Raw genomic sequence first — 56747 nt, 5'->3', positions numbered from 1 at the left:
GTATTCAATTAAATCGGCAATGGTGCCAATTTTAATGCCGTGTTTTTTGGCAAAGACTTCCAGGTCCGGCCGACGGGCCATGGTGCCGTCTTCGTTCAGAATTTCGACTATCACCGCAGCCGGTTCCAAACCAGCCAGCCGGGCTAAATCACAACCGGCCTCGGTGTGGCCTGCGCGCACCAGCACACCGCCATCCTGCGCCATCAGCGGGAAAATATGACCTGGGTAGACAATATCCGTCGGTTTGGCGTCCCGCGCTACTGCCGCTTTGACAGTGCGGGCCCGATCGGCCGCAGAAATACCAGTGGTTACGCCTTCAGCGGCTTCAATCGACAAGGTAAATGCAGTGGCGAAAGGCGACAGGTTTTTGTCCACCATCAATGGCAACTTCAGCTGCTCACAACGCTTTTTGGTTAGCGTCAGGCAAATCAGGCCCCGGCCATGGGTCGCCATAAAATTAATAGCATCTGGTGTCACATAGTCGGCCGCCATCACCAGATCGCCTTCGTTTTCCCGGTCTTCATCGTCCATCAGGATCACCATTTTGCCCTGACGAATATCTTCGATAATTTCAGCTGGTGTATTTAATTGCATAGTCGGGTCCAGGTTCAGAGGGGATCAGACAAAACCCCGTTGTTGTAATAAGTTCAGCGTCACGCCTGAGCTTTTTGACTCAGCGCCGTTGGCACTCAGCAGGCGTTCCAGGTAACGGGCGATTAAATCGACTTCCAGGTGCACCAGGCTACCGGCCTTCAGTGTGATTAAGGTGGTTTCTTTGGCAGTATGCGGCACTATGGTCAAACGGAACTGGCCGGCAGCCAGCTCGTTCACTGTCAGGCTGATGCCGTCGACGGTAATGGAACCTTTTTCGGCAATATAACGCGCCAGCTCGGGGGCCATCTCGACCCAGACCTGCCAGGCTTCGCCATAGGTGTCGATACGCAGGACTTTGCCTACGCCATCGACATGACCACTGACCAGATGCCCACCTAACCGGCTGGTCGCCAGCAAGGCCTTTTCCAGGTTCACCTGCTGCCCTACTTGATACTGACCAAATAAGGTCCGCTTGACCGTTTCCCCCGACACGTCGGCACTGAAGCTCTGCGGCCCTAAGGCGGTCACTGTCAGACAAACCCCGTTGGTGGCAATACTGTCACCTAATTTCACGTCGGAAAAATCCAGACTGGCCGATTCAATGGTCAGCTTCAGGTCTTTGCCTTTGTGTTGCAGCGCCGTGACCCGGCCTTTGGCTTCAATAATTCCGGTAAACATTTAAGGCTCCTGTAAGCAGGCTCTTAGTTTCACATCAGGCCCCAGGCACTGGGCCTGTTGCCACTGCCAACGTGGCGCATCGGCTAAGCGGCTCAGACTGGCCACGTGCAGCAGTGGCTGGGAACCCGCCCCCAGTAACAGCGGAGCCTGATACACAATGAGTTCATCCACCAGCTGCTGCTGCCATAAAGAGGACGCCAGAGTTGCGCCCGCTTCCACCCACAAGTCATTGATTTGTTGTTCGGCCAGCAGGCGGAGCAAGAGCTGTAAATCCAGTTGGCCATCAAGTTCCGGCACCGCCAGGTAACGTACCAGCGCATTGCCTTCTGGTGCATGGATCTGGTCGCTATGGACTAGCCAGATGGGGCCACCAAACTGAAATAACAACTCTTGCCCTGTTAATTTCAACTGCCGGTCGAGAATAATACGCACAGGTTGCCGTACAGTGCCGTCAAGCAAAGGAGTAATCTCAGCCGTTTCAGCGCGAACTGTCAGCCAGGCCTGATCCTGCAGTACGGTAGCGGCTGTCGATAAGATGGCGTGGGATGCCGCCCGTTCCAGCTGCACATCAGCCCGGGCTTCTGGTCCGGTTAACCATTGGCTTTCGCCATTGGCCAGCGCAATAGCGCCATCCAGGCTACAGGCAAGTTTTAACCTCAGCCAGGGACGCTGCCGCTCCATCCGGCTGAGAAAACCCGGGTTCAGCGCCCGGGCTTCCCGCTGATACAGGCCGACATGAACCTCAATACCCGCCTGCTGCAGGATAGCAACGCCTTTGCCTGCCACCAGTGGATTCGGGTCCAACATGGCCACCACCACCCGGCTCACGCCAGCATCAACCAGCGCCAAAGCACAAGGTCCGGTGCGACCGTAGTGACTGCAGGGCTCTAAGGTGACATAGCAGGTGGCGCCCAAAGCTTTGCTTCCGGCTTCCCTCAAGGCATAGACTTCGGCATGAGGCTGGCCAGCCTGATGGTGATACCCCTGGCCAACCACCTTGCCATCGAGAACCACCACAGCCCCGACATTAGGATTAGGTGCTGTGGTAAAACGGCCCTGCTGTGCCAGTTGCAACGCTTGCTGCATAAACTGCTGGTCTATGGCTGACCACTGCATTACTGATCCCCCAAGCGGGCAATTTCTTCGCCAAACTCGCGGATGTCTTTAAAAGAACGGTAGACCGAAGCAAAGCGTACGTAGGCCACTTTATCCAGTTTGACCAGCTCATCCATAATCAGGGTTCCCAGCAGTTCACTGGGTACTTCGCGCTCGCCCGTGGCACGTAACTGGCTTTCCACTTTACTGATCAGCGACTCGACCTGCTCTGTGGGGACCGGGCGCTTTTCCAGCGCCCGCATCAGGCCAAGCCGCAGTTTGGTGTCATTGTAGGGTTCACGCGAACCATCACGTTTAATGATACGCGGCATCACCAGTTCAGCCGCTTCAAAGGTGGTAAAACGTTCATGGCAGGCACCACACTCCCGGCGACGTTTCACCTGGTACCCATCAGCCACCAGGCGGGAATCAATCACTTTGGTGTCGTCGGCCCGGCAAAATGGACAAAACACTATGACACTCCTGAAAAAAAGGCCGCACTAGGCGGCCATCTTAACACTGCGGGCAGGATCAGGCATAGACCGGGAAGCGGCTACACAGCTCTGCCACCTGGCCGCGAACCTTGTCGATCACTGCGGCATCACCACGGCTATCCAGCACGTCACAGATAAAACCTGCCACCTGACGCGCTTCAGCTTCTTTGAAACCACGACGGGTAATAGCCGGAGTGCCAATACGTAAACCTGAAGTCACAAAAGGTGACCGTGGGTCGTTTGGCACCGAGTTTTTGTTCACCGTAATATGTGCCTGACCTAACCAGGCATCCGCTTCTTTACCTGTGATGTCTTTGTCGATCAGATCCATCAGGAACAGGTGATTTTGCGTGCCACCAGACACAATCTTGTAGCCACGTTGTTGCATGGCTTCACACATGGCGACTGCGTTTTTCAGAACCTGTTGCTGGTAGGCTTTAAACTCAGGTTGCAGCGCTTCCTTAAACGCAACAGCTTTGGCGGCAATCACGTGCATCAGAGGGCCGCCCTGACCACCAGGGAACACGGCTGAGTTGAGTTTCTTCTCAATTTCTTCATTTTTACGCGCCAGGATCAGACCGCCACGTGGACCAGCCAGTGTTTTGTGCGTAGTTGTAGTGACCACATCCGCCACAGGCACCGGGTTTGGATACAGACCAGCAGCCACCAAACCAGCGACGTGCGCCATGTCCACCATCAGGTAGGCGCCCACTTTATCGGCGATGTCACGGAAACGTTGCCAGTCGATAATGCCTGAATAAGCAGAGAAGCCAGCGATAATCAGTTTTGGTTTGTGTTCCAGTGCCAGTGCTTCAGCCTGAGCGTAATCAATCACACCAGTTTCAGGGTGCAGACCATATTGCACCGCTTTGTACAACTTGCCTGACGAGCTGACCGTTGCACCATGGGTCAGGTGACCGCCGTGCGCCAGACTCATCCCTAAAATAGTATCGCCAGCACTTAATAAAGCTAAGAAGACAGCAGAGTTGGCCTGTGAACCGGAGTGCGGCTGCACGTTGGCGTAATCAGCACCAAATAATTCTTTGGCACGGGCGATAGCTAAATCTTCAGCCACGTCCACGTACTCACAACCACCATAATAACGCTTGTGCGGATACCCTTCGGCGTATTTGTTGGTCAGCTGAGACCCCTGAGCTTGCAGTACCCGCGGGCTGGCATAGTTTTCAGAGGCAATCAGTTCGATATGCTCTTCCTGACGACGGGTTTCGTTGGTAATGGATTGCCATAACTCCGGGTCGAAATCGGCAATGTTCATTTCACGCTTTAACATGCTTGCTCCTTGAATCGCCATAAGGCTGGGCTGATCAAAAAAATTGGCGCTATTCTACATCGAATTCTGGCAGGATGCACCGATTAAATAGACGTCTAAACATCCAAACCAACATGTAAGAGCAGTTCGTCAGCAACGCTTTTTTCTGATGCAGGAAATCTTTGACATTCATCAGATACTGTCTAAAATTACAGCTGTATATAAACACAGTTAACGACGGTGGAGCCATGCGGAAAATTATTCATATTGATATGGATTGTTTTTATGCTGCAGTGGAAATGCGAGACAGGCCTGACTGGCGTAGCATTCCGCTCGCTATTGGCGGTAGCAGGCAGAGCCGTGGCGTCATCAGTACTTGCAATTACCCGGCACGCGCTTTTGGGGTTCGTAGCGCCATGCCAACCCATCAGGCGCTGAAACTCTGCCCCCATCTGTTATTGCTGCCCGGCAATATGGAAAAATACAAAGCGGCAAGTTTGCAGATCCAAGCCATTTTTCACCGGTACACAGACAAAGTAGAACCTTTGTCTCTGGATGAAGCTTATCTGGACGTAACCGATACCCCGCTATTTAATGGCAGCGCCACCCGGATAGCGGAAGATATCCGTCGCACCATTGTGCAGGAAACTGGCTTGACAGCCTCTGCTGGTGTCGCTCCGAATAAATTTCTGGCTAAAATAGCCAGCGATGAAAATAAGCCCGATGGCCTCTTTGTGATCCGGCCCGAACAAGTCGCCAGTTTTGTCAGCACTCTGCCCCTGCACAGAATTCCCGGTGTTGGCAAAAAGACCGCTGAGCGTCTGGCTTTGCTCGGCCTGTATCACTGTGCCGACGTCCAGAAAGCACCACTGAAACAACTGATCAGTCATTTTGGCAGTTTCGCCGAAACCTTGTTAGAACGCAGCCATGGTGTGGATGAACGCCAGGTCAAAAACGACTATCCGCGGAAATCTGTCGCTGTTGAACACACTTATGATCAGGACCTGCCTGATCTTGTTGCTGGCGAACAAAGTTTGCAGGAATTATTGCCGAAGTTAAGACGTCGTATTGAACGTTGCGACGCTGCTCCTTTTATCCAGAAAATAGGCATCAAACTCAAATTTGCCGACTTTCAGCAAACCACAGTTGAGCGAAGCCAGAGTGAATTGGACTTCATAACGCTGAAACAGTTATTGCAACAAGCCTGGTCCAGGGGGGACGGCAAAAAAGTGCGACTGGTCGGGATCCATGTCGGCCTGAAAGATCAGCAGGCCCAGGCTCAGTTATCTTTAGCTTTGTGAAACAAGACAAAAATGCAGCCCTTTTTCGCGCAGTAAATCAGTAAAGAGTAAAAATAAAAAAACCGGCATTAAGCCGGTTTTTCCAGAAGCTTCGTCAACTTAGTGCTATTAAGCAACTACAGTTACGTTTTCTGCTTGAGGGCCTTTTTGACCTTCAGTGACTTCGAAAGTCACTTTCTGGCCTTCAACCAGAGTTCTGCGGCCAGTACCGTTGATAGCGCGGAAGTGTACGAATACATCTTTGCCGCCTTCGCGCTCAATGAAACCAAAACCTTTATCTTCGTTGAACCACTTAACGGTACCGGAAATTAATTGTGACATAACATTCTCTTACTTAAACTAAATTTGCCGAGTCATCGGCGACTTTAAATATTACCGGCCACGTTGAGCTAGCACATATTTCAACCCCATTATCAGTGAAGCCACCAGAGGGGTCAATACTTATCACTGGATCAACAGAAAAATAGTTGTTTCTCTATTGGCCGTTCCGGTTACTTAACTCTATTTCTCAATAAAAACAAATTACTGCAAATTCAATTGATGAACAAAGCGTCAAAGTAACTTCTCGAGTGTAACACTTTTTTCCGAATAAAAAACAACCAAAAGTAAATTAATTGTTCTTTTTCCGTACAGGCATCAGGCCATCATCTCCAGCCTGAAAAAACTGTGAGCTAGCTGCCTTTTTACCTTTTTGTACCTGTTTTGGTTTTTGTCCCGGCGCCTTAGCTACAGAGCCCGATTTAGCCTTGACTGCTTTTTTCGGAACAGCCATCGTGACAGGCCCTTTAAAGCGGGCAATCAGTCCTTCCACTTCGGATAGCGGTAAAGGACGGCGTAAAAAGCTTTCAATCTCGCAAAAGGATTTCCAGTCTTTTGGGCCCACCAGGGAAATGGCCACGCCTTTTTGCCCTGCCCGTCCGGTGCGGCCTATACGGTGTACATATTCTTCTGCATGTTTAGGCAGGTCGAAATTCACCACATGGCTGACCTGCAGCAAATCCAATCCTCTGGATGCGACATCAGTGGTGACCAACACCTTAAAACGGCCGGACGCAAACTCCTGCATCACCTGGTTCCGCCTGGCCTGACTCAACTTGCCACTCAGCCCCACTGCAGGCAGCCCTAATTGCTCACAGAGCAGCGCCAGCCGTTCCGTGTCTTCACGAGTTGCGGTAAACAGGATCAGCTGTTTAATCTCTTCGGTCGAAATAAAGTGCTTCAGCAGCGCTTCTTTATGGGTCAGGTGATCCGCAAAAAAACAACGCTGTTCAATGTCTTCATGTTGCTGGTGTGACACGCCGACAGAAACCCGGTGCGGACTTTTCAGCAGCGCCATAGCCAGCTCGTTAATTTCTGTATTGTCCAGAGTCGCTGAAAACATCAGGGTTTGACGCAGTCTGTGGTCCGCAGCTTTGTTGATGGCTGTCAGTTGCGGCATAAAACCTAAATCCAGCATCCGATCCGCCTCGTCCAGGATCAGCAATTCCAATCCGGCAATAAACAAGCTTTTATGCTCCAGATGATCCACCAGGCGACCGGGCGTTGCCACAATAATCTGTGGCTGACGCTTCAGCAGCTTTTCCTGATCGTTAAAGTTTTCCCCCCCGACAATCAGCGCACTGCTCAAAGGCGTATTGGCAACAAAAAGCCGCAACCGGCCATAAACCTGATGTGCCAGTTCACGGGTCGGCACTAGGATCAATGCCCTGGCATCTTGCTTCGCCAGCGCTTTGCTGCGCAGTAAACGTTGCATCATAGGCAGCAAATAGGCCAGCGTTTTGCCTGAACCTGTCTGAGACGACACCAACAGGTCTTTACCTGTCATTGCAGCGGGGATCGCTTCCTGCTGCACTGTGGTTGGTTGGGCAAACCCTAAATGCTGTACCGAACGCACCAAACGCGGGTCCAGCCGGAAATCCTGAAATGCCAAAATAAATCACCTGTCCGGTCAAAAGATACCCTTATGATACCTGAATTACGCCGCAGCCGTTACTGCCTTGCTTGGCAGCGCAGGCTGCACATGAAACAATAAGCCGATCACAGAACAGGATTGCATCATGAGTAAATCACTACAGGAGCAGTTGCTCAAAGCTGGCCTTGGCAATGCCAAGACCGCCAAAAACATCAACAAACAAAAACATAAAGAACGGGTGCAGGCAGGCAAAAAGGGCACAGTGGTGAACGAAGCGTCGGTTCTGGCTGAGCAGGCACGTCAACAACAGCAAGCACGCGATCAGGAGCTGAACCGTCAACGTAAGGCAGAACAGGACCAAAAGGCCATTCTGGCCCAGGTAAAACAGCTGATTGAGCTGAACAGTATTCAGGCCAAAGGTGATTTGGCGTACAACTTTACCGATGGCAGCCTGGTCAAACGGCTCTATATCAATGCCAAGGTGCAGTCGGAACTGGGCAAAGGCCAGATTGCTATTGCACGGTTGGCGGACAGCTACCACCTGATCCCAGTCAAAGTGGCTGAAAAAATCCAGCAACGACTGGCATCTGCCATCATAGTGCTGAACAACTCCCAGCAAAGTGCCGAAGTACTGGCGGAAGATGACCCGTATGCGGCTTATCAAATTCCGGACGATTTAATGTGGTAGAACAGTACGACATTTTGCCAGGCGTCCAGCTTCAGCTCAGCGAGCTGGAGTTCAGTTACGTCCGGGCTCAGGGCGCCGGTGGGCAGCATGTGAACAAAACTTCAACCGCAGCAGTGCTGCGATTCGATTCACAGCAAAGCAGCCTGCCTGACTGGGCGAAACAACGACTGCTGTGTTATGCCGATGATCGTATCACCCGTGAGGGTCTGGTGCTGATCAAAGCTCAAAGTAGCCGCAGCCAGGAACAGAACAAACAGGACGCCATCACTCGTTTGGTCGCTTTGCTGCAAAAAGCCCTGTTTGTCGAAAAAAGAAGAAAAGCCACCCGCCCTACCCTGGCCTCAAAAATCCGCCGGCTGGATGGCAAGAAAGCACAGCAACAGCGAAAACAACAACGTGGCAAAGTTCGACTACAGGAAGGATAAAATAAATGGGGCGTCTGTTAGGCATTTTGGTATTGGTTGTATTGGCCAGCAGTACTCAGGCGAACAGTCTGTGGCAGGTGACAAAAGGCAAGCAACAGTTTTATCTGGCTGGCACCATTCATCTGCTCAGTCCCGACGATTACCCGCTGCCAGCATCTTACGAACAAGCGTTATCAGAAAGTAGGCAACTGATCCTTGAAACTCCGCTGGACCAACTGGAATCGCCAGAGGGGATCAGCTTGCTGTTGCAACGTAACCGCTATCCGGACGGCGAGAATTTACTGCAACATCTGAGTCCGGCACTGGCCGGGCAACTCAGTGAGTTTTGCCAGCAGCACCAGTTGCCGCTGCAGCAAATCAGCCGCTTCAAACCGGCTTTTGCGGCCCTGATGCTCACCAGCACTCAATTGCAACAACAAGGAGCCACTGCGCCTGGGGTGGACAAATACCTGATGCAACAAGCCAGCCAAAAAACCATCCCTCATCTCGGATTTGAGACTGTGGAACAGCACCTGGCGGTATTGGATAAACTGAACCAACAAGGGGCTGAGCTGTTGATCCAAAGCACTCTGCAGGATTTGCGCAGCAGCACGCAGGATTTTGTTGCGATGAAACAAGCCTGGCGCCAGGGCAATGTGCAGGTGCTGGAGCAGCTGTTTTTGTCTGATCTGTTAAAGTACCCGGCCTTGTACCAAATCCTGATTGTTGAACGCAATCAGGCCTGGCTGCAGAAGCTGCCCACCTTACTGAATAACAAACCCAGCTACATAGCCGTTGGCACTTTGCATTTGGTGGGAAAAGATGGCTTGTTACACGCCTTACAGCAGCAGGGCTATAACATCCGGCAGGTGCATTAATGGCGTCAGTGCAATTACGCCCAGCCTTGCCGGAGCAGGTTGTGAACCTGGGAAACTGGCTGCCGGATCAACAGGCCATGGATCTGTGGGGGGGGCCGGGTTTCAGCTACCCACTGCGACCATTGGCATTTTTGCAACAAGTGTATTTACCTGGGACCCAGAGTTATTGGCTGATGCAACAGCAACAGGCTGTGGCTTTTGGTCAGCTCTGCGATCGCTTTGACCGTCATCATCTGGCTCGTCTGTTGGTTGCGCCGTCCAAACGCAGTCAGGGATTAGGTAAAAAACTGATTCTGGCACTACTTCAGTTGGGGCTGAGTGAACACAAGGCAAAAGACTTCTCACTGTTCGTACACAGGCACAATCAACGGGCTCTCAACTGCTACCAAAGCTTAGGTTTCCAGTTTACCACCCAGCCTGATATCGAGAATCCGAGCCTGTATTTTATGACGATGGGCCAGACCGAAGCCCGACAACTTGTGGAGTTGCACCATGATTTGGCTTGATGCCGATGCCTGCCCTGTGGTCCTGCGCGAAATGTTATTCCGCGCCGCAGAGCGCACCCAAACCCCACTGCACCTGGTGGCCAACCATCGTTTGCCTGTGCCCAAAAGCCAATACATTCGTGCCATCCAGGTTGGGCATGGCTTTGATGTTGCCGACCACTACATCAGCTCAGCCATCACGGCAGGTGATTTACTGGTTAGCAACGACATTCCTCTGGCCGCCGCAGTGATCCTAAAAGGCGCCTTGTGCCTGACCACCAAAGGCCAGTTGTTGGATAACCAAAACATCAGCGAACGTCTGGTCGTGCGGGATCTGGCAGATGAACTGCGAGGCAGTGGTGTGCAAATGCGTGGTCCTGCCCCTTTATCTCAGGCAGATAAGCAACAGTTTGCCAACCAGCTCGACAGATACCTGCAACGGCTCAGCCAGAACTCTGGCGGGCGCTGATCCCTTTCACTGCAGGCTGGAACGAAGGTATTTTTTGCCATTTGGGCCGGATAGGTGTCAGCGGATGCTCGCGCTTGCGGGCAATCAGCACATAACAGGTGCCGAAATAGCCCAGATACCGTTCACACCAACGCTGCCAGCCGCTGTTTTCTTTGTAATGCCCAAGCAAACCCGACCAGAAAAAGCGCTGTTCATGGATCAGCTCAAACCCCAACAAATGCAACCAGTCCCGCACCCGTCCGGGTGTAAAAAACCGTCCTGACCAGGGCAACTGCTGTTTGACGCCAGGCCAAAGCTTCAGCAAACCGGCATTGCTCAACGGGTTGTAGCCTGTCAGCAATACATAGCCATTGGGCATCAGTACCCGGTGAGCTTCCCGCACTATATGGTGCGGATCCGGATAAAACTCCAGGCAATGCGCCAGCAATACGGCATCCACAGCGTGCTCTGTAAGAGGTAACGCATCGGGTTCACCGAGCAGATTGCTGCTTTGTTCATCTGTTCCCAGCCGGATTTGATGCTTGATAGGACATAAACTGCTGTCAAGCTCCGAGCTCAATGAGCCGACTTTCAACAAATGGTAACCAAAGATCCGCGGCCACCATGCATTCAGCTGCTGCTCTACGGCTTTTGCCATCCAGGGCCCCTGAGGCAATTCAGACCAGCTTTGTGGTAAAGGGCTACTGTGGTAACTTAAAGCGGGTTTCATAAGTCTGCCGTTGAGATAAAAAATGTCTGAGCCTGTTGCTCTGCCTGCATTTAAGGATAACTACATTTGGTGCCTGCGCCAAGAGAACAAAGCGCTGGTGGTCGACCCCGGCGATCCGCAGGTCGTACTGGCGTATCTGGCCAGTCAGCAGCTGGAACTCGACCTGATCCTGATCACCCATCACCATTGGGATCATGTGGATGGTATCCAGTTGTTGCGTCAGCACTACCCCCAGGCCCGTGTGCTGCTGCCTGCAGTTGAACAACACAAAATTGCAGCTGCTGGTGAAGGGGTTGCGCATGGGGACATTATTCACTGGCAACAGTACCAGTTTCAGGTGATGGCGGTGCCAGGCCATACAGTAGGGCATTTGGCCTATTACTGCGCACCTTGGTTATTTTGTGGCGATACCCTGTTTAACGCTGGCTGTGGCCGTTTGTTTGAAGGCACGGCCGAGCAGATGTGGCACAGTCTGAACCAGATCATGGCGCTGCCAGCTGACACCTGGCTGTACCCTACTCACGAGTACACGCTGGCCAATCTGGAGTTTGCCCGTTGGGCCGATCCGAACAACCCAGAATTGGAGCGCTATCAAAAACAAAGCAAAGCGCAACGTGACAGAGGCGAACCCACTCTGCCCACCCGTCTTTCGGATCAGCTGAGATTTAATCCCTATTTACGAGCCGTGGATCCGGTGTTGCAACAGCACTGGCAGCAGGAAAACGCACTGGAATTGTTCAGGTTTTTGCGTCAGCGTAAGGATCAATGGTAGCTGTTAACTTGCAATTCAGATCGGAGCGGGTAACATACTTGTCTTTATCGTTGTTGGAACCGCTTTATGCTCAATAAACTTTATGTCGCCGTTGCAGCGGCTTTACTTGCCAGCTGTGCAGCACAGAAGTCGGTACAAAGCCAGGATCCGGAACCAGAGATCATTGCCGATCAACCGATCCGAGACAAAACAGCAACGGCGCAGCAAGTCGCCAATGCCCTGTGGCAGGATGCAGAACTCTCCCCTTTAGCCCCGGACACCAAACTGCAGAGTTATGACAACCTGTGGCAACGGGCCATCGCTCAGTTCAGTCTGACGGTTCCAACCGATAATCGTGAAGTTGAACAACAGATCCGTTTTTACCTGCGCAATCAGAAGCTGCTGAAAATAGCCACCGACAATGCAGCACCTTTCTTATACCATCTGATCACTGAGCTGGAACGGCGCAATATGCCGCTTGAACTGGCGCTGTTACCTATAGTCGAAAGCACCTATAACCCAAAAGCTGGTTCTGTGTCCGGTGTACTGGGGATCTGGCAGTTCAGTGCCGGCACAGGGCGTAATTTTGGCTTAAAACAAAACGCCTGGTACGACGGACGTCGCGATGTCATCGAATCCAGCCGCGCCGCCTTTGACTACTTAAAGTACCTGTACAGCAACGTCGATCAGGACTGGCTGAGCGCTGTGGCAGCCTTTAATGCGGGTGAAGGCCGGGTGTTTAAAGCAGTAGAGCGCAACAGATACAGCGGTCGGCCGACCGATTTCTGGTCCTTGCATTTACCCAAACAAAGTACCAGTTACATTCCCAAATTGCTGGCGCTGGCCCAACTGCTGAAGCATGCAGACAAGTACGCCATTTCAGTGCCAGTTATCGCCAACAAACCGCAAAGCCGTATCCTGAAAATCAACAGAGGCCTGGATTTACCTCTGACCGCTGAAGTGTTGGGCATCAGCCTGGACGAACTCAAGCGTCTGAACCCGGGCTTTAAAGCCAACATCATTCCAAGCGCCAGTTATCAGTTGGTGGTCCCTTTAACCAGTCCGCTAGACACTAAGCAACAATTGGCCGCTTTACCTAAAGTAAAAGTCGCTCCGGTGGCCAATACCCCCAGTGCAGGGAAATACAAAGTCCGCTCTGGCGACAGTCTGAGTAAAATTGCGCTTCAGTTTAAAACCTCAGTTAACGCCTTGCAGAAAGCCAATCAACTGGCAGGTACTCAACTGAAAGTAGGCCAGGTCCTGAACATTCCGGGTCTGAATGCCACAGAGGCGCCGGCTCCGCAGCCCAGAAATAAGTCAGGATCTCACTACAAAGTGAAATCCGGTGACAATTTGTGGCTGATTGCCAAAAAGCTCAATGTCAGTGCTGCCGATCTAAAACGCTGGAACCAACTCACTGACAAATCCACCTTAAAACCTGGTCAGCTGCTGCAATTGAAGTCTGTCGCGGCCAGTACAGGCAATAAAATGACCTATCAGGTCAAAGCCGGCGATTCGCTGGCCAGCATCGCGCAGCGCTTTAAGGTAAAGGTTGCAGATATTCTGCAGTGGAACGGCCTGAACGCCGATAACTATTTACAACCAGGCCAGGAACTGACGCTCTATACTGCAGGTTGAGGTTGTTGCTGTACTGGAGAAAAACCGATGAAACAACTACTGGTTTTCATATTATCCGTCTGGTTACCCTGTGCCTGGGGCGCCTTTGAAGTGCCGGGTAAAGGCAGCATGACTCTGGCTAACGGCGAAACTCAACCGCTGATGTTCAGCTTCGCCTACAAACAAGCCAACAGTGGCTTTGTGTTCCAGGCCGGACAACAAGAAGTGGAAGTCGCTGATGTGCCGGAGAAATACACTCTGGCTCTGGTACTGCATCAGGACAAGGAAGTCTGGGTCACAGACTGGGTCAATGAACCCATTGCATCTTTTGACTGGACTTTGGGCCAGTATCATCTGGTCCTGAAAAAGAATACGGATCCAAAGCTGGCCACCAAAGCGCGTGGCGGTTACGTTTTGTCAGTGAACGGCACTCTGTACTTTTTCCATAAAAATATGGCGCAGCTGAAGTTTCATTTTGATGCGACAGGGTTAAAAGAACTCAGCGTTGAAGGCATGTTCACCCCCGGACGTTAACCCTCTATTTGTCGCGCTCCGCTGGTTCTTGCTGCAGCTGCAATGCGGGTACCAGCCCCCACAGCAGACAGACCAGCGGCGCGGCCCAATGAAACCACCAATGCAGCTCCCGGCTCTGCCCCTGCAGCAACATTACGCCAGAGGCAATCAACTGAAAACTCAGCCCGGTCAGGCCACAATAAAACAAGATTTTGTTTAACCAACGGCTTGGTAACTTCATACAGGCTCCACACTGCTTGCCAGTACCGTCAGACTACCGCAAAACATCTTATTGTGCATCCGGCTGCTGTTCAGGCGCCGCCTGAAAAAAGGCTGGCTGTTGCATACAGTGCTGATAAATACGCAATAACACCGGGTAAGGCGTCATATCCAGGTTAAAACGCAGCGCATTGTACACCTGTGGCACCAGACACAAGTCCGCTAGACTCACTGCATTGCCAGCAGCGTACAAAGCTGCAGAGTGCTGCAGGCGTTTTTCCAGAGCGGCAAAACCTGTGTGCAGCCAGTGATGGATCCAGGCCAGTTTCTGCTTTTCATCAAGTGCCAGCGGTCCGGTCAGGTATTGCAGTACCCGCAGGTTATTGAGCGGATGGATATCACAGGCAATATCCAACGCAAGAGCCATCACTTTGGCTTTTTGCAGCGGATCCGCAGGCAATAAAGCGGGCTCCGGGTACAGATCGTCCAGGTACTGGATAATCGCCAGCGACTGATTCAGCGTGTCCTGCTCCAGTTCCAGGGCCGGCACCAGCTCAGCCGGGTTCTGCAGCTGGAAAGCGGCACTGTGTTGCTCGCCCCCGTTATTCAGCAAATGCACCGGCACCTGCTCGCAGCTTACTCCTTTGAGGGCCAGGGCGATCCGGACCCGAAAGGCTGCGCTGGAACGCCAGTAACTGTAGAGTTTCATATCATGCTCCATAAAAAAGGCTATCCTGCGATAGCCTTGTTGCTCGGTTCGGGCACTCAGCCCTGATACTTCACCACTTGCTGTTCAATAGCACCAAACACCGACTGGCCCTGGGCATCAAACATTTCAATGCGGATGCGGTCGCCAAACTTCATAAAGGAGGTTTTAGGCGCGCCATCGCGAATGGTTTCAATCATCCGCACTTCAGCAATGCAGCTGTAACCTACCCCACCTTCGTCCACCGAGGTGCCCCAGTCAGTGCCTTGTTTATTCGACACTGTGCCTGAACCAATCACCGCCCCTGCGCCCAAACGGCGGGTCCTGGCGGCATGCGCCACCAGCTGGCCAAAATCGAACGTCATATCGACACCGGCATTGGGTTTGCCAAAGAGTTTGCCATTTAAATGTGACACCAAAGGCAGATGCAGTTTGGCGTCCTGCCAGTCAGCGCCCAGTTCATCTGGCGTAACCGCCACAGGGCTGAAGGCCGAAGCTGGTTTGGACTGAAAGAAACCAAACCCCTTGGCCAGCTCGTTCGGGATCAGGCCCCGCAAAGACACATCGTTAACCAGCATCACCAGACGGATTTTCTCTCTGGCTTGCTCCGGGCTTGTTGCCATTGCCACATCATCCGTAATGACCGCCACTTCGCCTTCAAAGTCGATGCCATAGTCTTCACTGACAACATCAATGGCGTCCCTTGGGCCTAAAAAGTCGTCGGAGCCACCTTGATACATCAGCGGGTCTGTCCAGAAACTTGGTGGCATTTCGCTGTTACGGGCTTTTCGCACCAGCTCCACGTGGTTGACATAAGCACTGCCATCGGCCCATTGGTAAGCCCGTGGCAACGGCGATTCACAAGCGCTTTGGTCAAAAGCGGTTTCACCAGCCACAGTGCCGCTGTTCAGGGCCTGATAGACTTCACGGGCTTTTGGCGCCAGGCCCGCCCAATTGTCCAGCAACTGCTGCATAGTGGCAGCAATGGCCGGCACTGCCACACAACGTTGCAAATCACGGCTGACAACCACCAATTGTCCGTCACGCTGGCCATTTTTTAAGGTCGCTAACTTCATCGACTTATCCTTCTGCCTGTACAGGTTTAATTTTCCAGCTGTTCACATAATCCGGGTTTTCTGTGGCCAGCGCCGCCTCGCCCATTTCAAGAGCATCCCTGGTGTCCAGCATCACAGCCACTTCATCGGTAAACTTTTTGCGGTACTCCCGCCCGGCCTGAAAAGCTTTCGGGTGCGGGCCATGCGTAAAACCAGCCGGGTGGAAGGTCACCATGCCACGTTCAATATTGTCGCGACTGAAGAAATCTCCGGCATGGTAAAACAATACTTCATCGTAATCGTCATTGTTGTGGTAAAACGGCACTTTTAACGCACCCGGATCACTTTCAATAGGACGGGGCACAAAGGTGCAGACGACAAAACGCGACGCCACAAAAGTGGTGTGGGCCGATGGAGGTAAGTGGTAGCGGTGGCTCATTAAAGGCCGGATATCACGCCAGTTAATGCGCATCACGGTTAAATCACCATGCCAGCCAATGGCATCCAGCGGGTTGTAGGGATAAGTCATCACCGACAGCTGATTGTGCCGCTTGACCTGCACCTGGGTTGGCTGCTCGGAATACTGCGCTTTAAAAGCCTCGTCAATTTTCGGGTGATCCAGCATTGCCGGGTCGAAAATAGCGTGATTGCCGACCAGGCCTTTTTCCGGCAGCTGGTACGAATCGTTGGTCGCTTCAATCATCAGTAAAAACAGCGGCGCTGTCACTTCCAGCCGCCACATGGTGGAACGTGGGATCACCACATAATCACCATCGCGCAGCGTCAAATGACCGTAGTCACAATAAAGTTCAGCCGAACCTTCATGCACAAAGAGCAAATCGTCACCGTCAGCATTACGCACCAGATACGGCATGGATTGTGTCAGGCGCCAGGTGCGCATTTTGCAGTGCGCATTGTGCAGTAAAAACGGCACCTGCCACGGCGATACATCCTGGTTGTCGCTGATGTTGTTAAAGTTAAACAACCGGGGCTTTAATGGCCCCTGCCAGTCGCTCCAGCCCGTTGGCGCATGGGTATGGTGAAAATGCGCTGCCGGGCCAAAAAAGCCACTGCGACCGGTTTCACGCTCGTAAATCGCCTGCTCCGGAAAATCAGCATGAGCCTGACGTGAAATTTCGCCTTCTTTTAATGGAAAAGACGCCCATTTACGCATCTTGCAGCACTCCGCGACGGATCTGATCTTCTTCAATGGATTCAAACAAGGCTTTGAAATTACCTTCGCCAAAGCCTTCATTGCCTTTACGCTGGATAATTTCAAAAAACACCGGGCCAATCACAGTCTTGGTAAAGATTTGCAGCAAAATACCATCTTTCATCGGCGCGCCGTCAATCAGAATGCGCAGCTCTTTCAACTGGTCCAGGTCTTCCGTGTGGCCTTCCACCCGGGCATTAACCCGCTCGTAATAGGTATCGGGCGTTGGCATAAAGTCCATGCCCCGCTCACGCAAGGTGCGCACTGTCTGGTAGATGTCCTCTGTGGTCAGCGCAATATGCTGAATACCTTCGCCTTTGTATTCACGGATAAATTCTTCGATCTGCGATTTGTCGTCGGACGATTCATTGATTGGAATACGGATTTTGCCACAAGGCGCCGTCATGGCTTTGGACACCAGGCCGGTCAGTTTGCCTTCAATGTCAAAATAACGGATTTCGCGGAAATTGCCGATGCGCTCATAAAAGCCGGCCCAAATGGCCATATTGCCGCGGCGAACATTGTGTGTCAGGTGATCTATCACTTCCAGACCCACCTGGTTTTTCGCCATGTCCTCCTGCCAGTTGTCGTAGAACTTAAAGTCAACGTCGTAAACGGAGCTTTGACCATAGCGGTCCACAAAGTACAGCAGGCTGCTGCCAATGCCATACACAGCAGGAATATTCAGCTCCATAGGGCCAACCTGGTTCTGGTACTGCTTGGCACCATTGTCGACGGCATTTTTCAAAGCGGCGGCAGCATCCTTCACTCGAAATGCCATAGCGCAAACGCTGGGGCCATGTTCAGCCGCAAACTTCTCCGCCTGGGAATTTGGCTCGGCATTGACGATAAAATTGACATCCCCTTGTTTATACAACCAGGCTTCTTTGGAGCGGTGCTTTGCCACTTCAGTAAAACCCAAAGATTTAAACAGGTTCTTCAGATTCTCAATGCCCTGTTTGTCTGCGGCTGTGTATTCCACAAACTCAAAACCATCGGTTCCCAGCGGATTTATCGGATCGAACATCATAATTCTCCTGCAGTTGCACACTGTAATTTTGGCTTATCTTGCTTACTGCCACGAAAAAAGAAAGATAGCCCCGTGTTGACGGGAATCCGCAGGAAAACCGGCTTTTTGTACAGTTCTGCTGACAAAACTGACCATTCATCAAAAAATGGCGAAAAAAAGCTCCGAAACACAATCCGGAGCCTGGTTTTTGTATCAGAAGCACTACAAAGCGTGGCTAAATTTTTACACTCTTCTTGCTAATACCGTAATCACGCAGTTTATTCGCGACTGCGGTATGGCTTAAACCGAGTTTTTTCGCCAATTGACGTGAACTGGGGTAAGCAGGAAACAATTTGCGTAACAAATCTGCTTCAAAGGCTTTGACGGCTTCATCCAGCGTGCCTTCAAAATCTTTTTCCAGATAGCCCAGATCACTGGTGTAGCTGGGCAGTTGCAGGTGGTCTTTGTCCAGCTCGTTGCTTTCCAGTAAGGTCACGGCCCGGTACAAGGCGTTTTCCAGTTGCCGCACATTGCCTGGCCAGGGGTAATGCTGCAGGAAGTGTTCACAGGCTTCTGTCAGCTTGGGTGACTTGCGACCCAAACGCGCGGCAAAACGGGCAATAAAGTGTTCCGCCAGCGGCACCACGTCCTGCTTACGCTCCCGCAGTGGTGGTAAGGTCAGGCTCAGCACATTGAGCCGGTAATACAAATCTTCCCGGAACTTGCCTTCCTGCACCATAGCAGGTAAATCTTTTTGTGTGGTGCAAATCACCCGCACATCCACCCGCACTTCATTTTCATCGCCAACACGGCGGAAGCAGCCATCCTGCAAAAAACGCAGCAGTTTGGTTTGCAATTCGCGGGACATCTCGCCCACTTCATCCAAAAAGACCGTGCCTTTGTTGGCTTGTTCGAAAATGCCTTTTTTGGCGTCCACCGCACCCGGCATCGCATTGGGACCATGACCAAACAGCTCGGACTCCGCCACATTGTCCGGCATTGCCGCCATATTCACCGCCAAAAAGGGTTTGCCGCTGCGACCACTGGCGGCATGGCAAGCCCGGGCCAACACTTCTTTGCCGGTGCCGGTTTCGCCCATGATCAGAATAGGCGCATCCAGCAGTGCCATTTTTTTCGCTTCGCGCACCACTTTACGCATCAGGTTGCTGTGCGCATGCAGGTTGTTAAAACTCTCCTGATCGCCTTTTTTAAAGACCACCATCTGCTCACCAAGGCGGCTTTCAGATTTCAGGTTCAGTACGGCACCAGCCAGGGTTTCCTGTCCCTGTTCATTCGGCACCATCACCGGCAACAAGTCGGCAATAAATTTTTTATTCTGAATTTCGACCCGACGGGTTTGCGCCAGCACATCGTCCCCTTCGAGCCAGCGGTTTAAATGAAAGCCTTTCAACAGCGGAGTGAGCAGATGGCCTTCTATTTCTTCCCGCTTCAACGATAAAGCGTCCAGCGCGGCTTCGTTGATAATGGTGACATTGGCTTTGCTGTCGACCGCAATAATGCCATCCGGCAAGGTGCGCAGCAGAGTGGTCAGTTCATTGTGCTCGCGCTCTGAAGGTAAAAAGGCGGTGGTTTTGACGTCATCGACACCGGCCAGCCGACGGATTTTCGCCATCAACTCCTGAAAGGTAGCAAACTCAACGCCAGGGAAAGACACATAAATACGTCCCTGCGTCGGGTCCACTTCGATGCCCCGTAAGTCAAGCTGATAACTGACCAGGATTTGCAACACTTCCTGGGCTATGCCCAGTCGGTCCTGGCAATGGATTTCTAACCTCATAAGCAACAACCGTGTTTGGAATTGGGTTCAGGCTATAATACGGCAGGCAACGCAGAAGAAACCAGAGTAAATTGTAAAGAATTATGCACGGCTCCGCCTGGTACACACAAGCGGAGCCTTCAGCCGTTTAAGCGTTCAGCAGCTGATCGGTTTTCGCTGCGCAGATAAAGTCGTTTTTGTGCAGACCTTTAATGGAATGGGACCACCAGGTCACCGTCAGTTTGCCCCACTCCAGCAGCAGCGCCGGATGGTGGCCTTCGGCTTCCGCCAGTTCAGCCACTTTGTGATGAAAAGCCCAGGCTTGTTTGAAGTTTTTGAATTTATAGATACGCTCCAGCTGCAGTATGCCGTCCCGCACTACAGGGGTCCAGTCCGGGATCTGACGGATCAGCACCGCCAGCTCTTCGTCACTGACTTTGGGCGCATCGGCGCGACAGGCTTCACATTTTGCTTGGGTTAAATCAGACATGGGTCACTTCTCTTTTTTTGTCCAGCCATCAGCTGGCTTGTTTTTGTTTCGGAGGAAATTTAGCCGGATGCAGCCCCAGTGCTTTCGCCTGTTGCACCAGCGCCATCAAATCCAGTTTGGCAATATCAAACAGATCATCAATGGACTGCAGCATAAAATACACCGGTTGCATAATATCGATACGGTAAGGCGTGCGCATCACATCCAACGCATTAAAGCTGTGGCGTTCTGGCACATCAGAACCCAGGGCATATTGGGTTTCACCTGGCGACGATAAAATACCACCACCGTAAATCCGCAAACCTTCTGGTGTATTCAGTAAACCAAATTCGATGGTAAACCAATACAAACGGGCCAGGTAAACCCGATCTTCTTTGCTGGCCGCCAGACCCAACTGACCGTACCTGTGGGTAAACTCAGCAAAGGCCGGGTGAGTCAGCATGGCGCAGTGACCAAATATTTCGTGAAAAATATCCGGTTCCTGCAGGTAATCAAACTCTTCCCGGCTGCGGATAAAAGTGGCTACCGGAAACTCTTTGTTGGCCAGTAACTGAAAAAACCGGTCAAAGCTAATCAGCGCCGGCACTTCAGCACAGCGCCAGCCGGTGGCCTGCTGCAAAACAGCATTAACTTCGGCTAACTGCGGAATGCGGTCTTGCGGTAAATTCAGCTTTTTCAAGCCGTCCAGATATTCATTGCAGGCCCTGCCTTCAATGCAGGACAACTGGCGTCTGATCAACTCAGACCAGATTTGGTTTTCTTCATCAGTCCAGTGGATAAAACCCTGCTCATCCGACTGCCTGGATACGTAGCTGCTGCTCTTACTCATAACAACCCTGGTTTGAAATGCTTGAATGCGGCCTTTGGCCTGCTTTTTATTGCGGCCGATACTAGTGGATTGGACTGCGGCTGTTAACCCATGGTTGTGCAACCGCAGTCTGGACCGCCTGCTGGTTTTGTAAAAAAAACGCTACATCAGGCCGTCTTCAGACCACTGCTCTGGCGTTGTTGCATTTTTTTCAGCGCCTGAGCCAGGTCGGCAATAATGTCGTCCTGGTGCTCAAGCCCAACCGAAATACGGATCAGACCGTCGCTGATGCCTGCCATCGCCCTTTCTTCCGGGCTGTAGGGGCTGTGCGTCATCGAGGCCGGGTGCTGAATTAACGACTCGGCATCCCCCAGGCTGACGGCAAGGGCCAATAACTGACACTGATTGATAAAAAACCGGCCATCGTCCAGGCTGCCGTTCAGTTCAAAAGCCAATACACCACCGGCTCCTTTCATTTGGCCGCCGAGAAACTGATGCCCCGGATGCGACGGCAACCCAGGGTAATAAACCTTTGCCACGGCCGGGTGCTGCTCCAGGTATTCGGCCACTGCCTGCGCATTTTTCAGATGCCGCTCCAACCGCACCGACAGGGTTTTCAAGCCTCGCAGGATCAACCAGGCATCGTGTGGACTGATGGTGGCCCCCATATCTTTTAAGGTTGTCAGCTTAATGCTCTGAATTTTTTCTGCACAGCCAACAATGGCTCCAGCAACCAGATCCCCATGACCATTCAGGTACTTGGTGGCACTGTGCACAATTAAATCAATGCCATACAGTGCTGGCTGTTGCAGCAGGGGGGTCAGAAAGGTGTTGTCGACCACTGAGATCAGGCCATGACGACGGGCAAAGTCACCTAAAAAGCTCAGATCAATCACTGTCAGTGTCGGGTTGATCGGGGTTTCTGCAAACACCATTTTGGTGTTGGACCGCACCGCCGCTTCCATTGCCTGATGGTCGGTAAAATCGACAAAACTGACTTCAATGCCATACCGGGCAAACTGATGGTTAAACAACGCAAAACTGCAGCCATAAATGGCTTTGCTGGCCAGTAAATGATCGCCCTGCTGCAAAAAAGCCAAAGTAGCCGCTGCGACAGCCCCCATGCCTGTGGCCGTGGCCGCCGCGTCTTCCATGCCTTCGAGCGCCGCCAGTCGCAACTCCAGTTCACGGGTGGTCGGGTTGCCTAGCCGGGTGTAAATATAACCGTCGGCTTCACCGGCAAAGCGGGCTGCGCCTTGTTCGGCACTGTCAAACACAAAGGTCGAGGTTTGGTACAGCGGCGTGGTTAAAGCGCCGTGGGGATGAGACTGGGGTTTACCAGCATGGATACATAAAGTTTCGGCATGGCCGTACTGCTTGGTCATAAAACACCTGTTGCGTCTAGATTGTGGTTTTTTCTTTTATCTAAGCAAAAGACCCTGGATCACAACAGGCATATGGACATCTGAGGGGCCGAAACAACGCGGGTAGGCTGTGACGACAACTGAGTTAAGTGTCAGAAATTATTGACAGTCACTCCTTATTCGTACCGCTCAGGCGCTGCATCAGTGCTTTGCCAAGCTGACGCAGGCTGAGTTTCTGCTGCTCAGGTAACGGCACAGGCCGCAACAATTGCTGAGCCGCCAGACCAAGCCTGGCGGTCAATAAACCAGCGATCAGACCCTGACCTGCCCGGGCAGAAAGACGGGAGGTCAGTTCAGTGCCAACCACCTCTGACGATAAATCCAGTGCCAGCTCTGAGCCCCCCGCCCAGACCAAAGATGCAAACAGCCGTTTGAGCAGCAACAGGCTGCGCAGCTGCCCTATGCTGGCGCCATAACTTTGCGCTATTTCACGAAGCATCCGGCTGCTGCGCCACAACACGAGCAGCAGATCAGCCAACACAAAAGGCGACAGGGTCACCGCCAGGCTGGTATCTGCCGCCGCCTGATGGATCTGCTGTTGCACTTGTTTATCAAGCGGATTGAGCACCGACAACTCAAATAACTGCAGTACCTCTTTGTCACTGTGTTCGGTTTTATAGTGCTGGTGAAACTGCTGTACAGAGGCTGGCGTGGCTGGCAATTGCTTCAGCATCTGCTGACAAAGAGGCAGCGCTTCGCCATATTGCATACTTTGTTGGATACGTTCAGCACTTTGCTGCCACAGCTCTCCCTGCTTCAGACGCCGCCAGAGCCTGTACTCGCGCCCCAGTAACACCAGCACCAATCCAGTCAGACTTACCGCCAAGACAGCGCTGAAAAAAGTTCCGGCTCCCGGGTTTCTAATCAGTTGCAGTACAGTGTCAATCAGCTGCCAGCCACCATAAGCCAAGAATGACAATAAGGCCGCCGCCAACCAGCGCCCTACACCTCTGCCCTGCGGAACCTCTGAGACAGGCTCGGTCAGGTCGGCTTCGACGAAGTCAGCCGGATCAAAGTCTTTGGCCTGTACAGGCAGGGTCTTGATTTCGGCCTGGCTCTGAGTTTCAAATTCAACGGCGGGTTTCAGTGGTTTCATCGGAGTTTGTCTCCCAATAAAAATTCAAGGGCATGATCCAGCCGGATATGCGGCAACGCCCCCTGGCCATCCCATGGCGCCGGGTTCAATTCACTAAAGGCAAACTGATGGGCGCTGAACAGCTGATGGTCTGGCCAATAACGCGGTACGTCGCCCGGATAAAAAGCAGTTGCGTGTGGCTGTCCGCGTTTGGTCGCACGCAAACAAGGCAAGTTTTGTCCCTGGTATTCCACAGTACCGGTTTCACTGGCCCGGACTGCTGCTATCACCATCACCTCAAACTGGCAAAGCTGGTACTGGGTTTGACTCAACTGCTCAGCCAATAACTGTTGCAGCAGCAAACTCAGCGCCTGATGCTGGTCTGGTGTGACATGGTCGGCTTTGCTGACTGCAAACAGTACTTTGCTGATCCTGGGCTTCAACACCCGGCGCAACCAATGATTGGGCCCATAACTGAAGCTTTGCAGGATCAGCAAAATACTTTGTTTGAGCTCAGACAACGCGGCTTCACCGGCATTGAGGGCCCCCAGAATGTCCACCAGTACCAGTTGCCGGTCCAGACCGGAAAAAAACTGCTGGTAAAAGGGCTTCACCACCAGCTTCAGATAATTGGCATACTGCTGCTGCATCAGCGCCACCAAAGCGCCGCCTTGCCGAAGTTGTTCCGGCAATAATGGCAATAACTGCAACACTGGGGTGCCTTCCAGTTCTGCCGGTACCAGCAACCGGCCAGGTTGATTCAGGTAAGCACCGGCAATCTGGCTGAACTGTTGCAACAGGTCGCGATACGAAGCGCAAAGCTGCTGCACGGCCAGAGGCTCGGTTTGATTCAGATCCACCCGGCTTAGCTGCGTGCGAAACGCTTCGGCCAGCGCCTGACGATGTGGCTGGCTGAATAAGTCCCAACTCTGTTGACACCACTGCACATAACTTTGTTGCAGCATAGGTAAATCCAGCAGCCATTCGCCTGGGTAATCCAGCAATTGCAGCGACAGCTGCTGATAATCTCTGAGCAGGCGTTTGACCGTTGACGCACTTTGATAACGCAAGGTCAGCGCCAGCTGGCTCCAGCCGACTGTGGATGGCGGCCACTGTGGTTGCTGCTGCTTGAAATACAATAAATTCTGTTCATAAGGAAAACGGGGGAAGTGCAGCGCCTGCTGCGCATCAATGCGGGCCCCAAGCCAGCGTTTTTGTTGCATTACACTGAAAAAAGGCATTGCGGTGTTATCGTGCTGCAGCAGTTGTTGCAGCGCAGCGGTTAAAAAGGCGGTTTTTCCTGCGCCACTCAGTCCGGTTACCCCAAGACTCAGCTGTGTATCTAAGGCGCGCTGGCCCAGAGTTTTCAGTTGCCAGCTCGCCTTATCTACCCACGTCATTGGCTTGTCCTTGCAGTCAATATCAGTCTCAGAGCTTATTCAGCTCACGGTTCAGCTGAAACTTTGCCGAAGTCACATGGCTTTCCATATCACGCAGCCGATACTCCAGGCTATTGAACTGCGCCACCAGATGGTGCAAGGCAGACTTGGGTGCTTCTCCTCGCTGCCAGACCCGGGTTTTGACTTCGACAGGTTTCTCTTCAAACTTCGGTTGTGTGACGCCCTGACGGGCTTCCACCACAGATTTCTTTTCGAGAATAAACCAGGCAGCCACATAGAGCACCGGCAATAAACCACCTAAGCCCAACAACACCGAAGTCACCACAATCAGCCGGATTAACCAGACTTCCCAGCCAAAGTAATCGGCGATACCAGCACAGACCCCGGCGATTTTGCCGTTCCGGTCATCCCGGAACAGCTCGCGGCGTATTTTAGTCATGTTTCTCCCTCCAGCGCGGGGACTCCGCATCCAGAATGGCTTCCAGTGTTTTGATCCGGTCTGCCATTTTTTCGGCTTTATGGGACAAATCGTTTAACTGAGCCAGTTCATTGTCGCTCAGCCCCTGCCCGATTTTGTTTTTGCTTCTGTAGTGCATAAAGACCCACAGCGGCGCGACAAAAATCATAAACAGAATGACAGGAATTCCAATAACCTCACCTATATCCATGATGCACTCCTACAACGCCTGAGAATCAGGCGTTATCTTTTTTAGACAATTTAGCTTTCAGATCAGCCAGTTCGGAATCTATCTTGTCAGAAGATGCCAGTTCAGCAAACTCATCTTTTAAGCTTTTCTTGCCTAAATCATAGGATTCAACCTGCGCTTCCAGCGAATCAATTTTTTGCTCGTAGCGCTCAAACTTGTACATCGCATCCTGCAGACGGCTGCTGTCCAGCGTCTTTTTCACATCCAGCCGTGAGGCCACGGTTTTCTGGCGCATCAGAATGGTTTTCTGACGGGCTTTGGCGTCAGCCAACTTTTCCTGCAGCTGAGCCACTTCGTCCTGCAACTTGCTGATGTGCTCGTCCAGGTGCTGAATATCGGCTTCAACGGCGGCAGCCTGATCAGCCGCTTTCTGTTTTTCCACCAGCGCGGCGCGGGCCAGGTCGTCACGGTCTTTGCTCAACGCCAGTTCCGCTTTGGCCTGCCAGTCTTCCACTTCGGCATGCAGCTTGCCAATCACCCGTTGCAGTTCTTTTTTCTCTGCAATGGTTTTGGCAGAGGTGGAACGCACTTCCACCAAGGTGTCTTCCATTTCCTGAATAATCAGGCGGACCATTTTTTCCGGATCTTCAGCTTTATCCAGTAACGCATTGATATTCGAGTTCACGATATCTGAGAAGCGAGAGAAAATACCCATAGCAATTTACCTCTTAAGGATGTTTCGGTTTCGTAAGATACTATTCAGGATCGGTGCCAACTCGAAAAAACATTATAAGCAATTGTTTTAATTGAATTTTATTTATTCAGAAAAAGCACTATGCCATACCATCGTTATGAAATACACTACTTATTAGTTAAATTCACTATTTCGTGAGCAGGCATGAGCAGAGGTTTTCAGCAAGACAACTTAATAGGTCAGTCCAACAGTTTTTTAAGTGTATTGGAACAGGTGTCCCAAATTGCGCCTTTGCACAAGCCCGTGCTGATTATTGGCGAACGCGGCACAGGGAAAGAACTGATTGCCGCCCGGCTGCATTACCTGTCACAACGCTGGGATCAGAGTTACCTGACCTTAAACTGTGCCGCGCTGAATGAAAACCTGCTGGAAAGTGAATTGTTTGGCCATGAAGCAGGAGCTTTTACCGGCGCGGCTAAACGTCATGAAGGCCGCTTTGAGCGGGCTAATGGTGGCACGCTGTTTCTGGATGAGTTGGCCAATACACCGGCCATGGTGCAGGAGAAACTGCTACGGGTGATTGAATACGGTGAATTCGAGCGGGTCGGTGGCAGCCGGCCTATCCGGGTTGATGTGCGGCTGATTTGTGCCACCAATGAAGACTTGCCTGCAATGGCAGAGCAAGGCGAATTTCGTGCTGACTTGCTGGACCGGCTGGCCTTTGATGTCATCACCTTGCCACCGATGCGCGAGCGGCGTGAAGATATTCTGGTGCTGGCTGAACACTTTGCCGTCAATATGGCGCGCGAGCTGGGTTATGAGCTGTTCAGCGGTTTCAGCGAGAAAGCCAGACGCACCCTGCTGGATTACGACTGGCCAGGCAATGTGCGGGAACTGAAGAATGTGGTGGAACGCAGTGTGTACCGCACCAACAATCCTTATGTGCCGGTGCACCATATCCAGTTAGATCCCTTTGAATCCCCGTTCCGGCCTCAGCGGCGAGTCCGCACACTGGACAGGGCGCCAAAAACGGCCACACCTGTTGTGGCAGCCAACGCAGAAACGACCATCGCAGATACAACGGCTTTCGCAGCTCCAACTGCCAGTTTTGATGCCAGCAAAGGCGCCGATTTTAAGCTGTTGTCTGAGCAGTTTGAGATGGATTTAATCAAGCAGGCGCTGGCTGGCTGCCAGTATAATCAGAAGAAAACTGCTGAAGCGCTGAACCTGACCTATCATCAGCTCAGAGGCTATATGAAAAAGTACAAAATGCTGGATAGCCAACAATGAACGTTGTCTTTTATGGCTCGCTGCTAAGCAGTCTGTGCCTGCTCAGTGCCTGTCAGCCTCAGTTACCTCAAACCCTGGCCGAAGGCCTGGTCTATTGTGCTGAGGGATCACCCGAGAGTTTTAACCCTCAGCATGTGACCTCAGGCACCACCATCGACATTGTCAGCCAGCAATTGTATGACCGGCTGCTGGATATCAACCCTCAAAGTGGGGAACTGGAGGCTGCGTTGGCTGAACGCTGGCGTGTCAGCGAGGATGGCCGTACCTATTGGTTTGAACTAAAGCAACAGGTGCAGTTTCACCACACGGGGTATTTCTCGCCAAGCCGGCCACTGCAGGCAGCTGATGTGGTGTTTACCTTTGAGCGCATTCTGGATACTCATCATCCTTATCACCCGATTGGCGGTGGAGATTACCCTTATTTCGAGAGCGTCGACCTTCGCTCCCTGGTCACCGCTGTCACTGCCGAAACCCCATTGACGGTGCGCTTTGATTTGAGCCGGCCCGACAGCTCGTTTTTATCCAACCTGGCCACTGATTTTGCCTCCATCCTTTCGGCCGAATACGCAGCTCAGCTGTTGCAGCAACACCAGCCAGAGCTGCTCGACAGCCAGCCGGTCGGCACTGGCCCTTTTATGTTTCGGGACTATAAAAAAGACCAGTTTGTGCGTTATTACCGTCACCCGGAGTACTGGGGAGGCAAAGCCCAGCTGTCTCAGCTGGTGTTCGATTTAGTGCCCGACAGTGCCAAACGTATGGCCATGTTGTTGACCCATGAATGTGATGTGGTAGCTTATCCACGTCACGCCGAGCTGAAGCTGGTCACGGAACGGCCGGATGTGGAAGTGCAAAGTCAGATCAGTATGAATGTCGGTTTTTGGGCATTTAACACCCAAAAAGCGCCCTTTAATAATGCCAAAGTGCGTAAAGCGCTGGCGATGGCGATAGACCGCAACACCATTTTGCAGGCGGTGTATTTTGGTCATGCCGATTTGGCCCGCTCTGTATTGCCCCCAACCTCCTGGGCCTTTGACAATAACGCCGAAGAACTGCCTTATCAGCCGGAGCTGGCCAAACAGTTGCTGGCAGAAGCCGGCTATCCCAAAGGCTTCCAAATGGATATCTGGGCCATGCCAGTGCAGCGGCTCTACAACCCCAATGCCCAGAAGATGGCTGAGCTGATGCAGGCCGATCTCGCCCGCATCGGGGTGCGCGCCCGTATTGTCTCCCTGGAATGGAACAGTTTCAGACGCAAACTCAGTGACAACGAACATGACTCTGTGCTGATTGGCTGGTCAGCTGACAATGCCGACCCGGATAATTTTTTCCGGCCATTGCTCAGCTGCGCCGCAGCACAAAATGGCAGTAACAGGGCCAACTGGTGCGATCCGAAGTTTGACAATCTGCTGAACCAGGCGCTGCTCACGGCCGATCCACAGCAGAGACGCAGTTTTTATCTGGCCGCCCAGCATTATCTGGCCGAGCAGATGCCACTGTTCAGCATTGCCCACTCCAAGCGTTTTCAGGCTCAAAGTGTCAAGGTTTCAGGCGTGGTGATGAGCCCTTATGGTGGAGTGTCGATGGCCAAAGCGGAGAAGGATTTGTAATGCTGCATTATTTTCTGCGCCGGGTATTTTTACTGAGTTTTGTCTTTGTTGCCCTGACCATTCTGGGGTTCAGCCTGAGTTATCTGGTTCCTGGTGACCGGCTCAGCACCCTGTCCGGTCTGACCGATATCAGCCCAGCGCAACGACTGGAACTGGTCCGGCATTATCAGCTTGATAAATCCGTAGTGGAGCAATACCTGGCGTATGTCGGCCGCATTGTAGATGGTGACTGGGGTTTATCCTTTGCCAGCCAGCAACCTGTGTTGCCGGAATTACTGGCTGTATTTCCGGCTACGCTGGAGCTGGCAGCTTATGCCCTGATGCTGTCGTTTTTTGTTGGTGTGCCTGTGGGTTTGTTTTGTGCCATCCGTTCAGAGTCGCTGCTGGCACGACTGTTCTCAGGCCTGACGTTAATTGGTTACTCACTGCCTGTGTTCTGGTGGGCTTTGCTGCTGATTATGGTGTTTGCATTGTCGTTGGGCTGGCTGCCCACCTCCGGTCGTCTGCATGTGCTGTTTGATGTACCAGCCCAGACAGGGTTTATGCTGCTGGATATTTACCTGTCCGATTTAACACACAAAGCGGCCGCGTTTCAGGATGCGCTGTACCACCTGTTACTACCGACCATAGTGCTTGCCACTTTCCCAACCACCGTGATGATCCGTTTTACCCGTAATTCGATGCAAACCGTGCTTGAGCAGGGTTATATCAAGACGGCCCGCGCTAAAGGTCTGAGCCGCGCCCAGGTGCTGTATCACCATGGCCTGCGCAACGCCCTGCTGCCAGTGATCCGCCAGGTAGGCCTGCAATTCAGCACGCTGATCACCCTCGCTATGCTGACTGAAGTGATTTTTTCCTGGCCTGGCATAGGCCAGTGGCTGATTGACAGCATCTACCAGCGCAATTACCCGGCGATCCATGGGGGCTTGCTGGTGGTGTCGTCCCTGGTGATAGTAGCCAATATGCTGACCGAGATCCTGCATACCCTGTTTAACCCATTGGCGCGTCAAGGCTGATATGAAAAAATTTCGCCTGTATTTTGAAGAGCATAACCGCGGTCCGCTCAGCCAGCTCTGGCAGCAGTTTCAGCGCCAGCACAGCGCCATGCTCGGTTTGGTGCTTTTTGTGTTTTTCCTGGTGCTGGTGCTGCTCGCCCCGGTGCTGAGCCCCCATGACCCCTACCTGCAAAACCCTGATCTGCTGTTACTGGCCCCCTCCTGGAGTGACGCCGGTCAGGTCAGTTATGCCTTTGGTACCGACGATTTGGGCCGCGACATTATGTCCAGGCTGATCACCGGGGCTGTTTATACCTTTGGATTGTCTATTGCGGCGGTGCTGATGGCGCTGCTGCTTGGGCTGGCGCTGGGGGTGATGGCCGGCATGAGCAAAGGGGTGAAATCCAGCATTTTTAATCACTTACTCGATTTGGCCCTGACCATCCCTTCCCTGCTGCTGGCGATACTGATTGTCGCAGTTCTGGGTCCTGGTTTATGGAACACCACCTGGGCTATTGTACTGGCCTTATTGCCGCAGTTTGTCCATGGTATCCGTAACAGTATTCAGGACGCACTGAAACAGGATTACGTGGTCGCTTACCGGCTGGATGGCGCCAATAACTGGCAGGTGCTGCGCCATGCCGTGCTGCCCAATATCTGGGAACCTGCCACCCTGATGTCCAGTATGGCGTTATCCACGGCCATGCTGGACATTGCCGCCTTGGGGTTTTTAGGCTTGGGCGCGCAGGCGCCAACGGCCGAATGGGGTACCATGATAGCCGACGCTTTGGACCTGATATATCTGGCTCCATGGGCCATCGCCTTGCCGGGTTTATTGTTGTTTGCTGCGGTGTTGTCGGTCAATCTGGTCGGTGACGGCCTGCGCACAGCCATTAAAAAACGGCGGGAAAACTGATGATTCTGCTCGATATTAAGAACCTGACCATTGAACTGGAAACAGCGGACGGCTTGATCCGCGCTGTTGATCGGGTCAACCTGACGTTAAGGGAAGGCGAAATCCGGGGTCTGGTTGGTGAATCCGGCTCAGGCAAAAGCCTGATCGCCAAAGCCATAGTGGGCGTGCTGAACAAACGCTGGCGCATCACCGCCGACCGTTTCAGCTGGCGAGGCCAGGATTTGTTACGCCTGCCCTATTCGGAGCAACGCAGCATTATCGGTCGCGATATTGCGATGATCTACCAGGAACCCAGCCGCAGCATGGACCCCACCTCCCCCATACTGGAGCAACTGACCGAATCCATTCCTGACTGCGAACTGGAAAGTGGTTGGTTTGGCCGGCCTTTTGAGCGGCGAAAAAAAGCCGCAGCCTTGCTGCATAAAGTGGGCATTCGTGACCACCAGGCGATTTTCCAGTCTTACCCTTACCAGCTGTCCGAAGGGGTATGTCAGAAAATATCCATTGCGATGGCCATCGCAAAAAAGCCCAAGTTACTGATTGCCGATGAACCGACGACAGCGCTGGAAAGCACCACTCAGGCTCAGCTGTTCCGTTTGCTGGCCAGCTTTAACCAGCTCAAAGGCATGTCGATTTTATTGATCAGCCACGAGCTGGAGAGTGTCGCCCGCAATACCGATACCTTGAGTGTGTTGTACTGTGGTCAGTTGGTGGAAGCCGGTGAAACCGAAGCGTTGCTGTCCAAACCCATGCATCCATACACCCATGCCCTGATCAAAAGTGTGCCTGAGTTTCAACCCGAGCTGCAAAGCAAACAGCCGCTTTATGCCCTGCCCGGCAGTATTCCGACCCTGCAGCATCTGCCTATTGGTTGCCGCTTAGGCCCACGTTGTCCCAATGCGCGCAAAGAATGTGTGAAAACCCCTATGCTGGAGCGGCTGCAAAACCATTATTACAGCTGTCATTTTCCTTTGGGTGGCAAAAAACCATGAAGCAGGTGTTACTGGAAGTCCGTCAACTGAGCAAAAGTTACCAGAAAGCCCAGGGCTTTTTTGGTCAGAAAAAAATTCAGGCATTGTCCCACATCAGCTTTGAGCTGGAAGCCGGCCAGACTCTGGCCATAGTGGGCGAAACCGGCTCAGGCAAAAGCACGCTGGCCAAGTTGCTGATCGGCATTGAAAGCCCGGATCAAGGCGAAATTTTACTGGACGGTGAAGCCATTAAAATCACTGATTTTAAAGATTACAACCAGGTGATCCGCTACATTTTTCAGGACCCGGCCCGCTCATTAAACCCACATCAAAAAATCGGCCACATGCTGCAGGATGTGCTGCGTTTCAGCTCGCCTTTGCCAGCTGAAGAGCACCAGGCAAAAATTCAGCTGACCTTACGGCAGCTCGGCCTGATGGATGAACATGCCGACTACTACCCTCATATGTTTTCTGGTGGTCAGTTGCAACGTGTTGCGCTGGCACGCGCGCTGATTCTGGACCCTAAACTGCTGATCCTGGACGAAGCCCTGACCGCAATGGATCCCTCGTTACGGGCACAAATTGTCAATTTGCTGCTGGAACTGCAAAAACAACAGGGACTGGCATATTTGCTGATCACCAACCATCTGCGGCTGGTACGGCATATTGCCGATAAAATGCTGGTGCTGCATCAGGGCAATGCGCTGGATTACGGCGATACCGCCACTGTTTTTGCCAACCCGCAGTTTGACTACAGCAAAAAACTGATCAGCAGTGCAATGAGTTAGTAGAACCACAGACAGCTGGCCGCTTCGACATCCGCTGATGGCGCCTGCATAACCGGCATACCGTACATCCTGTACATAAAAAAACCGGCGCTTTTAGCGCCGGTTTTTCTTTATCACCACAGCTTTACTGTTCGTCGCTGCTGGCCACTTCCAGGCTGCGAACTATTTCTGCTTTGGCTTTTAAGGCGGCAATCACAGCGGCATAACTGGTCTGCGCCTTTTGCTGAGAATACTGCTCCAAATCTTCTTTGGTCGGAACTGCGGTTGCTTCAGACTCTGTCACTTTGCTGACAGCCAGTACCACCGCATCGCCAGCTGCAGTGCTTAAAGAACCGTAAGATACTGGTACCTGTTCTGACGGTTTGGCCAGCTCAAACGCTTTGGTGCGAATATCTGCATCCAGATCGCCGCCAAAACGTGGTACCGCAGTTTTGCTCTCCACCGTCAACTGATTGGCTTGCGCTGTTGCTTCCAGCGTAGCTCCTCCCTGCAAAGCAGCCAGCAGCTCCGCGGCCTTGGCCTGTGCCATTTCTTCGGTTTTCTGACTCAGCACCGCGGTACGTACCTGCTCTTTGACTTCATCAAAGCCTTTGGTTTTTTCCGGCTGATGGCTGCTGATACGGACCACTACCACCTGGTCCGCCGAGACTTCCAGCACGTCACTGTTCACACCGCCGGCAATAAATTCTTCAGAGAACAAAGTGCTCAGCACGGCCGGTGCATTCAGTGGCGCTGGGGCAGAACCCTGGGTAAAGGCAGGTACAGAGACTACTTGACCGCCAATGGCTTCCGCAGCTTCCTGCAGCGAGTCGGCAATTTCGAAGCTCTTTTCACCTAAAGCCTGTTGCAGCTCAATAAACTTCTCTGCGGCTTTCTGATCTTTCAGCTCAGTGGCGATTTGCTCTTTCACATCTGCGAAAGCTTTGGTTTGTGACGCCTGCACCTCAGTCAGCTTAATCAGGTGGTAACCGAATTCAGTTTTCACCACAGGACTGATTTCACCTACTTGCTTCAGCGCAAAAGCCGCTTTCTCAAACTCAGGGTCCATGACACCGGCTTCAATAAAGTCCAGATCGCCCCCGTTTTCTGCCGAGAAGGTATCACTGGATTCTTTTTTGGCCAGTTCGGCAAAGTCCGCGCCCTGAGCCAGCTGAGCAGCCAGCGCTTCGGCTTTGGCTTTTACCTCTGCATTGTCTTCAGCTGATTCCAGCAGTATATGCGACACCCGACGGCGCTCTTCAGTCTGATAACGATTTAAATTGGCATCGTAGTAGGCTTGCAGGTCAGCGTCTGACACCGCAATACCAGCAGCGATATCCGCTTTGTTTAACTGCACATAATCAACAGCCACAGTTTCAGGCGAGACAAACTGGTTCAGGTTGGCCTGATAATAATCCTGCAGCATTTGTTCAGTCACTTCGACTTTATCGGCAAAGCTGGCCGCTTTGATCTGCAGATACTGCACATCGCGGGTTTGCTGCTGCAGTTTCGCCAACAGGGTTAACTCAGATTCTGTGGCAAATTCACTGGACACCAGGCTGCTGACCAGCTGAGTGCGTGACATCTGGCTGCGCAGGTAATCACGGAACTGGTTTGGTTCATACCCATTCTGGCGCAATAAAGCCAAATATCTGTCGTTATTAAACACGCCATCCACCTGAAACTCAGGCAGAGACAAGATAGTTTCGCGGATTTGCTGGTCACTGACCATCAGGTTTAAATCCGTCATCAGCTGCTTTTGCAATTTTTCATCGATCAGCTTTTCCAGGACCTGGCTGCGGAAGCTGTTCATATAGTTAGGGTCGCTGGCCAGACTGCTGAACATCTCACCAAACTGCTGCTGCATCCGGTTGCGTTCATTCTGCAGCGCGGTATCAAATTCTGTTTTGGTCACATCTTCGCCGTTTACTACAGCAACCACTGGCTCTTTGGTATTTCCCAGATAGCTGCCAACCCCGGCTAATGCAAAGGTCAGGATCACAAAACCAAGAATCACCTTGGCGATCATCCCCTGAGAACCTTCTCTGATCTTCTCTAACATGCTCTCTATGTCTCTTTTGCCAACAATGTGGTAGTAAAAAAAAAGCGCATCTTAGCAGATACGCCTTTTTCATTAAAGCTGCGACCGCATCAGGCTTGTTGCTATCTGCGCCACGGCTTTCCCCAACCGGTTGACCAGTCGGGGTCTGGATTAGTTCACGCTGTCTTTTAATGCTTTACCAGGCTTGAACGAAGGGATCTTCGCAGAAGCGATCTGGATAGTTGCACCAGTTTGTGGGTTGCGGCCTGAACGTGCGGCGCGCTCGCGAACGGCAAAAGTGCCGAAACCAACTAAGGCTACTGAGTCACCTTCTTTCAGAGCTTGCGTCACTGCGTCGATGAACGCGTCCAGTGAACGACCAGCTGCCGCTTTAGAAATGTCTGCACCAGCAGCGATTTTGTCGATAAGTTGAGACTTGTTCACAATATCATCCCCTTCAATTGTTATTATTTTCAACAACTACCAAAAATTAATTTGTTGTGTAGTGCGCACTTGTTATATCAAGCCTGAAATAGGCTTGCAAGCACAAAACGCCGCCCCACAAAAACTTTTTGTTAGGCTGTAAGCCTTGTCAGACAAGGCCTGCAGCGAAACTGCCCATAACTTAACACACAAAAAGCGTTTGAAAAGCCCCTAGGCCGGATTTTTTTGGCTTTTTTTCGCTTTTGGCGCGGCTTTTGGTGCAGTTTCAGCCGTTTCGACTACAGCCATGCCGGTTGGTGGCTCCTGCAACGCCAATTCCAGTACGTCATCAATCCATTTCACGGCACGGATATCCAGATCGCCTTTCACATTGTCCGGAATATCTTTTAAATCCCGAACGTTGTCATGTGGGATCAGCACCCGCTTGATACCACCACGGTGGGCCGCCAGTAATTTTTCCTTCAGACCACCAATAGGTAACACTTCACCACGCAGCGTGATTTCACCCGTCATCGCGACATCCGCCCGCACCGGGTTGCCGGTCAGACTGGACACCAGCGCTGTGACCATGGCGATACCGGCACTGGGGCCATCTTTCGGCGTCGCGCCTTCAGGCACATGCACGTGAATGTCACGTTTCTCATAAAAGTCTTCATTGATCCGCAGCTTTTCCGCACGACTACGCACCACAGTCATCGCCGCCTGAATGGACTCTTTCATCACATCGCCGAGTGACCCTGTGTAGGTTAATTTACCTTTACCAACCACAGCAGCCGCTTCAATGGTCAATAAATCACCGCCCACTGAAGTCCAGGCTAAGCCTGTCACCTGCCCAATGCGGTTACTGTCTTCGGCTTTGCCATAATCAAAGCGTTGTACGCCCAGGTACTCTTCCAGATTGCTCTGACTGATGGTGACCTTCTTCAGCCTGCTGTCGAGCAGAATATTCTTCACGGCTTTACGGCACAGCTTGGAAATTTCACGCTCCAGGTTCCGCACCCCGGCTTCCCGGGTGTAGTAACGGATAATGCCGATAATGGCACTGTCTTCCACTTCAATTTCATGGGGTTTCAGACCGTTGCGTTCAATTTGTTTGCCCAGCAAATGTTCTTTGGCTATGTTCAGTTTTTCATCTTCGGTGTAACCCGCCAGACGAATCACTTCCATCCGGTCCAGCAAAGCTGCCGGTATATTCAGGCTATTGGAGGTGGCAAAAAACATCACGTCAGACAAATCGTAATCCACTTCCAGGTAGTGGTCTGAAAACGCCGTGTTTTGCTCCGGGTCCAGTACCTCCAGCAGCGCCGCCGCAGGGTCACCACGGAAATCGGAAGCCATCTTGTCTATTTCATCGAGCAGGAACAGTGGGTTCCGTACTCCCACTTTGGCCATTTTCTGGATAATTTTGCCTGGCATAGAACCAATATAAGTGCGGCGATGACCACGGATTTCCGCTTCATCCCGTACACCGCCCAGCGCCATCCGCACATACTTGCGGCCTGTGGCTTTGGCCACTGACATGCCCAAGGAGGTTTTCCCCACCCCCGGTGGGCCAACCAGACATAAAATAGGGCCTTTCAGCTTGTTGACTCGTTGCTGAACAGCCAGATACTCCAGAATACGTTCTTTTACTTTATCCAGGCCATAATGGTCTGAATTCAGAATTTTTTCTGCGCCCGCCAGGTCTTTTTTCACCTTGCTGCGTTTTTTCCATGGCACATTGGTCAACCAGTCAATGTAACTGCGGACCACTGTGGCTTCGGCCGACATGGGCGACATCATCTTCAGCTTCTGCAATTCGGCCGTGGCTTTTTGCTTTGCATCAGCCGGCATTTGCGCCGCTTCAATTTTGTTGTTCAGGGTTTCAAATTCATCTGGCGTGTCTTCCAGCTCGCCCAGTTCTTTCTGAATGGCTTTCATCTGCTCATTCAGATAGTACTCGCGCTGGCTTTTTTCCATTTGTTTTTTCACGCGGCTGCGAATACGGCGTTCCACCTGCAGAATGTCGATTTCGCTTTCCATCATCGCCATCAGAAACTCTAACCGTTCTGTGACGTCAATAATTTCGAGAACCTTCTGTTTGTCCTCGACTTTCAGCGGCATATGGGCCGCCATGGTGTCTGCCAGACGGGCAGCGTCATCAATACCAGATAACGCAGTAAGCACTTCAGGCGGGATCTTTTTATTCAGTTTGATATACCCTTCAAACTGATTAATGGCCGAGCGCAAAATCACTTCCTGCTCACGGCTGTCCAGCTGAGGGGTCGGGATCAAATCGACATAAGCAGCAAAGGTTTCTTCGGTATCGGTAAACTCCGCCAATTCAGCGCGTTTGCCACCTTCAACCAGCACCTTGACGGTTCCATCCGGCAGCTTCAGCAATTGAAGAATAGTGGCGACAGTACCGACACGATACAAATCGTCGTCTTTCGGGTCATCCAACGTGGCATCTTTTTGCGCAACCAGGAAAATCTGCTTTTCCTTTTCCATCGCCGCATCCAGGCATTTGATTGACTTAGCCCGGCCAACAAACAGTGGGATCACCATATGCGGATAGACGACCACGTCCCGTAATGCCAGCACAGGCATATGCAAACGTTCTGTCTTTGCTACTGTCATGAAATCTCTCTTGAATTATTTACTGCAGGGGTGGATTCCCAGTATATGGGGTCACTATTTGCGACTTCAACGAGTTAGTGAAAAATTTGAACCGGCTGGGCACAGAATAGACAAAGCCGGTCAGAACCGGCTTTGTTGAGTGCGTACACGGAATTACTGGCCCGAAGCCGCCTCAGCTGATTCATAGATGAGAATAGGCTGGGACTCACCACGGATCACGGTTTCGTCGATCACCACTTTGCTGACATGTTCCATTGATGGCAATTCATACATGGTATCCAGCAACACGTTTTCGACGATAGAGCGCAGACCACGGGCTCCTGTTTTCCGCTCCATGGCTTTATTGGCAATGGCTTTCAGTGCGTCGTCACGGAACTCCAGGTCCACCCCTTCCATCTGGAACAGAGCGCCAAACTGTTTGATCAGCGCATTTTTCGGCTCACTGAGGATTTGTACTAAAGCGTCCATATCCAGTTCTGTCAGCGTGGCAACCACAGGCAGACGGCCGATAAATTCGGGGATCAGGCCATATTTCACCAAATCTTCCGGCTCCACATCGCGGAAGCTTTCAGTCAGGCTGCGGCTGGATTCTTTGCCCCGCACTTCGGCACCAAAACCTATACCTGAGCCTTTGGCACAGCGCTGTTCAATCACTTTATCCAGACCGGCAAAAGCCCCGCCACAGATAAACAGGATTTTTGAGGTGTCCACCTGCAAGAACTCCTGCTGCGGGTGCTTGCGGCCCCCTTGCGGCGGCACCGAGGCAATGGTGCCTTCAATCAGTTTCAGCAACGCCTGCTGCACACCTTCACCAGACACGTCACGGGTAATGGACGGGTTGTCTGACTTGCGGGAGATCTTGTCGATTTCGTCGATGTACACAATGCCTCGTTGGGCTTTTTCTACATCATAATCGCATTTTTGCAGCAACTTCTGGATGATGTTTTCCACATCTTCACCGACATAACCAGCTTCGGTGAGGGTGGTGGCATCGGCCATAGTAAAAGGCACATCCAGCAAACGGGCCAGAGTTTCAGCCAGCAGAGTTTTACCGCTGCCCGTCGGGCCAATCAGCAGGATATTGGATTTACCCAGTTCCACATCGGCTTTTTGCTGCACAGAACGCAGGCGTTTGTAGTGGTTGTACACCGCAACCGCCAGAACTTTTTTTGCGTGTTCCTGGCCAATCACATAATCGTCCAGGTGGTTGCGTATCTCACGTGGAACAGGCAGTTTACTGGCATCACGCTTAGGCGAAATATCTTTGATTTCTTCGCGGATAATGTCGTTACACAAGTCAACGCATTCATCACAGATGTACACCTGTGGGCCTGCAATCAGTTTGCGCACTTCGTGCTGCGACTTACCACAGAAGGAGCAGTACAACAGCTTGCTGCTTTTCTCGCCGTCAGAGCGGTGATCAGACATGGAACTTCCTCTTCAACTGGGGCCTGCACCACTACGGCTGCCCGGCCCCTAAACTCAATTACTTCGCATCCCTTTGCGTTAATATGGCATCGACCAGGCCATATTCCAAGGCTTGTTGCGCGCTTAAGAAGTTATCGCGCTCGGTGTCCTTGATAATTTGCTCATAACTCTTGCCGGTATGCTCGGCCATCAGCCGGTTTAATTTCTCTTTCACCGTCAGAATTTCACGGGCATGGATCTCAAAATCCGTCGCCTGGCCCTGGAAGCCTCCCAGTGGCTGGTGAATCATCACTCTGGCGTTTGGCAGTGCATAGCGTTTGCCTTTGGTGCCACCAGATAGCAGGAATGCGCCCATGCTGCAAGCCTGACCGATACAAACGGTGGCGACATTGGGTTTGATGTACTGCATGGTGTCGTAAATCGACAGGCCAGCCGTCACTGAGCCACCAGGTGAGTTGATATAAATGTAGATATCTTTTTCCGGGTTTTCGGATTCCAGAAATAACAACTGCGCGACAATCAGGTTGGCCATATGATCTTCCACCTGACCGGTCAGGAAAATCACCCGCTCTTTCAGCAACCGCGAATAAATGTCAAAGGAGCGTTCGCCTTTGGCAGTTTGTTCGATAACAATGGGGACCAGCGCGCTGACGATATCACTCATTTTTGGCTCGAATGCCATCATGGTACTTCCTTATGCTGTAGGGCCGCAGAAAAGAAAATGGCCCGAACTTTAATGCTCGAGCCATTAAAACTGTCAGATCAACAGATGTCAATTCTTAGTTTGACGCCTGTGGATTCATGATTTCATCGAACTTGGCTTTCTGTTCTGTCACTTTGGCTTTTTCCAGAACCAGGTCAATGGCCTGTTCTTCTAACGCCACATTGCGCATACCTTGCAGCAACTCTTTGTTGCTGTTGTAGTACTGCACCACTTCTTGCGGATCTTCGTAGGCAGAAGCCACAGTTTCGATCAGCGCCTGAACGCGGGCATCATCAACCTGCAGGTTGTTGGCTTTGATCACTTCGCCCAATAACAGACCTACTTTGACACGGTCTTTGGCTTGTTCAGCAAACAAAGAAGCTGGCAGCTCCGGCAGGTTTTTTGCGTCCAGGTTATTACCGAAACGCTGCAGAGCCTGACGACGCAGAACGTCAACTTCGCTGTCGATCAGGGCTTGTGGCACGTCCACGTCGTGGTTCGCCAACAGACCTTTCACTACCTGATCTTTGACTTTCGCTTTAATGTTGTTGCTCAGCTCGCGTTCCATGTTTTTCTTCACTTCAGCGCGCAGTGCATCCACAGTTGGCTCAGCCAGACCGAACAGAGCAGCAAATTCTTCATTGACTTCAGGCAGCTTTTGCTTTTCTACGCCATTAATTTTGATGGCGAACTGGGCCGCTTTCCCTTTCAGGTTCTCGGCGTGGTAATCTTCAGGGAAAGTCACGTCGATGGTGAACTCTTCACCGCTTTTCTTACCGATAATGCCATCTTCAAAACCTGGGATCATGCGGCCCTGGCCGATTTCCAGCGTGAAACCAGCAGCTTTGCCACCTTCGAATTCAACACCGTCAATGGAACCAGTGAAGTCCATGTTGACACGGTGACCTTTGGCGATAGCGGCTTTGGTCTTGTCCCAAGTCGCGTGTTGTTTACGCAGTGTGTCGATCATGGTGTTCAGATCGGCCTCTGTGATTTCAACCACTGGCTTGCTCACTTCTACTTTATCCAGGTTGTTCAGCTGAACTTCCGGGTACACTTCGAAGGTGGCCACAAATTCTAAATCTTTGCCTTCAGCCAGTTGCTTAGGAGCAAAAGTTGGAGCGCCGGCCGGAGTCAGTTTGTTTTGGATAATGGCCTGGTAGAAATGGTTTTGCATCTGACGTGACGCCACATCTTGCAGCACTGGCAGACCAAACATTTTTTTGATCATCGCAACCGGAGCTTTACCAGGACGGAAACCGTCGATACGGCGGGTCTTAGCGATAGTACGTAATTCTTTTTCAACTTCAGCGCTAATTGCCGCAGCCGGGACTGTGATGGTTAAACGGCGTTCTAAACCCTGAGTGGTTTCCACAGAAACTTGCATCTTGTTACCTCAAAATCAAATCAGGCGTTTCGTGACGCCATCTTAGTGCTGGTCCGGGAGCCTTCTGTTGACGCGTCATCCAGACCTGTTATACAGGACGCGGCATTATAACGAGGCTTTTTCGCTGCGTCGAGCTTTTGATAAAAACTCAGATTTGACGCGGCTTAGAAGGCTGATTTTGTTCTTTTTTTGCGATGACTTTCGCTGATTTTGCCGCCAGCATAACTTGCGGCAGGCGGCAGGCTCAGGGCACACTGCCCCTTCAGTTTTTCACCGATAAGAACAACTTATGACCGAACTGGATCTTTGGCCTCTGTGTGGCATTTTGTTACTCGCCCTTGGGCTGTTACTGAAATTCCACCCGCTGCTGGTGGTGATTCTGTCCGCGCTCGCCACGGCGCTGGCTACCGGGTTACCGCTGCTGTCCTGGCTTGAACAGTTGGGCAATACTTTTTTACGCACCCGAAATTTGCCGCTGATCCTGTTGTTGCCACTGGCGGTGATAGGTCTGCTGGAGCGCCATGGCCTGCGCCTGCAGGCGCAGCGGCTGATTGGCCGGATTAAAGTGGCGACGACAGGTCGCTTACTGTTGGTGTATCTGGCGCTGCGCGAAAGCTCAGCCGCTGCAGGTTTAACCAGCCTGGGCGGCCACCCACAGATGGTACGGCCGCTGGTGGCCCCTATGGCAGAAGCCGCCCACCCGGATGGGGCCAGGCACCCGCTCATCCGCGCAAAAATCCGGGCAATGTCCGCCGCCACAGACAATGTGGGGCTGTTTTTTGGCGAAGATATTTTTGTCGCCTTTGGTGCCATTATCCTGATGCACACTTTTTTGCGTGAATCCGGCATTGAAACCGACCCGCTGCATATCGCACTCTGGGGCATCCCCACTGCGGTCGCCGCATTTTTAATTCATGGCTACAGGCTGGTCCGGTTTGACCGTTACCTGGCTCGCCTGCAACAGGAGCAGGCCAATGATTGATTTGCCCTTGCTGTACCTGATTGTCGGCCTGCTGTTTGCGGTGGTGGCTTTGTATGCGATTCAGGACAGGCGCTTCGCCGCCGCGTTGTTCTGGGGCAGCTATAGCCTGATTTTTCTGGCCGGGGACCATCTGCCCAAAGCGCTGGTTGGCGCGTTGGTGGTGTTCATGAGCCTGATTGGCGGGCTGTCGCTGGTGAAAAGCCGTAGTTACACTCAGTTGACGAACGAGCAGCAACTGGCATCCGTCAACCGGCTTGGTCATCAATTATTTGTGCCGGCGCTCTTCATCCCGCTGGGCACCGTATTTGGAGTGCTGGTGTTATCGCACCTGACCTTGTTTGACCAGCCTCTGCTCTCCCCGGCCAATCTGACACTGGCTGCACTCGCAGTTGCAGCGTTTATTGCACTGTTGTTTGCGCTGTATTATTGCCGCGAAAAGCCACAACAGGCGCTGGCCGAATCATCCAGACTGATTGAAGCGATGGGCTGGGCGGTATTGCTGCCACAACTGCTGGCCACTTTGGGTCTGTTGTTTACCCAGGCGGGTGTCGGTGGCACCGTTGCGGAACTGAGTCAGCGCTATCTGGCTCTGGAGCATCCGCTGGCCGCAGTGGCCTGTTATGCCCTGGGCATGGCGCTGTTTACTGTCATTATGGGCAATGCCTTTGCGGCCTTTCCGGTGATCACTGCTGGTATTGGTATTCCTTTATTGGTACAGCAGCACGACATTAACCCGGCGATGATGGCCGCCATTGGCATGTTCAGCGGGTACTGCGGCACCTTGCTGACCCCAATGGCCGCCAACTTTAATATAGTGCCGGTGGCGCTGCTGGAGCTCAACGACAAACATGCGGTAATTAAAGCCCAGGCCCCAACTGCAGCTTGGTTGCTGCTGACGAATATTGTGCTGATGTACTTGTTTTTAAGGTGGTTTTAAATGGCGACAGTCTTATTAACCGGCTTTGAGCCGTTCGGCGGCGAGAGTATCAATCCGTCCTGGCAGGCCGCGCAGGCGCTGGATGCTGTCTGGCTGGATGACGAAGTGCAAATCAGAGCTGTGCAGCTGCCCTGTACCTTTGCTGACAGCCTGCAGACTCTGGAGCAAAACATCTCCAGGTTTAAACCTGCACTGGTGCTGTGTTTAGGTCAGGCGGGCGGGCGCACTGACCTGAGTTTTGAAAAGGTCGCAATTAATCATATTGATGCACGGATTGCCGATAATGCCGGTGCACAGCCCATCGACCAGCCGGTCATAGCACAGGGGCCCGCGGCTTATTTCAGTACGCTGCCGTTAAAAGCCATGCTCAGCCACCTGCATCAGGCCGGTTTTGCCGCCAGTATTTCCTACAGCGCAGGCACTTTTGTCTGCAATCAGGTGTTTTACGGCCTGATGCACCTGCTGCAAAACCAGCCACAAGTGCGTGGCGGTTTTTTGCATATTCCTTATTCTCCGGCACAGGTGCTGGGCAAACAACAAGCCTCCATGAGCCCTGAGCTGGTGGTTCAGGCGCTGAAAGTATGTCTGCCTGTTGCGCTGCAGACAGAACAGGATTGGTTAATAGCCGGCGGCACACTGGACTGACGGCGACAACTTGGTTATTCTCTGGCCGCTTTTCACTGGCCAGGCGGGACGACCCGCCTGAGCGTCACAAGTCCGGGGACGACCCCATTCACTGCAAGCAACAGCACATGACTTCAGTAACAGGGTTGCTGTGAGTCGTTGGAGATTTGGTATGAATTGGGTTCTGCTTCTTATTGCGGGTTTACTGGAAGTCGGTTGGGCTGTGGGTCTGAAATACACTGAAGGCTTCAGCAAATTCTGGCCTTCAGTCTGGACGCTACTGGCCATGCTGCTGAGCATCAGCCTGCTTGGCCTGGCCATGCGGGATTTACCTGTCGGCACTGCCTACGCTGTCTGGACCGGCATAGGCGCAGTCGGTACTGTGATCGTTGGCATTTTTTTGCTGGGCGATCCGGCCAGCTGGCCACGTTTGGTCAGTATTGCAATGATTTTGCTGGGTATTATCGGCCTGAAGCTATCCAGTTAATCGCATCGGCCGGGGAGCCACCACTCCCCAGCCTCCGGCACCTACAAGGTAATATGCTGACGCACCCGCTCGGCCAAACCCAGACCAGCTTCTGACATGGTCAGGTAAGTGTGGTCGGCACCGGCAGCCATAATCTGCTGGGCTTCATCCTTGTGCATACTGTGCGACACAATTAAACCGGCAAATCCCGCCTGCCGGAGCTTTCGGGTGGCGATCACCTTGGCTTCCACATCATTGAGGCAAAGTACCACGGCCTTAACACAGTCAAGTTTCACCCCCTGCCAGAACACCTGATCTTCCGCATCAGCGAAGAGCACATTTTTGCCTTGTTCAAAGTGCTGCGCTACTTTGGCCGGATCCGAGTCCAGCGCCACCAGGTGGCATTTATGCTCCAGGTACTCATAGGCCGCACTGCCGGTGCGGCCCATGCCCATAATCAGCACTTCAGCATCCCCCAGTGACACCGGCTGTTCATCCGGATGATGGCTGTCGCGCTCAAAAGGGATCAACCGCTGCGCCAGCCGCTCATACAAAGGGTGGGCAAAACGGTTCAACGGGGCCGACATCACAAAAGACAAAGCCACAGTCAAAGCCATAGGGATCAGAAACTGTGGCATCGCCGCAGCCACCACAATCAACGCAAATTCACTGTAGTTGCTCAGCGCCAGACCGGATAAAAAAGCACTGCGGGCCCGCAATTTAAACAGCACCAGCAACGCAAAAAACAGCAGGGCTTTCACTGGTAACAATAATGTCATCAGGCCGGCAAACCACCAGGCCTGCAGGTCCGGCATGCCACCGAGACCAATTTGCAGAAAGAACCCCACCAGAAAAAACTCTTTGAGGGCCCAGAGGGTTTTGGACAGTTCTCCTGCCCTGCTGTGCCCGGCCAATAAAGCGCCAAACACCAGGGCACCCAGTTCAGAACTCAGACCAAGCAGATGGAAGCCAGAGCCCCCCACCACCACGGCCAGCATCACACCAAACAGAATCTGCAGGTCATCATGCCCCATTAAGTCCATCAGTTTATAGAGCACGGGCCTGAGCAATGGCACCAGTAACACCAGCAGCGCCCATGCCGAAGGCGTGGTCCCCTGCGACAGGCTTAACAATGCCATCGCAATCAGATCCTGCATCACCAGAATACCTATAGCCACCCGGCCATGAAAGGCCCGAATTTCCCGTTTATTTTCCAGTACTTTGGCTGCCAATACCGTACTGGAGAAGGCCAAAGCCGCCCCCAGCATCAGTGCATGGGGCCAGTCGGGTTCAAAAGCGAGGTAAATGACCGGCGCATAAAACAGCGCCGACACAGAAAAATGCGCCAGACTGCCGCCCAAAACCTCGGCTTTGGTCAGGCTGCGCATATTCAGTTTCAGGCCAACGGTAAAGAGCAGCAGCAACACCCCCAGATGGGCGACATGAGCAATAATGGCATTGCCTTCTTTTGGTAAATCCAGCTCAGAACCAGTGGCCGTAATGACAAAACCTGCCGCCAGATATCCAATTAACGGCGGCAACCCCACCAGCCGGACAATCAGCCCCAAACTAAAGGCAAAGCCTATCCATACTGCTTCCAATAACATTTATTTTCCTTTGTCCACTGCGTTGTTGTTTTTATCGGACGCCCGTTCCACCCAGTCTTTCGACGTTCTGTGCACACCGCGGCGCAGTGCTGAACTGGCATCTTCCAGTAAATTCACGCCGGTCAGGATACTCACCACCAAGACCGATAACCAGATAGCGGTGTGGTAATAGCCAATACCGGCGGCCACACCAATAGCGGCTAACATCCAGATGGTCGCCGCCGAAGTGACGCCCACCACCAGACCATCACGGGTTAACATCACCCCGGCACCTAAAAAACCAATGCCAGTGACCACCTGACCGATGATACGGCTTGGATCCATCAGCGCGGTTTGCAGCGACAAACTCAGGGCAACAAATAAATAAGTGCCCAACGTGATCAAAATGGAAGTGCGAATGCCTGCCGGTTTGCCGCGCAGCTGACGTTCCAACCCTACCACAGCGCCACACAACAAGGTGCAGCCAACCCCGGCCCAGCTGAGCGGGCTGATATCCAGCCATGGTTGCCAGTTAATTGTGAGCATTGTCACTCCGCTGCCGGTTACGTTGTCTGGCATCCAGCCATTCCTGCTGGGTCATGGCTTTTTGCGCGACCGGAGTCTGCCAGTTCGCTTTGCGCCGCGCTATGTTGAGCGCTATCTGCTGGTACTGGTCAGGCGTTTTTTTACGCCAGTCGACAATTTCATCCATATGGCGGTAACAGCCAATACAGACGTTTTCTTCATTCAGGCGGCAACAGGCCACACAAGGAGACTCCATACCTCACTCCGCTTATTCTATCTTGTTGCAGTGTAATCAGTTTTTGTTCCAGACCAAAGTTTTTGCAGTTAGTCAGCTTCTGCGGTGAATTGGTCTGCTTTGCTTTACCCCGCTGTGCAGTTATGGCAGTTTGATGCGGCAACTTACAAGGAACCTGTCCATGAAAAACTATAACTACAACCTGCTTGCGCTGGCCATGATGGCCAGTTGTCCAACGCTGGCCGACGACAAGGCACCCGCCTGGTCGGTCGACAAACCCCTGGGTCAGTTTGAAGATATTCACATCAAGGTGCAAAGCGGCACCTGGATGAATGTCAGTGTCAGCCCGGACGGCAAAACCATTGCGTTTGACTTGCTCGGCGACATTTACACCATGCCGATCAGTGGCGGCAAAGCCAAAGTACTCACCTCCGACATTGCCTGGCAAATGCAGCCGGTATTCAGCCCGGACGGCAAGCACATCGCCTTTACCAGCGACCAGGGGGGTGGCGACAATATTTGGGTGATGAATGCCGACGGCACCAACCAGACCCCAGTCACCAACGAAAAATTCCGTCTGCTGAACAGCCCGGCCTGGAGCCCGGATGGCGAATTTATCGTCGCGCGCAAACACTTTACCAACACCCGTTCGTTAGGCGCCGGTGAAGTCTGGCAATACCATAAAAGCGGTGGTGACGGCGTGATGCTGACCGCCAAAGCCAATGATGAAAAAGATTTAGGCGAACCGGCCTTTTCGCCGGACGGCAACTACATTTATTTTTCGCAGGACGACACTCCGGGCAAAACCTTTCACTACAGCAAAGACTCCGAACAAGGCATTTATGTGATTAAACGCTTTGAGCGGGAAACAGGTGAGATTGAAGTGCTGCTGAGCGGTGCTGGCGGTGCGATTCGCCCGACCCCATCCCCAGACGGCAAGTACCTGGCCTATATCCGCCGCGTTGATTTCCAGACCACGCTGTTTTTATACAACCTGGCCACAGGGGAACACACCGAACTGGATAACAAACTGGACCGGGATATGCAGGAAACCTGGGCGATACACGGCGTGTACCCCACCTTAAGCTGGACACCGGACAACCAGCATCTGCTGTACTGGGCCGGCGGCAAAATCAATAAATTAAACATCAAAGAGAAAAGCCGCAGCGAGATCCCATTCAGCATTGAACGCAGCAAAAAAATTCAGACGGCCCAGCGGGTCAAACAAGACATCAACCCGGATCAACTGGATGTCAAAATGCTGGGCAATGTGCAGGTGTCGCCGGACGGCAACACTGCCGTCTATTCCGCACTGGGGCATTTGTACATCAAGCAGCTGCCATCCGGCACCCCACGACGTTTAACCAGCCAGACCGAACACTTTGAGTTTTATCCGCAGTTTTCCCGGGACGGCAAACAACTGGTTTATGTCAGCTGGCACGACGACAAACAAGGCGCGGTGCATCTGCTGGACATCGCCACAGGCGCTAACCGTACTCTGACACCGGAACCAGGCAAATACGTTGAACCCACCTTAAGCCCGGATGGCCGTACTCTGGTGTACCGCAAGTCCGGTGCCGGGTCGCTGTTAAATAAACAATATTCACGCGACACCGGCTTGTATGCTGTCCCTGTCAGTGGTGCCGAAGCGCCACGGCTGATCGCCCGTAATGGCTACGCGCCTATGTTCGGCAAAGAGAACGACCGGGTCTTTGCCCAGGATTATGGCCAGTCGCCTGTGCTGTTAAGTATTGATTTGGCGACAGAACAGCAGCGCACCTTGTACAGTGCCAAATACGGCACTGAATTTAAGGTGTCGCCGGACGGCAAATACCTGGCCTTTATTGACCGCTTTAAAGTGTATGTCACCCCTTTTGCTGAACGCGGCAGCGTGATTGATATCAGCGGCAGTGACAGCCAGTTTCCGGTCAAACAACTGTCGGTCAAAGCAGGCAGCGATATCAGCTGGACAGCCGACAGCGCCAGCCTGTACTGGCATTTGGGCCCGGAGCTGTACCACAGCTCTATTGCCGGCCTGTTTGACGTTGGCAGTAAAGTAAAAATTGCCGCCAAAAACGGCGCCAATTTAAGCTTTGAAGTGCCGGTGGCCACCCCGGCTGGCACTGTGGCTTTTGTCGGTGGACAGGTTATTACGATGGAAGGCGACCAGGTGTTGCAGGATGCGGTGGTGCTGGTCGAAGGCAACATCATTAAAGCCGTGGGCAGCAAAGACGAAGTGCAGGTACCATCGGACGCCAAAGTGATCGACATCAGCGGCAAAACCCTGATGCCAGGCCTGTTTGACGCGCACGCCCACGGTGCACAGGGCGTGAACCAGTTAATCCCGCAGCGCAACTACGCCAATTACGCCAGCCTGGCACTGGGCGTGACCAGTATCCACGACCCGTCCAATGACACCCAGGAAGTCTTTACTGCCAGTGAGCTGCAAAAAGCCGGCCTGACCGTAGGACCACGTATTTTCAGCACAGGAACCATTTTGTACGGGGCTTATGGCGCGGGTTACACCTCCCATGTCGACAGCCTGGAGGATGCCAAATTCCATCTGGAGCGGCTGAAAAAAGTGGGGGCTTTTTCGGTAAAAAGTTACAACCAGCCACGCCGTGAACAGCGTCAGCAGGTGATTGAAGCCGCCCGTGAACTGGACATGATGGTGGTGCCTGAAGGGGGTTCCCTGATGCAGCACAATCTGAGCATGGCCGTGGACGGCCACACCACCTTAGAACACTCACTGGCAGCCGCGGTGCTGTACGACGATGTAAAACAATTGTGGTCACAGACCCAAACCGCCTATACCCCGACCCTGGTGGTCGCTTATGGCGGTATTTTTGGTGAAAACTACTGGTACGACAAAACCGACGTCTGGAAACACCCGCGCCTGAGCAAGTTTGTTCCAGCCGATGAGCTGCGCCCGCGCAGCATGCGCCGTACCAAAGCACCAGACCATCACTACAATCACTTTGCCATTGCCAAAATGGCCAAAGAGCTGAACGATCTGGGCGTGGTAACCAATATCGGTGCTCATGGCCAACGGGAAAGTTTGGGGGCTCACTGGGAGATCTGGATGTTTGCCCAAGGGGGCATGAGCCCGCTGCAGGCACTGAAAACCGCCACCATCAACCCGGCGAAAACCTTTGGTATGGATCACCAGTTGGGGTCCATCAAAGCTGGCAAACTGGCGGACTTAATAGTACTGGACGCCGACCCGTTGAAAAATATCCGTGACACCGATAAGGTGAAATACAGCATGGTCAATGGCCGTCTGTTTGATGCACAAAGCATGGACGAGCTGCACCCGCAGCAGGTGAAAAATCAGCCGTTTTTCTTCCAGCGTTAAGCTCATACAGCAGGCCTGAATGGCAGGCCTGCTGTTTCTGCACAGAATCCCCCTTTGTCGCCGGCCTCAACAACTGCTAGCATTAATTGAAATTCAGCTAATACAGTCATTTATGCGAAGCACTTGCCTGAGATTTCTGCTGTTGTTTGTCACTGGCATTGCCTGTGCTTCCCCTCCACTGTTGCCACAACCTCAATTTGCGATGTTTTCGGAACAAGTGCAGGATGCCCCAGTGGTCAGTTATGATCTGGTGCAGGACCAGACAGGTTATCTGTGGCTGGCCAGTGAACTGGATGGTCTGCAACGGTTTGACGGCTATGAATTGTTGCGGTACCCCATTTTTTTTGAACAGGAAACTGCACAGCGCCGTGCCAATGTGAATAGAATACTGAGCGCGAAAAGGCAGTTATGGGTCAGTACCTGGGGCCAGGGGTTCAGCCTGCTGGATCACAACGGCGCCCTGCTCAGACGCTACCATAGCAGTTCAACACCCGCCTTACCGTCCGACCATGGCCAGACCATGTACCAGGATGCACAAGGCCGTACCTGGCTCGCCACAGTAGCGGGCCTGCGTGTCGTCGAGCCGGGCTTGAACCTGGCGGCTGCGGACAAAGTACCGGCGGAGCTGCGGGACAACAGGGTCTGGCAAATTCAGCAGGACACCCTAGGCGCACTCTGGTTTGCCACGAGCACAGGCTTGTATCGGTTCAGCCAGGATTTAACAGACAAACAGCATTGGCCTGTGCCATCCCCCCATGCGCGACAACACAGCCAGGAAATTCGCACCTTGTTGCTGACGGAAGCCGGCGTCTGGTTTGGCACCCAACTGGGGTTGTATTGGCTGGCTTTTGCTGAACCAAGGCAAGTGGTGCAGGCGGCCCCTGCCATTCAACGGGTGAACGCACTGTTTCAGGACAGCACCGGGCTGTGGATTGGCACCAGCCGTGGTTTGTATTTGCTGAGCCAGCAACAGCAGTTACAGCACTTTTTGGGCAGTGCCGATATTCGTCAGCTGTATCTGGATAAAACTCAGGTCCTGTGGATCAGCAGCCGCAATCTGGGCCTGTTTAAACGCGACCCCATCGAGCGTTTATTCGAACCTTGGTACTTTCCCGGCGTCTCCGCCAATGATGAATTGCCTGTGCATCAGTTACAGAGCATGACATGGCTGAACGATCACATTTGGCTCGGACTGGACCGGCAACTGCTGGCCTTTAGCCCAACGCAGCAAAGCTACACAGCAGTGCCCTTTGACACCCAGAACAGGCCAACCCGGGTGTCGGCCGTCAGCCGATCTGGACAGCAGCTTTGGATAGCAACAGATGCAGGTTTATTCCGCCAGCAATCCGACCAGGTTGCACGCCAGGTGACCTTGCCCACAGGTTTACCGCCACAGCCGGAAATCACCAGCCTGTTCGCAGCCACCGATAACAGCTTATGGTTTGGTGTCTGGGAACAAGGCCTGTATCACTGGCAACTCAACTCTGACACCAAAACGCTGCAGCATTATGCGGTAGCCACCCAACCCGGCGATGCCATCATTCAGCTAAAACCGGACCGGAACCATTTGTGGCTGGTCAGCCGTTTCAGTGGTCTGTACCGGTTAACCCCAGAGACAGGCCAACTGACCCACTTTCATCAGGGAGCCGACAGCCCCCTGCCTTTGCCATCCGACACCTTGTTATGTGCCGAGGCCGCCAGCCGGGGCGGTTGGTGGCTCTGTACCGATCAGGGCCTGTTTTGGTTCAATCCGGCCACCGGCGAACATCAGCTGTACAGCAAACAACAGGGCTTGCCGGACCAACGGGTGATCGCTGTCTCTGACAGCGGTGACGGTCGGATTTGGATCAGTACCAGACGGGGTCTGGCCATGCTCGACAGCAACAACCAGCGTATTTATTCCTTTGGCCGCAAAGATGGTCTGCCAGCCATGTCACTCGGAGTCCGGGCTTTGGCACAACACGACAAAGACCAGCTGTTTATCGGTACCCATCAGGGTTTGTTCCGCATTGAGCCAGATAAACTGAAAGACGAAGAGCTGCAGACCAGTATGGTGATAAGCAAACTGGAACTGGATCAGAAAAGTATACCCGTGCCGGCCACCAGCGCGGAGCAGCCGCTGGTCTTGCCCTTGCATACCAAAAGACTGCAGATCCATTTCAGTTTTCTGGAATTTTATTACACCGACCTGCATCACTACCAATACAGATTGCTGGGTTTAAGCGAGCAATGGCATCCACTGGGCACCATCCATCAGGTCAGTTTTAATCACTTGCCAACCGGCACTTATGTGTTTGAGGTCAGAAACAGTACATTTCAGGATGAAACCAACGCAGCCAGGCTGCATTTTGTGGTCCCTGCCCCATGGTGGCAAGACTACAAACTCTGGTTAGGTTTTGCCCTGATTGCAGCCTTCGTCAGTTGGAGATTATGGTGCTGGCGTAACCGTCTTTTACTGAAGCAATACCAAAAACTCAATCTGATGGTGTCTGAACGCACTCAGGCACTGGCGGCCGCTAACCATGCCCTGAACCAGCAAGCCAGAACAGACTTTTTAACCCAATTGCCAAACCGGCTGGCCTTTACAGAACAGTTTGAACGCAGCCTGGCGCAGGCACAACGCAGCGGACAGCCGATGGCTCTGGTGCTGTTGGATGTTGACCATTTTAAACAGATTAATGACCAGTATGGCCATGAAACAGGCGATTATGTGTTGGTGCAGATAGGCCAGTTGTTAGTACAGCGGCTGCGTAAACAGGATCTGGTGGCCCGCTGGGGGGGCGAAGAGTTTATCCTGCTGTTACCAGACACAACCGTTGAAGGGGCTTTGCAACTCTGTGAAGAGTTACGTCACACTATCAGTCAGATGGAACTGTGTTATCAGCAAAAGTCTTTCCACATCAGCGCCACTTTTGGGGTTCAGGTACGCCGGGCCAGCCATTCAGATGCGCTGGACCAATGGTGCAGCAGTGCCGATCAAGCGCTGTACAGTGGTAAACGCAGTGGCCGCAACCGGGTAGTGCTGTACGCGCCAGCCGAACCTGTGGAAATGGATTCGATTTAGTCGAACTCATTCATGCGTTTTTAGCGATATTCTTTCCATAAAAATTTTTTTAAGCTGACAGCAGTCGATCCACTGAGCCTGAACAATGACCTTACCCCTGCTGTTTTTTGGTCATGGCAGCCCCATGAATGCGCTGCAGTCCACCACTCTGACCCAAAGCTGGGCCCGGCAAATTCCGGCGCAACCGCCTGCTGCTATCCTGATGATTTCCGCCCATTGGTTTACCCAAGGCACTGCGGTTACAGCGCAAACACACCCTGCGACTGTGCATGATTTTTTTGGTTTCCCGGACCTGTTGCAACAGTTTCAGTACCCGGCACCTGGCCATCCCGGGCTGGCAGACCGCATTGCCGCGTTGCTGGCGCCCCATCCGGTGCGACTGAGCACTGACTGGGGGCTGGATCATGGCAGTTGGTCTGTACTGACGCATCTGTATCCTGATGCCACTGTTCCCGTGGTCCAGCTCAGTTTGGACGCAGGTTTAAGTGCGTCACAGCATTTAGCGCTGGCCAGCCAATTGCGCCCACTGCGCGATCAGGGGGTACTGATCATGGCGTCCGGCAATCTGGTGCATAACCTGCGTTTATTGCGCTGGCACAGTGAGAAGGTGCCCGGCTGGGCGCTGGATTTTATCCGGCCTGTACGGCATTGGATTGAACAGCGGCAGTTTGACCAGGTGGCAAATTACCAACAATTGGGTGACGTGGCGCAACTGGCGGTGCCACACCCGGATCATTTTTTACCCTTGTTGTATGTGCTGGGTGCCAGCACAGAGCAGGACAGATTGTGCTGGTTTAACGACCAGTTTGAACATGAAGCACTGTCGATGTTATCGCTGCGCTTTGATGCCGTGTCCGCTTAGTTTTTATACTGCTGCTTTTGCTGCTCTGCATCCGTGATCAACTGCGACAAAGCAGCACCAGATAACTGATGCTGATGCATCAGCTGACGCATCTCATCAGACAGTTCAGCACTGCTGTGAGCGGCCTGTGGCAATTTCAGCTGACGGCTGAAGGTGACCGCATAATCGGCCAGCGCGGCCAGCAGATAAGCCGCCAGGATCAGCGCGGGGTACTTCATTTTTTGTACCATGCCAGTACCTCCTGTTCCCAGACAGTCCGTTCATCCGGCTGCAGCTTCGCCGCTATGGCGCCGCTGAATTTGTAGTCTTTGTTCGCTTTTAAGTACAACAGCACAGCGCCAGGTTCAGTTTCCATGTCCTGATACTCCAACTCTGCGGCTTTCAGCACTTTGGCAAACTGCAGAATCTTGGCGGTAAAGTCATTGCCCATAGGCACAGGCGCCATTAACCGCACCTGACACAGGGTGTTACGGCATTCGCTGTCCAGAATACGCAGCTCGTTGTTGCTGGTGGACACCGCCAGGTGTGCCAGTAAGTATTCGGTCGCCTCGGCCCAGCCTTCATCCCGCTCCTGCCGCTCCCAGGGCGCAAAACGTTCACGCAAGGCTTTTTCTTCCCGCACCAAAGTACGCAAATTTAAAAAGGCGTCCAACACAACAGCGGCTTCGGGATTGGCCTGTTCAAAACGTTGCGCCTGCCTGAGCTGCGAGCTGGTCATAGGCTCCGGCAGCAACCAATAGCTCAGCCAGGGCTTGGCCTGATACAGCACGACACCAAACAGCACTGCAACGGCATAAGACAGCCAACGGGCAGCCTGGGACTGCAACAACATTTGAAGCTGAGGGTTCATACAAACTCCGGAACAAAAGGCGGCAAAGTGTAACAGAGGGCAACAGGTGACTAAAGGGCGGCGGCACCAACTTTGTTAAATTTGTTTACACCAGAGTTCAGTGTCCTGCTCCAACAAGGAATACTGAATGGACTGTTGAAACTGGAAACCCAGCTTAGCCACCACAGCTTTAGAACCTTGGTTTTGCGGGTGGATTAACGCCACCAGTTCAGTAAGCCTCAGTTGCTGCGCCCAGCCAAGCACAGCCATTCCGGCTTCGGTCGCCAGGCCCTGCCCCCAGAATTCTGGTAACAAGCGGTAACCCAGTTCAGGCAGCTGGATTTCTGGAATAAATTTAATGCCGGAAAAACCGATTAAACGCTGGGAGTCCTGTTCAATAAGCGCCAGCCGGCCATAGCCATAGTGTCGATAATCCTCAAGCGGGTGCTGAGCTAAATACTCGCGCACCTGCTGCACTGAAGTGACGGGTTTATTGCCAACATAGCGCACCACTTGTGGCAACGCCATCAATGGAAAAAACGCTTCGGCATCGTCCAGCGTAAAAGGCCGTAACAGCAGGCGTTGGGTGTGTAAAGTGACAGGCATATCCTTCTCCTGTGCAGGTCACTGCAGCCAGCCGAAAAACGACTGGCTGTCGGTTAACCCGGACGTTTTTTCTGGAACGAGGCTTTACCGCTGGATTTTTTCACCCCAGTAGCCGCCTTTTTCGCCGGGTTCAGGCCTGTGTGTCGGGTCAATGCCGGTTGGCCCGGAGAGCGCGGCAGTTTGGGGCCTTTCAGCAGTTTGGCTTCTTGTTTTTCATCCGGCACCAGGCAGCTTTTGGCGGTGCCAATCAGATGCTTCAGGCCCATTTTCAGCAAAGCTTCACGGATCAGCGGCCAGCCCTTCGGGTCGTGGTAACGCAGTAAAGCCTTGTGCAGACGGCGCTGACGTTCGCCTTTGGGCACCGCCACCTGTTCGGTATTGCCTTTGATGTTTTTCAGCGAGTTCAGCTCGGTATGGTAAATGGTGGTCGCATTCGCCATTGGGCTTGGGTAAAAGTTCTGCACCTGGTCCAAGCGGAAATCCCGCTCTTTCAGCCAAAGCGCCAGGTTCACCATATCCAGGTCCGTCGTGCCTGGGTGTGCCGAAATAAAATAGGGGATCAGGTACTGCTCTTTGCCCGCTTCTTTGCTGAAGCGGTCAAACATTTCTTTAAATTTGTCATAAGCGCCCATGCCCGGCTTCATCATCTTCGACAATGGGCCTTCTTCGGTGTGCTCCGGGGCAATCTTCAGGTAACCGCCCACATGGTGCTGCACCAGCTCTTTGACGTAATTCGGATCTTCCACCGCCAGATCGTAACGTACGCCGGACGCTATCAGAATTTTCTTTACGCCTTTGAGCTTACGGGCTGAACGGTACAGCTGCACCGTCGGGCTCTGGTCTGTGTCCATATGCTCACAAATGGTTGGGTAGACACAGGATGGCCGGCGGCAGGTTTGCTCCGCTTTCGGGTTTTTACAGCGCAGTTTGTACATATTGGCGGTCGGGCCACCTAAATCGGAAATGACGCCGGTAAAACCAGGAACCTTGTCACGGATATCTTCGATTTCACGCAGAATGGATTCTTGCGAGCGGCTTTGAATAATGCGGCCTTCGTGTTCGGTAATAGAGCAGAAGGAACAACCACCAAAGCAACCACGCATAATATTGACCGAGGTTTTAATCATCTCGTA

Annotated in this window: 57 protein-coding genes (1 of these 57 running past the window's edge); 22 read left to right on the top strand and 35 right to left on the bottom strand. The window is 52.6% G+C overall.

What is annotated here, in order from left to right; genetic code table 11:
* The 5 genes in view from ribBA to glyA are tightly spaced (at most 58 nt apart) and all read right to left on the bottom strand, a layout consistent with a single transcriptional unit that may run on beyond the window.
* Positions 1-594, bottom strand: partial view of a bifunctional 3,4-dihydroxy-2-butanone-4-phosphate synthase/GTP cyclohydrolase II gene (ribBA, locus tag WKJ04_RS10740; RefSeq protein ID WP_337880423.1) — the 5' portion only. The gene continues 516 nt to the left of window position 1, outside the view; the window shows 594 of its 1110 coding nt (coding positions 1-594); it begins with the start codon at positions 592-594; the stop codon falls past the left edge of the window.
* 24 nt (positions 595-618) lie between these two features.
* Positions 619-1272: a riboflavin synthase gene (locus tag WKJ04_RS10735; RefSeq protein WP_337880422.1), complete on the bottom strand. Its 654-nt coding sequence runs from the start codon at positions 1270-1272 to the stop codon at positions 619-621.
* Positions 1273-2388, bottom strand: a complete 1116-nt coding sequence (gene ribD, locus WKJ04_RS10730; RefSeq protein ID WP_337880421.1) for a bifunctional diaminohydroxyphosphoribosylaminopyrimidine deaminase/5-amino-6-(5-phosphoribosylamino)uracil reductase RibD — start codon at positions 2386-2388, stop codon at positions 1273-1275.
* The gene (nrdR, locus tag WKJ04_RS10725; RefSeq protein WP_337840400.1) at positions 2388-2840 is read right to left on the bottom strand and encodes a transcriptional regulator NrdR; all 453 of its coding nucleotides are present in this window, start codon (positions 2838-2840) and stop codon (positions 2388-2390) included. The genes ribD and nrdR overlap by 1 nt, the downstream gene beginning before the upstream one ends.
* A 58-nt stretch (positions 2841-2898) precedes the next feature.
* Positions 2899-4152: a serine hydroxymethyltransferase gene (gene glyA, locus WKJ04_RS10720; protein ID WP_337880420.1), complete on the bottom strand. Its 1254-nt coding sequence runs from the start codon at positions 4150-4152 to the stop codon at positions 2899-2901.
* Between the two features lie 227 nt (positions 4153-4379).
* On the opposite strand from glyA, the gene dinB reads away from it, so the two are divergent.
* Entirely contained in the window at positions 4380-5432 is a 1053-nt protein-coding gene (dinB, locus tag WKJ04_RS10715; RefSeq protein ID WP_337880419.1) for a DNA polymerase IV, read from the top strand.
* A 108-nt stretch (positions 5433-5540) separates the two neighbouring features.
* Here the strand turns inward: dinB and WKJ04_RS10710 are convergent, their stop codons facing one another.
* A complete protein-coding gene (locus tag WKJ04_RS10710) occupies positions 5541-5753 on the bottom strand; it encodes a cold-shock protein (RefSeq protein WP_031565533.1) in 213 nt (70 codons plus the stop codon).
* A 289-nt stretch (positions 5754-6042) separates the two neighbouring features.
* Entirely contained in the window at positions 6043-7362 is a 1320-nt protein-coding gene (locus tag WKJ04_RS10705; protein ID WP_337880418.1) for a DEAD/DEAH box helicase, read from the bottom strand.
* Positions 7363-7489: 127 nt separating this feature from the next.
* Between WKJ04_RS10705 and WKJ04_RS10700 the strand changes: the two genes are divergently transcribed.
* Genes WKJ04_RS10700 through WKJ04_RS10680 form a run of 5 tightly spaced genes read left to right on the top strand, consistent with a single transcriptional unit; the run spans position 7490 to position 10268 of the window.
* The gene (locus WKJ04_RS10700; protein ID WP_337880417.1) at positions 7490-8032 is read left to right on the top strand and encodes a DUF2058 domain-containing protein; all 543 of its coding nucleotides are present in this window, start codon (positions 7490-7492) and stop codon (positions 8030-8032) included.
* Positions 8033-8043: 11 nt separating this feature from the next.
* Positions 8044-8457: an alternative ribosome rescue aminoacyl-tRNA hydrolase ArfB gene (gene arfB / locus WKJ04_RS10695; protein WP_337880479.1), complete on the top strand. Its 414-nt coding sequence runs from the start codon at positions 8044-8046 to the stop codon at positions 8455-8457.
* Positions 8458-8462: 5 nt separating this feature from the next.
* Positions 8463-9314, top strand: a complete 852-nt coding sequence (locus WKJ04_RS10690) for a TraB/GumN family protein (RefSeq protein WP_337880416.1) — start codon at positions 8463-8465, stop codon at positions 9312-9314.
* Complete coding sequence (locus tag WKJ04_RS10685) at positions 9314-9820, top strand: GNAT family N-acetyltransferase (RefSeq protein WP_337880415.1); 507 nt, start codon at positions 9314-9316, stop codon at positions 9818-9820. The genes WKJ04_RS10690 and WKJ04_RS10685 overlap by 1 nt, the downstream gene beginning before the upstream one ends.
* Positions 9807-10268 (top strand): YaiI/YqxD family protein, encoded by a 462-nt coding sequence (locus WKJ04_RS10680; RefSeq protein ID WP_337880414.1) that lies wholly within the window; start codon positions 9807-9809, stop codon positions 10266-10268. The genes WKJ04_RS10685 and WKJ04_RS10680 overlap by 14 nt, the downstream gene beginning before the upstream one ends.
* On the opposite strand, the gene WKJ04_RS10675 is transcribed toward WKJ04_RS10680, so the two are convergent.
* The gene (locus tag WKJ04_RS10675) at positions 10243-10977 is read right to left on the bottom strand and encodes a class I SAM-dependent methyltransferase (RefSeq protein WP_337880413.1); all 735 of its coding nucleotides are present in this window, start codon (positions 10975-10977) and stop codon (positions 10243-10245) included. The genes WKJ04_RS10680 and WKJ04_RS10675 overlap by 26 nt on opposite strands.
* Before the next feature lie 22 nt (positions 10978-10999).
* Here WKJ04_RS10675 and gloB point away from each other — a divergent pair, with 22 nt between their 5' ends.
* From gloB to WKJ04_RS10660, 3 genes are all read left to right on the top strand, one after another.
* Positions 11000-11749 (top strand): hydroxyacylglutathione hydrolase, encoded by a 750-nt coding sequence (gene gloB / locus WKJ04_RS10670; protein ID WP_337880412.1) that lies wholly within the window; start codon positions 11000-11002, stop codon positions 11747-11749.
* 66 nt (positions 11750-11815) lie between these two features.
* The gene (locus WKJ04_RS10665) at positions 11816-13366 is read left to right on the top strand and encodes a LysM peptidoglycan-binding domain-containing protein (protein ID WP_337880411.1); all 1551 of its coding nucleotides are present in this window, start codon (positions 11816-11818) and stop codon (positions 13364-13366) included.
* Between the two features lie 27 nt (positions 13367-13393).
* Positions 13394-13879 carry a hypothetical protein gene (locus tag WKJ04_RS10660; protein WP_337880410.1) on the top strand — a complete coding sequence of 162 codons (486 nt, stop codon included), beginning with the start codon at positions 13394-13396 and terminating at the stop codon, positions 13877-13879.
* Between the two features lie 4 nt (positions 13880-13883).
* Here WKJ04_RS10660 and WKJ04_RS10655 read toward each other — a convergent pair whose 3' ends face one another.
* From WKJ04_RS10655 to pspA, 14 genes are all read right to left on the bottom strand, one after another.
* Positions 13884-14099 (bottom strand): hypothetical protein, encoded by a 216-nt coding sequence (locus WKJ04_RS10655; RefSeq protein WP_337880409.1) that lies wholly within the window; start codon positions 14097-14099, stop codon positions 13884-13886.
* Between the two features lie 48 nt (positions 14100-14147).
* The gene (gene maiA / locus WKJ04_RS10650; RefSeq protein WP_337880408.1) at positions 14148-14786 is read right to left on the bottom strand and encodes a maleylacetoacetate isomerase; all 639 of its coding nucleotides are present in this window, start codon (positions 14784-14786) and stop codon (positions 14148-14150) included.
* Positions 14787-14842: 56 nt separating this feature from the next.
* The gene (locus WKJ04_RS10645) at positions 14843-15859 is read right to left on the bottom strand and encodes a fumarylacetoacetate hydrolase family protein (protein ID WP_337880407.1); all 1017 of its coding nucleotides are present in this window, start codon (positions 15857-15859) and stop codon (positions 14843-14845) included.
* A gap of 4 nt (positions 15860-15863) precedes the next feature.
* On the bottom strand, positions 15864-17012 hold the full coding sequence (locus WKJ04_RS10640; RefSeq protein ID WP_337880406.1) for a homogentisate 1,2-dioxygenase: 1149 nt from the start codon (positions 17010-17012) through the stop codon (positions 15864-15866).
* The gene (gene hppD, locus WKJ04_RS10635) at positions 17005-18078 is read right to left on the bottom strand and encodes a 4-hydroxyphenylpyruvate dioxygenase (RefSeq protein ID WP_337880405.1); all 1074 of its coding nucleotides are present in this window, start codon (positions 18076-18078) and stop codon (positions 17005-17007) included. Before hppD ends, WKJ04_RS10640 begins: the two co-directional genes overlap by 8 nt.
* A gap of 217 nt (positions 18079-18295) precedes the next feature.
* On the bottom strand, positions 18296-19858 hold the full coding sequence (gene tyrR, locus WKJ04_RS10630) for a transcriptional regulator TyrR (RefSeq protein WP_337880404.1): 1563 nt from the start codon (positions 19856-19858) through the stop codon (positions 18296-18298).
* Between the two features lie 127 nt (positions 19859-19985).
* A complete protein-coding gene (locus tag WKJ04_RS10625; protein ID WP_337880403.1) occupies positions 19986-20327 on the bottom strand; it encodes a 4a-hydroxytetrahydrobiopterin dehydratase in 342 nt (113 codons plus the stop codon).
* Between the two features lie 28 nt (positions 20328-20355).
* Positions 20356-21258 carry a phenylalanine 4-monooxygenase gene (gene phhA, locus WKJ04_RS10620; protein ID WP_337880402.1) on the bottom strand — a complete coding sequence of 301 codons (903 nt, stop codon included), beginning with the start codon at positions 21256-21258 and terminating at the stop codon, positions 20356-20358.
* Between the two features lie 44 nt (positions 21259-21302).
* The gene (locus WKJ04_RS10615) at positions 21303-22520 is read right to left on the bottom strand and encodes an aminotransferase class I/II-fold pyridoxal phosphate-dependent enzyme (protein WP_337880401.1); all 1218 of its coding nucleotides are present in this window, start codon (positions 22518-22520) and stop codon (positions 21303-21305) included.
* A 148-nt stretch (positions 22521-22668) separates the two neighbouring features.
* Positions 22669-23655, bottom strand: a complete 987-nt coding sequence (locus WKJ04_RS10610) for a TIGR01620 family protein (protein ID WP_337880400.1) — start codon at positions 23653-23655, stop codon at positions 22669-22671.
* A complete protein-coding gene (locus WKJ04_RS10605; RefSeq protein WP_337880399.1) occupies positions 23652-25034 on the bottom strand; it encodes a YcjX family protein in 1383 nt (460 codons plus the stop codon). The genes WKJ04_RS10610 and WKJ04_RS10605 overlap by 4 nt, the downstream gene beginning before the upstream one ends.
* A gap of 28 nt (positions 25035-25062) precedes the next feature.
* Positions 25063-25473 carry an envelope stress response membrane protein PspC gene (gene pspC / locus WKJ04_RS10600; RefSeq protein WP_337840423.1) on the bottom strand — a complete coding sequence of 137 codons (411 nt, stop codon included), beginning with the start codon at positions 25471-25473 and terminating at the stop codon, positions 25063-25065.
* On the bottom strand, positions 25466-25702 hold the full coding sequence (pspB, locus tag WKJ04_RS10595) for an envelope stress response membrane protein PspB (protein ID WP_337840424.1): 237 nt from the start codon (positions 25700-25702) through the stop codon (positions 25466-25468). The genes pspC and pspB overlap by 8 nt, the downstream gene beginning before the upstream one ends.
* A 25-nt stretch (positions 25703-25727) precedes the next feature.
* Positions 25728-26396, bottom strand: coding sequence for a phage shock protein PspA (pspA, locus tag WKJ04_RS10590; protein WP_337840425.1), 669 nt, complete (start codon positions 26394-26396; stop codon positions 25728-25730).
* A gap of 183 nt (positions 26397-26579) precedes the next feature.
* Between pspA and pspF the strand changes: the two genes are divergently transcribed.
* The 6 genes from pspF to WKJ04_RS10560 are packed head-to-tail and all read left to right on the top strand — an operon-like array spanning position 26580 to position 32942.
* Complete coding sequence (gene pspF / locus WKJ04_RS10585; RefSeq protein ID WP_337880398.1) at positions 26580-27665, top strand: phage shock protein operon transcriptional activator; 1086 nt, start codon at positions 26580-26582, stop codon at positions 27663-27665.
* Entirely contained in the window at positions 27662-29272 is a 1611-nt protein-coding gene (gene sapA, locus WKJ04_RS10580; RefSeq protein WP_337880397.1) for an ABC transporter substrate-binding protein SapA, read from the top strand. The genes pspF and sapA overlap by 4 nt, the downstream gene beginning before the upstream one ends.
* Positions 29272-30288 carry an ABC transporter permease gene (locus WKJ04_RS10575; protein WP_337880396.1) on the top strand — a complete coding sequence of 339 codons (1017 nt, stop codon included), beginning with the start codon at positions 29272-29274 and terminating at the stop codon, positions 30286-30288. The genes sapA and WKJ04_RS10575 overlap by 1 nt, the downstream gene beginning before the upstream one ends.
* A 1-nt stretch (position 30289) precedes the next feature.
* Positions 30290-31183, top strand: a complete 894-nt coding sequence (locus tag WKJ04_RS10570) for an ABC transporter permease subunit (RefSeq protein ID WP_337880395.1) — start codon at positions 30290-30292, stop codon at positions 31181-31183.
* On the top strand, positions 31183-32175 hold the full coding sequence (locus tag WKJ04_RS10565) for an oligopeptide/dipeptide ABC transporter ATP-binding protein (RefSeq protein WP_337840430.1): 993 nt from the start codon (positions 31183-31185) through the stop codon (positions 32173-32175). Before WKJ04_RS10570 ends, WKJ04_RS10565 begins: the two co-directional genes overlap by 1 nt.
* Positions 32172-32942, top strand: coding sequence for an ATP-binding cassette domain-containing protein (locus tag WKJ04_RS10560; protein ID WP_337880394.1), 771 nt, complete (start codon positions 32172-32174; stop codon positions 32940-32942). The genes WKJ04_RS10565 and WKJ04_RS10560 overlap by 4 nt, the downstream gene beginning before the upstream one ends.
* Before the next feature lie 124 nt (positions 32943-33066).
* Here WKJ04_RS10560 and WKJ04_RS10555 read toward each other — a convergent pair whose 3' ends face one another.
* From WKJ04_RS10555 to tig, 6 genes are all read right to left on the bottom strand, one after another.
* Entirely contained in the window at positions 33067-34983 is a 1917-nt protein-coding gene (locus WKJ04_RS10555; protein ID WP_337880393.1) for a SurA N-terminal domain-containing protein, read from the bottom strand.
* Positions 34984-35133: 150 nt separating this feature from the next.
* Complete coding sequence (gene hupB, locus WKJ04_RS10550) at positions 35134-35406, bottom strand: nucleoid-associated protein HU-beta (RefSeq protein ID WP_337840433.1); 273 nt, start codon at positions 35404-35406, stop codon at positions 35134-35136.
* 210 nt (positions 35407-35616) lie between these two features.
* On the bottom strand, positions 35617-38025 hold the full coding sequence (lon, locus tag WKJ04_RS10545; RefSeq protein ID WP_337880392.1) for an endopeptidase La: 2409 nt from the start codon (positions 38023-38025) through the stop codon (positions 35617-35619).
* 153 nt (positions 38026-38178) lie between these two features.
* A complete protein-coding gene (clpX, locus tag WKJ04_RS10540; protein ID WP_337880391.1) occupies positions 38179-39453 on the bottom strand; it encodes an ATP-dependent protease ATP-binding subunit ClpX in 1275 nt (424 codons plus the stop codon).
* 58 nt (positions 39454-39511) lie between these two features.
* A complete protein-coding gene (gene clpP / locus WKJ04_RS10535) occupies positions 39512-40117 on the bottom strand; it encodes an ATP-dependent Clp endopeptidase proteolytic subunit ClpP (protein WP_337840894.1) in 606 nt (201 codons plus the stop codon).
* Positions 40118-40232: 115 nt separating this feature from the next.
* Positions 40233-41543 (bottom strand): trigger factor, encoded by a 1311-nt coding sequence (gene tig / locus WKJ04_RS10530; RefSeq protein WP_337880390.1) that lies wholly within the window; start codon positions 41541-41543, stop codon positions 40233-40235.
* A gap of 289 nt (positions 41544-41832) precedes the next feature.
* Between tig and WKJ04_RS10525 the strand changes: the two genes are divergently transcribed.
* From WKJ04_RS10525 to sugE, 4 genes are all read left to right on the top strand, one after another.
* Complete coding sequence (locus WKJ04_RS10525; RefSeq protein WP_337880389.1) at positions 41833-42525, top strand: DUF969 domain-containing protein; 693 nt, start codon at positions 41833-41835, stop codon at positions 42523-42525.
* Positions 42518-43462: a DUF979 domain-containing protein gene (locus tag WKJ04_RS10520; RefSeq protein ID WP_337880388.1), complete on the top strand. Its 945-nt coding sequence runs from the start codon at positions 42518-42520 to the stop codon at positions 43460-43462. The genes WKJ04_RS10525 and WKJ04_RS10520 overlap by 8 nt, the downstream gene beginning before the upstream one ends.
* Complete coding sequence (gene pcp / locus WKJ04_RS10515) at positions 43463-44107, top strand: pyroglutamyl-peptidase I (protein WP_337880387.1); 645 nt, start codon at positions 43463-43465, stop codon at positions 44105-44107.
* 151 nt (positions 44108-44258) lie between these two features.
* Complete coding sequence (gene sugE, locus WKJ04_RS10510; protein ID WP_337880386.1) at positions 44259-44573, top strand: quaternary ammonium compound efflux SMR transporter SugE; 315 nt, start codon at positions 44259-44261, stop codon at positions 44571-44573.
* A 41-nt stretch (positions 44574-44614) separates the two neighbouring features.
* Here the strand turns inward: sugE and WKJ04_RS10505 are convergent, their stop codons facing one another.
* Genes WKJ04_RS10505 through WKJ04_RS10495 form a run of 3 tightly spaced genes read right to left on the bottom strand, consistent with a single transcriptional unit; the run spans position 44615 to position 46919 of the window.
* Positions 44615-46159, bottom strand: coding sequence for a cation:proton antiporter family protein (locus WKJ04_RS10505; RefSeq protein WP_337880385.1), 1545 nt, complete (start codon positions 46157-46159; stop codon positions 44615-44617).
* Positions 46160-46684 (bottom strand): MgtC/SapB family protein, encoded by a 525-nt coding sequence (locus WKJ04_RS10500; protein WP_337880384.1) that lies wholly within the window; start codon positions 46682-46684, stop codon positions 46160-46162.
* A complete protein-coding gene (locus WKJ04_RS10495; protein WP_337880383.1) occupies positions 46671-46919 on the bottom strand; it encodes a DUF1289 domain-containing protein in 249 nt (82 codons plus the stop codon). The genes WKJ04_RS10500 and WKJ04_RS10495 overlap by 14 nt, the downstream gene beginning before the upstream one ends.
* 160 nt (positions 46920-47079) lie before the next feature.
* Here WKJ04_RS10495 and WKJ04_RS10490 point away from each other — a divergent pair, with 160 nt between their 5' ends.
* From WKJ04_RS10490 to ygiD, 3 genes are all read left to right on the top strand, one after another.
* Positions 47080-50253, top strand: coding sequence for an amidohydrolase family protein (locus WKJ04_RS10490; protein ID WP_337880382.1), 3174 nt, complete (start codon positions 47080-47082; stop codon positions 50251-50253).
* A 112-nt stretch (positions 50254-50365) separates the two neighbouring features.
* Complete coding sequence (locus WKJ04_RS10485; RefSeq protein WP_337880381.1) at positions 50366-53317, top strand: diguanylate cyclase; 2952 nt, start codon at positions 50366-50368, stop codon at positions 53315-53317.
* A gap of 85 nt (positions 53318-53402) precedes the next feature.
* Positions 53403-54179 (top strand): 4,5-DOPA dioxygenase extradiol, encoded by a 777-nt coding sequence (gene ygiD / locus WKJ04_RS10480; protein WP_337880380.1) that lies wholly within the window; start codon positions 53403-53405, stop codon positions 54177-54179.
* On the opposite strand, the gene WKJ04_RS10475 is transcribed toward ygiD, so the two are convergent.
* The 4 genes from WKJ04_RS10475 to WKJ04_RS10460 all read right to left on the bottom strand — a co-directional run.
* A complete protein-coding gene (locus tag WKJ04_RS10475; RefSeq protein ID WP_337880379.1) occupies positions 54176-54409 on the bottom strand; it encodes a hypothetical protein in 234 nt (77 codons plus the stop codon). The genes ygiD and WKJ04_RS10475 overlap by 4 nt on opposite strands.
* Positions 54394-55029: a hypothetical protein gene (locus tag WKJ04_RS10470; RefSeq protein WP_337880378.1), complete on the bottom strand. Its 636-nt coding sequence runs from the start codon at positions 55027-55029 to the stop codon at positions 54394-54396. The genes WKJ04_RS10475 and WKJ04_RS10470 overlap by 16 nt, the downstream gene beginning before the upstream one ends.
* 75 nt (positions 55030-55104) lie before the next feature.
* Positions 55105-55614, bottom strand: coding sequence for a GNAT family N-acetyltransferase (locus WKJ04_RS10465; protein ID WP_337880377.1), 510 nt, complete (start codon positions 55612-55614; stop codon positions 55105-55107).
* Positions 55615-55667: 53 nt separating this feature from the next.
* Positions 55668-56747, bottom strand: a 1080-nt coding sequence (locus tag WKJ04_RS10460) for a DUF3362 domain-containing protein (protein ID WP_337880376.1), incomplete at its 5' end; no start/stop codon positions are given.

Origin of the sequence: Rheinheimera sp. (assembly GCF_037442345.1) — a bacterium.
Lineage (GTDB): Bacteria > Pseudomonadota > Gammaproteobacteria > Enterobacterales > Alteromonadaceae > Pararheinheimera.
Note: the sequence above shows the minus strand (reverse complement) of the source record. Positions and strands in the feature narration are given on the sequence as shown.

What these genes read in the sequence shown, in the direction of transcription:
- WKJ04_RS10605 (WP_337880399.1), bottom strand. Translation starts at nt 25,034, where the DNA reads ATGACGTGGGTAGATAAGGCGAGCTGGCAACTGAAAACTCTGGGCCAG.
- WKJ04_RS10675 (WP_337880413.1), bottom strand. Translation starts at nt 10,977, where the DNA reads ATGAAACCCGCTTTAAGTTACCACAGTAGCCCTTTACCACAAAGCTGG.
- sugE (WP_337880386.1), top strand. Translation starts at nt 44,259, where the DNA reads ATGAATTGGGTTCTGCTTCTTATTGCGGGTTTACTGGAAGTCGGTTGG.
- WKJ04_RS10505 (WP_337880385.1), bottom strand. Translation starts at nt 46,159, where the DNA reads ATGTTATTGGAAGCAGTATGGATAGGCTTTGCCTTTAGTTTGGGGCTG.
- sapA (WP_337880397.1), top strand. Translation starts at nt 27,662, where the DNA reads ATGAACGTTGTCTTTTATGGCTCGCTGCTAAGCAGTCTGTGCCTGCTC.
- WKJ04_RS10660 (WP_337880410.1), top strand. Translation starts at nt 13,394, where the DNA reads ATGAAACAACTACTGGTTTTCATATTATCCGTCTGGTTACCCTGTGCC.
- WKJ04_RS10735 (WP_337880422.1), bottom strand. Translation starts at nt 1,272, where the DNA reads ATGTTTACCGGAATTATTGAAGCCAAAGGCCGGGTCACGGCGCTGCAA.
- WKJ04_RS10520 (WP_337880388.1), top strand. Translation starts at nt 42,518, where the DNA reads ATGATTGATTTGCCCTTGCTGTACCTGATTGTCGGCCTGCTGTTTGCG.
- maiA (WP_337880408.1), bottom strand. Translation starts at nt 14,786, where the DNA reads ATGAAACTCTACAGTTACTGGCGTTCCAGCGCAGCCTTTCGGGTCCGG.
- WKJ04_RS10615 (WP_337880401.1), bottom strand. Translation starts at nt 22,520, where the DNA reads ATGACCAAGCAGTACGGCCATGCCGAAACTTTATGTATCCATGCTGGT.
- clpP (WP_337840894.1), bottom strand. Translation starts at nt 40,117, where the DNA reads ATGAGTGATATCGTCAGCGCGCTGGTCCCCATTGTTATCGAACAAACT.
- pspC (WP_337840423.1), bottom strand. Translation starts at nt 25,473, where the DNA reads ATGACTAAAATACGCCGCGAGCTGTTCCGGGATGACCGGAACGGCAAA.
- hppD (WP_337880405.1), bottom strand. Translation starts at nt 18,078, where the DNA reads ATGTTCGATCCGATAAATCCGCTGGGAACCGATGGTTTTGAGTTTGTG.
- WKJ04_RS10495 (WP_337880383.1), bottom strand. Translation starts at nt 46,919, where the DNA reads ATGGAGTCTCCTTGTGTGGCCTGTTGCCGCCTGAATGAAGAAAACGTC.
- clpX (WP_337880391.1), bottom strand. Translation starts at nt 39,453, where the DNA reads ATGTCTGATCACCGCTCTGACGGCGAGAAAAGCAGCAAGCTGTTGTAC.
- WKJ04_RS10555 (WP_337880393.1), bottom strand. Translation starts at nt 34,983, where the DNA reads ATGTTAGAGAAGATCAGAGAAGGTTCTCAGGGGATGATCGCCAAGGTG.
- pcp (WP_337880387.1), top strand. Translation starts at nt 43,463, where the DNA reads ATGGCGACAGTCTTATTAACCGGCTTTGAGCCGTTCGGCGGCGAGAGT.
- WKJ04_RS10665 (WP_337880411.1), top strand. Translation starts at nt 11,816, where the DNA reads ATGCTCAATAAACTTTATGTCGCCGTTGCAGCGGCTTTACTTGCCAGC.
- WKJ04_RS10485 (WP_337880381.1), top strand. Translation starts at nt 50,366, where the DNA reads ATGCGAAGCACTTGCCTGAGATTTCTGCTGTTGTTTGTCACTGGCATT.
- pspB (WP_337840424.1), bottom strand. Translation starts at nt 25,702, where the DNA reads ATGGATATAGGTGAGGTTATTGGAATTCCTGTCATTCTGTTTATGATT.
- WKJ04_RS10570 (WP_337880395.1), top strand. Translation starts at nt 30,290, where the DNA reads ATGAAAAAATTTCGCCTGTATTTTGAAGAGCATAACCGCGGTCCGCTC.
- WKJ04_RS10490 (WP_337880382.1), top strand. Translation starts at nt 47,080, where the DNA reads ATGAAAAACTATAACTACAACCTGCTTGCGCTGGCCATGATGGCCAGT.
- WKJ04_RS10565 (WP_337840430.1), top strand. Translation starts at nt 31,183, where the DNA reads ATGATTCTGCTCGATATTAAGAACCTGACCATTGAACTGGAAACAGCG.
- pspA (WP_337840425.1), bottom strand. Translation starts at nt 26,396, where the DNA reads ATGGGTATTTTCTCTCGCTTCTCAGATATCGTGAACTCGAATATCAAT.
- glyA (WP_337880420.1), bottom strand. Translation starts at nt 4,152, where the DNA reads ATGTTAAAGCGTGAAATGAACATTGCCGATTTCGACCCGGAGTTATGG.
- WKJ04_RS10685 (WP_337880415.1), top strand. Translation starts at nt 9,314, where the DNA reads ATGGCGTCAGTGCAATTACGCCCAGCCTTGCCGGAGCAGGTTGTGAAC.
- WKJ04_RS10625 (WP_337880403.1), bottom strand. Translation starts at nt 20,327, where the DNA reads ATGTCTGATTTAACCCAAGCAAAATGTGAAGCCTGTCGCGCCGATGCG.
- pspF (WP_337880398.1), top strand. Translation starts at nt 26,580, where the DNA reads ATGAGCAGAGGTTTTCAGCAAGACAACTTAATAGGTCAGTCCAACAGT.
- lon (WP_337880392.1), bottom strand. Translation starts at nt 38,025, where the DNA reads ATGACAGTAGCAAAGACAGAACGTTTGCATATGCCTGTGCTGGCATTA.
- WKJ04_RS10645 (WP_337880407.1), bottom strand. Translation starts at nt 15,859, where the DNA reads ATGAAGTTAGCGACCTTAAAAAATGGCCAGCGTGACGGACAATTGGTG.
- ygiD (WP_337880380.1), top strand. Translation starts at nt 53,403, where the DNA reads ATGACCTTACCCCTGCTGTTTTTTGGTCATGGCAGCCCCATGAATGCG.
- WKJ04_RS10575 (WP_337880396.1), top strand. Translation starts at nt 29,272, where the DNA reads ATGCTGCATTATTTTCTGCGCCGGGTATTTTTACTGAGTTTTGTCTTT.
- WKJ04_RS10500 (WP_337880384.1), bottom strand. Translation starts at nt 46,684, where the DNA reads ATGCTCACAATTAACTGGCAACCATGGCTGGATATCAGCCCGCTCAGC.
- dinB (WP_337880419.1), top strand. Translation starts at nt 4,380, where the DNA reads ATGCGGAAAATTATTCATATTGATATGGATTGTTTTTATGCTGCAGTG.
- ribD (WP_337880421.1), bottom strand. Translation starts at nt 2,388, where the DNA reads ATGCAGTGGTCAGCCATAGACCAGCAGTTTATGCAGCAAGCGTTGCAA.
- WKJ04_RS10475 (WP_337880379.1), bottom strand. Translation starts at nt 54,409, where the DNA reads ATGGTACAAAAAATGAAGTACCCCGCGCTGATCCTGGCGGCTTATCTG.
- tig (WP_337880390.1), bottom strand. Translation starts at nt 41,543, where the DNA reads ATGCAAGTTTCTGTGGAAACCACTCAGGGTTTAGAACGCCGTTTAACC.
- WKJ04_RS10710 (WP_031565533.1), bottom strand. Translation starts at nt 5,753, where the DNA reads ATGTCACAATTAATTTCCGGTACCGTTAAGTGGTTCAACGAAGATAAA.
- WKJ04_RS10465 (WP_337880377.1), bottom strand. Translation starts at nt 55,614, where the DNA reads ATGCCTGTCACTTTACACACCCAACGCCTGCTGTTACGGCCTTTTACG.
- WKJ04_RS10560 (WP_337880394.1), top strand. Translation starts at nt 32,172, where the DNA reads ATGAAGCAGGTGTTACTGGAAGTCCGTCAACTGAGCAAAAGTTACCAG.
- WKJ04_RS10640 (WP_337880406.1), bottom strand. Translation starts at nt 17,012, where the DNA reads ATGCGTAAATGGGCGTCTTTTCCATTAAAAGAAGGCGAAATTTCACGT.
- WKJ04_RS10690 (WP_337880416.1), top strand. Translation starts at nt 8,463, where the DNA reads ATGGGGCGTCTGTTAGGCATTTTGGTATTGGTTGTATTGGCCAGCAGT.
- WKJ04_RS10470 (WP_337880378.1), bottom strand. Translation starts at nt 55,029, where the DNA reads ATGAACCCTCAGCTTCAAATGTTGTTGCAGTCCCAGGCTGCCCGTTGG.
- WKJ04_RS10610 (WP_337880400.1), bottom strand. Translation starts at nt 23,655, where the DNA reads ATGAAACCACTGAAACCCGCCGTTGAATTTGAAACTCAGAGCCAGGCC.
- WKJ04_RS10525 (WP_337880389.1), top strand. Translation starts at nt 41,833, where the DNA reads ATGACCGAACTGGATCTTTGGCCTCTGTGTGGCATTTTGTTACTCGCC.
- WKJ04_RS10700 (WP_337880417.1), top strand. Translation starts at nt 7,490, where the DNA reads ATGAGTAAATCACTACAGGAGCAGTTGCTCAAAGCTGGCCTTGGCAAT.
- WKJ04_RS10655 (WP_337880409.1), bottom strand. Translation starts at nt 14,099, where the DNA reads ATGAAGTTACCAAGCCGTTGGTTAAACAAAATCTTGTTTTATTGTGGC.
- WKJ04_RS10680 (WP_337880414.1), top strand. Translation starts at nt 9,807, where the DNA reads ATGATTTGGCTTGATGCCGATGCCTGCCCTGTGGTCCTGCGCGAAATG.
- tyrR (WP_337880404.1), bottom strand. Translation starts at nt 19,858, where the DNA reads ATGAGGTTAGAAATCCATTGCCAGGACCGACTGGGCATAGCCCAGGAA.
- gloB (WP_337880412.1), top strand. Translation starts at nt 11,000, where the DNA reads ATGTCTGAGCCTGTTGCTCTGCCTGCATTTAAGGATAACTACATTTGG.